Annotated in this window: 59 protein-coding genes and 1 riboswitch (2 of these 60 running past the window's edge); of the genes, 21 read left to right on the top strand and 38 right to left on the bottom strand. The window is 56.6% G+C overall.

Translation table 11 applies throughout. The features are described 5' to 3' along the window. The 3 genes from NOR97_RS20315 to petA form a co-directional block, all read left to right on the top strand. On the top strand, positions 1–795 hold the 3' portion of the coding sequence (locus tag NOR97_RS20315; protein WP_247744404.1) for an APC family permease. It extends 540 nt beyond the left edge of the window; only the last 795 of its 1,335 coding nucleotides appear in the window; its start codon lies off the left edge, out of view; its stop codon occupies positions 793–795. Continuing rightward, on the top strand, positions 792–1,070 hold the full coding sequence (locus NOR97_RS20310) for a DUF2933 domain-containing protein (protein WP_170515721.1): 279 nt from the start codon (positions 792–794) through the stop codon (positions 1,068–1,070). Before NOR97_RS20315 ends, NOR97_RS20310 begins: the two co-directional genes overlap by 4 nt. Before the next feature lie 329 nt (positions 1,071–1,399). After that, the gene (gene petA / locus NOR97_RS20305; protein WP_152460762.1) at positions 1,400–1,948 is read left to right on the top strand and encodes a ubiquinol-cytochrome c reductase iron-sulfur subunit; all 549 of its coding nucleotides are present in this window, start codon (positions 1,400–1,402) and stop codon (positions 1,946–1,948) included. A 48-nt stretch (positions 1,949–1,996) separates the two neighbouring features. Here the strand turns inward: petA and NOR97_RS20300 are convergent, their stop codons facing one another. The 6 genes from NOR97_RS20300 to NOR97_RS20275 form a co-directional block, all read right to left on the bottom strand. Further along, positions 1,997–2,455 carry a diheme cytochrome c gene (locus NOR97_RS20300; RefSeq protein WP_152460761.1) on the bottom strand — a complete coding sequence of 153 codons (459 nt, stop codon included), beginning with the start codon at positions 2,453–2,455 and terminating at the stop codon, positions 1,997–1,999. 15 nt (positions 2,456–2,470) lie between these two features. After that, on the bottom strand, positions 2,471–2,863 hold the full coding sequence (locus NOR97_RS20295) for a DUF1924 domain-containing protein (protein WP_171648701.1): 393 nt from the start codon (positions 2,861–2,863) through the stop codon (positions 2,471–2,473). Next, on the bottom strand, positions 2,860–3,999 hold the full coding sequence (locus NOR97_RS20290; protein WP_171648699.1) for a cytochrome b/b6 domain-containing protein: 1,140 nt from the start codon (positions 3,997–3,999) through the stop codon (positions 2,860–2,862). Before NOR97_RS20290 ends, NOR97_RS20295 begins: the two co-directional genes overlap by 4 nt. Positions 4,000–4,080: 81 nt before the next feature. Continuing rightward, a complete protein-coding gene (locus NOR97_RS20285; RefSeq protein WP_152460758.1) occupies positions 4,081–5,424 on the bottom strand; it encodes a HAMP domain-containing sensor histidine kinase in 1,344 nt (447 codons plus the stop codon). Next, positions 5,421–6,092: a response regulator transcription factor gene (locus NOR97_RS20280; RefSeq protein ID WP_171648698.1), complete on the bottom strand. Its 672-nt coding sequence runs from the start codon at positions 6,090–6,092 to the stop codon at positions 5,421–5,423. The genes NOR97_RS20285 and NOR97_RS20280 overlap by 4 nt, the downstream gene beginning before the upstream one ends. After that, a complete protein-coding gene (locus tag NOR97_RS20275) occupies positions 6,092–6,400 on the bottom strand; it encodes a PepSY domain-containing protein (RefSeq protein WP_152460756.1) in 309 nt (102 codons plus the stop codon). Before NOR97_RS20275 ends, NOR97_RS20280 begins: the two co-directional genes overlap by 1 nt. Positions 6,401–6,525: 125 nt before the next feature. Between NOR97_RS20275 and NOR97_RS20270 the strand changes: the two genes are divergently transcribed. Next, entirely contained in the window at positions 6,526–6,843 is a 318-nt protein-coding gene (locus NOR97_RS20270) for a PepSY domain-containing protein (RefSeq protein ID WP_171648696.1), read from the top strand. Positions 6,844–6,908: 65 nt separating this feature from the next. On the opposite strand, the gene NOR97_RS20265 is transcribed toward NOR97_RS20270, so the two are convergent. The 3 genes from NOR97_RS20265 to NOR97_RS20255 form a co-directional block, all read right to left on the bottom strand. Beyond that, positions 6,909–7,343, bottom strand: coding sequence for a DUF4405 domain-containing protein (locus NOR97_RS20265; RefSeq protein WP_171648695.1), 435 nt, complete (start codon positions 7,341–7,343; stop codon positions 6,909–6,911). Between the two features lie 121 nt (positions 7,344–7,464). After that, positions 7,465–8,715: an MFS transporter gene (locus NOR97_RS20260; protein ID WP_152460753.1), complete on the bottom strand. Its 1,251-nt coding sequence runs from the start codon at positions 8,713–8,715 to the stop codon at positions 7,465–7,467. Next, positions 8,702–9,730, bottom strand: coding sequence for a lysylphosphatidylglycerol synthase domain-containing protein (locus NOR97_RS20255; protein ID WP_152460752.1), 1,029 nt, complete (start codon positions 9,728–9,730; stop codon positions 8,702–8,704). The genes NOR97_RS20260 and NOR97_RS20255 overlap by 14 nt, the downstream gene beginning before the upstream one ends. An 89-nt stretch (positions 9,731–9,819) precedes the next feature. On the opposite strand from NOR97_RS20255, the gene NOR97_RS20250 reads away from it, so the two are divergent. Together NOR97_RS20250 and NOR97_RS21250 are read left to right on the top strand one after the other, a co-directional pair. Then, the gene (locus NOR97_RS20250; RefSeq protein WP_152460751.1) at positions 9,820–10,233 is read left to right on the top strand and encodes a heavy metal-responsive transcriptional regulator; all 414 of its coding nucleotides are present in this window, start codon (positions 9,820–9,822) and stop codon (positions 10,231–10,233) included. Between the two features lie 563 nt (positions 10,234–10,796). Beyond that, complete coding sequence (locus NOR97_RS21250; RefSeq protein ID WP_371419769.1) at positions 10,797–10,994, top strand: DUF411 domain-containing protein; 198 nt, start codon at positions 10,797–10,799, stop codon at positions 10,992–10,994. Positions 10,995–11,205: 211 nt separating this feature from the next. On the opposite strand, the gene NOR97_RS20240 is transcribed toward NOR97_RS21250, so the two are convergent. Continuing rightward, entirely contained in the window at positions 11,206–11,424 is a 219-nt protein-coding gene (locus NOR97_RS20240; RefSeq protein WP_152460749.1) for a GDCCVxC domain-containing (seleno)protein, read from the bottom strand. A gap of 4 nt (positions 11,425–11,428) precedes the next feature. Then, a complete protein-coding gene (locus tag NOR97_RS20235; RefSeq protein WP_152460748.1) occupies positions 11,429–11,752 on the bottom strand; it encodes a hypothetical protein in 324 nt (107 codons plus the stop codon). A 145-nt stretch (positions 11,753–11,897) separates the two neighbouring features. On the opposite strand from NOR97_RS20235, the gene NOR97_RS20230 reads away from it, so the two are divergent. Beyond that, positions 11,898–12,317 carry a MerR family transcriptional regulator gene (locus tag NOR97_RS20230; RefSeq protein ID WP_171648694.1) on the top strand — a complete coding sequence of 140 codons (420 nt, stop codon included), beginning with the start codon at positions 11,898–11,900 and terminating at the stop codon, positions 12,315–12,317. Between the two features lie 347 nt (positions 12,318–12,664). Beyond that, positions 12,665–13,288 (top strand): transglutaminase-like cysteine peptidase, encoded by a 624-nt coding sequence (locus NOR97_RS20225; RefSeq protein ID WP_253746771.1) that lies wholly within the window; start codon positions 12,665–12,667, stop codon positions 13,286–13,288. Between the two features lie 105 nt (positions 13,289–13,393). On the opposite strand, the gene NOR97_RS20220 is transcribed toward NOR97_RS20225, so the two are convergent. Beyond that, positions 13,394–14,077 carry an energy-coupling factor ABC transporter permease gene (locus NOR97_RS20220; RefSeq protein ID WP_171648692.1) on the bottom strand — a complete coding sequence of 228 codons (684 nt, stop codon included), beginning with the start codon at positions 14,075–14,077 and terminating at the stop codon, positions 13,394–13,396. Positions 14,078–14,152: 75 nt separating this feature from the next. After that, positions 14,153–14,366: riboswitch (cobalamin riboswitch) on the bottom strand. Positions 14,367–14,581: 215 nt separating this feature from the next. Here NOR97_RS20220 and NOR97_RS20215 point away from each other — a divergent pair. Then, complete coding sequence (locus NOR97_RS20215; protein ID WP_050605692.1) at positions 14,582–15,244, top strand: L,D-transpeptidase; 663 nt, start codon at positions 14,582–14,584, stop codon at positions 15,242–15,244. Between the two features lie 42 nt (positions 15,245–15,286). Here NOR97_RS20215 and NOR97_RS20210 read toward each other — a convergent pair whose 3' ends face one another. Beyond that, positions 15,287–15,559, bottom strand: a complete 273-nt coding sequence (locus tag NOR97_RS20210; protein ID WP_171648690.1) for a hypothetical protein — start codon at positions 15,557–15,559, stop codon at positions 15,287–15,289. Positions 15,560–15,747: 188 nt separating this feature from the next. Here NOR97_RS20210 and NOR97_RS20205 point away from each other — a divergent pair, with 188 nt between their 5' ends. Then, positions 15,748–18,081: a cation-translocating P-type ATPase gene (locus NOR97_RS20205; protein WP_171648688.1), complete on the top strand. Its 2,334-nt coding sequence runs from the start codon at positions 15,748–15,750 to the stop codon at positions 18,079–18,081. Positions 18,082–18,133: 52 nt separating this feature from the next. Here the strand turns inward: NOR97_RS20205 and NOR97_RS20200 are convergent, their stop codons facing one another. The 7 genes from NOR97_RS20200 to NOR97_RS20170 form a co-directional block, all read right to left on the bottom strand. Continuing rightward, a complete protein-coding gene (locus NOR97_RS20200; protein WP_171678585.1) occupies positions 18,134–18,298 on the bottom strand; it encodes a hypothetical protein in 165 nt (54 codons plus the stop codon). A 99-nt stretch (positions 18,299–18,397) separates the two neighbouring features. Continuing rightward, a complete protein-coding gene (locus NOR97_RS20195) occupies positions 18,398–19,765 on the bottom strand; it encodes a M23 family metallopeptidase (RefSeq protein WP_171648686.1) in 1,368 nt (455 codons plus the stop codon). Further along, positions 19,762–20,388: an SCO family protein gene (locus tag NOR97_RS20190; RefSeq protein ID WP_171648684.1), complete on the bottom strand. Its 627-nt coding sequence runs from the start codon at positions 20,386–20,388 to the stop codon at positions 19,762–19,764. The genes NOR97_RS20195 and NOR97_RS20190 overlap by 4 nt, the downstream gene beginning before the upstream one ends. Further along, complete coding sequence (locus NOR97_RS20185) at positions 20,388–20,867, bottom strand: copper chaperone PCu(A)C (RefSeq protein ID WP_152460744.1); 480 nt, start codon at positions 20,865–20,867, stop codon at positions 20,388–20,390. The genes NOR97_RS20190 and NOR97_RS20185 overlap by 1 nt, the downstream gene beginning before the upstream one ends. A gap of 18 nt (positions 20,868–20,885) precedes the next feature. Further along, positions 20,886–21,545 (bottom strand): DsbA family protein, encoded by a 660-nt coding sequence (locus NOR97_RS20180; protein ID WP_050605686.1) that lies wholly within the window; start codon positions 21,543–21,545, stop codon positions 20,886–20,888. Next, on the bottom strand, positions 21,542–21,964 hold the full coding sequence (locus tag NOR97_RS20175; protein ID WP_152460743.1) for a disulfide bond formation protein B: 423 nt from the start codon (positions 21,962–21,964) through the stop codon (positions 21,542–21,544). Before NOR97_RS20175 ends, NOR97_RS20180 begins: the two co-directional genes overlap by 4 nt. Positions 21,965–21,969: 5 nt before the next feature. After that, positions 21,970–22,533 carry an SCO family protein gene (locus NOR97_RS20170; RefSeq protein WP_152460846.1) on the bottom strand — a complete coding sequence of 188 codons (564 nt, stop codon included), beginning with the start codon at positions 22,531–22,533 and terminating at the stop codon, positions 21,970–21,972. A gap of 213 nt (positions 22,534–22,746) precedes the next feature. Between NOR97_RS20170 and NOR97_RS20165 the strand changes: the two genes are divergently transcribed. Beyond that, the gene (locus tag NOR97_RS20165; RefSeq protein WP_152460742.1) at positions 22,747–23,175 is read left to right on the top strand and encodes a helix-turn-helix domain-containing protein; all 429 of its coding nucleotides are present in this window, start codon (positions 22,747–22,749) and stop codon (positions 23,173–23,175) included. A gap of 97 nt (positions 23,176–23,272) precedes the next feature. Beyond that, a complete protein-coding gene (locus NOR97_RS20160) occupies positions 23,273–24,034 on the top strand; it encodes a transglutaminase family protein (protein WP_152460741.1) in 762 nt (253 codons plus the stop codon). Between the two features lie 198 nt (positions 24,035–24,232). Here NOR97_RS20160 and phnE read toward each other — a convergent pair whose 3' ends face one another. Genes phnE through NOR97_RS20140 form a run of 4 tightly spaced genes read right to left on the bottom strand, consistent with a single transcriptional unit; the run spans position 24,233 to position 27,713 of the window. Beyond that, a complete protein-coding gene (gene phnE, locus NOR97_RS20155) occupies positions 24,233–24,976 on the bottom strand; it encodes a phosphonate ABC transporter, permease protein PhnE (protein ID WP_152460740.1) in 744 nt (247 codons plus the stop codon). Continuing rightward, on the bottom strand, positions 24,976–25,746 hold the full coding sequence (locus tag NOR97_RS20150) for a phosphonate ABC transporter ATP-binding protein (RefSeq protein WP_152460739.1): 771 nt from the start codon (positions 25,744–25,746) through the stop codon (positions 24,976–24,978). Before NOR97_RS20150 ends, phnE begins: the two co-directional genes overlap by 1 nt. Position 25,747: 1 nt before the next feature. Beyond that, on the bottom strand, positions 25,748–26,686 hold the full coding sequence (locus NOR97_RS20145; RefSeq protein ID WP_257601425.1) for an alpha/beta fold hydrolase: 939 nt from the start codon (positions 26,684–26,686) through the stop codon (positions 25,748–25,750). 49 nt (positions 26,687–26,735) lie between these two features. After that, on the bottom strand, positions 26,736–27,713 hold the full coding sequence (locus NOR97_RS20140; RefSeq protein ID WP_171676790.1) for a helix-turn-helix domain-containing protein: 978 nt from the start codon (positions 27,711–27,713) through the stop codon (positions 26,736–26,738). Positions 27,714–27,821: 108 nt separating this feature from the next. On the opposite strand from NOR97_RS20140, the gene NOR97_RS20135 reads away from it, so the two are divergent. Next, positions 27,822–29,729 carry a DUF3604 domain-containing protein gene (locus tag NOR97_RS20135; protein ID WP_171676792.1) on the top strand — a complete coding sequence of 636 codons (1,908 nt, stop codon included), beginning with the start codon at positions 27,822–27,824 and terminating at the stop codon, positions 29,727–29,729. Between the two features lie 60 nt (positions 29,730–29,789). Here the strand turns inward: NOR97_RS20135 and NOR97_RS20130 are convergent, their stop codons facing one another. Next, the gene (locus NOR97_RS20130; protein ID WP_171676794.1) at positions 29,790–31,184 is read right to left on the bottom strand and encodes a PLP-dependent aminotransferase family protein; all 1,395 of its coding nucleotides are present in this window, start codon (positions 31,182–31,184) and stop codon (positions 29,790–29,792) included. 116 nt (positions 31,185–31,300) lie between these two features. Between NOR97_RS20130 and NOR97_RS20125 the strand changes: the two genes are divergently transcribed. Next, positions 31,301–32,161, top strand: coding sequence for a DMT family transporter (locus NOR97_RS20125; protein WP_171181573.1), 861 nt, complete (start codon positions 31,301–31,303; stop codon positions 32,159–32,161). 63 nt (positions 32,162–32,224) lie between these two features. Here NOR97_RS20125 and NOR97_RS20120 read toward each other — a convergent pair whose 3' ends face one another. The 5 genes from NOR97_RS20120 to NOR97_RS20100 form a co-directional block, all read right to left on the bottom strand. Then, on the bottom strand, positions 32,225–34,024 hold the full coding sequence (locus tag NOR97_RS20120; protein WP_171676796.1) for an NAD(P)/FAD-dependent oxidoreductase: 1,800 nt from the start codon (positions 34,022–34,024) through the stop codon (positions 32,225–32,227). 148 nt (positions 34,025–34,172) lie between these two features. Continuing rightward, a complete protein-coding gene (locus NOR97_RS20115; protein ID WP_171676829.1) occupies positions 34,173–35,915 on the bottom strand; it encodes a sigma-54-dependent Fis family transcriptional regulator in 1,743 nt (580 codons plus the stop codon). A 369-nt stretch (positions 35,916–36,284) separates the two neighbouring features. Then, entirely contained in the window at positions 36,285–37,997 is a 1,713-nt protein-coding gene (locus NOR97_RS20110) for an adenylate/guanylate cyclase domain-containing protein (protein WP_171676798.1), read from the bottom strand. 407 nt (positions 37,998–38,404) lie between these two features. Then, positions 38,405–39,625, bottom strand: coding sequence for an NAD(P)/FAD-dependent oxidoreductase (locus NOR97_RS20105; protein ID WP_171676800.1), 1,221 nt, complete (start codon positions 39,623–39,625; stop codon positions 38,405–38,407). A 24-nt stretch (positions 39,626–39,649) separates the two neighbouring features. Further along, positions 39,650–40,729, bottom strand: coding sequence for a class I SAM-dependent methyltransferase (locus NOR97_RS20100; RefSeq protein WP_171676802.1), 1,080 nt, complete (start codon positions 40,727–40,729; stop codon positions 39,650–39,652). Positions 40,730–40,846: 117 nt separating this feature from the next. Between NOR97_RS20100 and NOR97_RS20095 the strand changes: the two genes are divergently transcribed. Continuing rightward, positions 40,847–41,872, top strand: coding sequence for a GlxA family transcriptional regulator (locus NOR97_RS20095; RefSeq protein WP_171676804.1), 1,026 nt, complete (start codon positions 40,847–40,849; stop codon positions 41,870–41,872). 541 nt (positions 41,873–42,413) lie between these two features. Here the strand turns inward: NOR97_RS20095 and NOR97_RS20090 are convergent. From NOR97_RS20090 to NOR97_RS20070, 5 genes are all read right to left on the bottom strand, one after another. Then, positions 42,414–42,575 (bottom strand): hypothetical protein, encoded by a 162-nt coding sequence (locus NOR97_RS20090; RefSeq protein ID WP_171676806.1) that lies wholly within the window; start codon positions 42,573–42,575, stop codon positions 42,414–42,416. 713 nt (positions 42,576–43,288) lie between these two features. Beyond that, positions 43,289–43,483 (bottom strand): hypothetical protein, encoded by a 195-nt coding sequence (locus NOR97_RS20085; RefSeq protein ID WP_171676808.1) that lies wholly within the window; start codon positions 43,481–43,483, stop codon positions 43,289–43,291. Between the two features lie 10 nt (positions 43,484–43,493). Beyond that, on the bottom strand, positions 43,494–44,102 hold the full coding sequence (locus NOR97_RS20080) for a methyltransferase type 11 (protein WP_171676810.1): 609 nt from the start codon (positions 44,100–44,102) through the stop codon (positions 43,494–43,496). Continuing rightward, positions 44,099–44,407, bottom strand: a complete 309-nt coding sequence (locus NOR97_RS20075) for a hypothetical protein (protein WP_171676812.1) — start codon at positions 44,405–44,407, stop codon at positions 44,099–44,101. Before NOR97_RS20075 ends, NOR97_RS20080 begins: the two co-directional genes overlap by 4 nt. Further along, positions 44,404–45,750 (bottom strand): DUF3560 domain-containing protein, encoded by a 1,347-nt coding sequence (locus NOR97_RS20070; protein ID WP_171676814.1) that lies wholly within the window; start codon positions 45,748–45,750, stop codon positions 44,404–44,406. The genes NOR97_RS20075 and NOR97_RS20070 overlap by 4 nt, the downstream gene beginning before the upstream one ends. A gap of 595 nt (positions 45,751–46,345) precedes the next feature. On the opposite strand from NOR97_RS20070, the gene NOR97_RS20065 reads away from it, so the two are divergent. Beyond that, a complete protein-coding gene (locus NOR97_RS20065) occupies positions 46,346–46,654 on the top strand; it encodes a hypothetical protein (RefSeq protein ID WP_171676816.1) in 309 nt (102 codons plus the stop codon). Positions 46,655–46,791: 137 nt separating this feature from the next. On the opposite strand, the gene NOR97_RS20060 is transcribed toward NOR97_RS20065, so the two are convergent. Further along, complete coding sequence (locus NOR97_RS20060) at positions 46,792–47,043, bottom strand: WGR domain-containing protein (RefSeq protein WP_257601408.1); 252 nt, start codon at positions 47,041–47,043, stop codon at positions 46,792–46,794. 211 nt (positions 47,044–47,254) lie between these two features. Between NOR97_RS20060 and NOR97_RS20055 the strand changes: the two genes are divergently transcribed. Together NOR97_RS20055 and NOR97_RS20050 are read left to right on the top strand one after the other, a co-directional pair. Beyond that, entirely contained in the window at positions 47,255–47,491 is a 237-nt protein-coding gene (locus NOR97_RS20055; protein ID WP_171676560.1) for a DUF6429 family protein, read from the top strand. 193 nt (positions 47,492–47,684) lie between these two features. Next, positions 47,685–48,953 (top strand): DUF2384 domain-containing protein, encoded by a 1,269-nt coding sequence (locus NOR97_RS20050; RefSeq protein ID WP_257601440.1) that lies wholly within the window; start codon positions 47,685–47,687, stop codon positions 48,951–48,953. A 123-nt stretch (positions 48,954–49,076) separates the two neighbouring features. Here NOR97_RS20050 and NOR97_RS20045 read toward each other — a convergent pair whose 3' ends face one another. Beyond that, entirely contained in the window at positions 49,077–50,453 is a 1,377-nt protein-coding gene (locus tag NOR97_RS20045; protein WP_257601439.1) for an MATE family efflux transporter, read from the bottom strand. 83 nt (positions 50,454–50,536) lie between these two features. Beyond that, entirely contained in the window at positions 50,537–50,725 is a 189-nt protein-coding gene (locus tag NOR97_RS20040) for a hypothetical protein (protein ID WP_170424930.1), read from the bottom strand. A gap of 176 nt (positions 50,726–50,901) precedes the next feature. On the opposite strand from NOR97_RS20040, the gene NOR97_RS20035 reads away from it, so the two are divergent. The 3 genes from NOR97_RS20035 to NOR97_RS20025 all read left to right on the top strand — a co-directional run. Then, the gene (locus tag NOR97_RS20035) at positions 50,902–54,531 is read left to right on the top strand and encodes a BTAD domain-containing putative transcriptional regulator (protein ID WP_171676462.1); all 3,630 of its coding nucleotides are present in this window, start codon (positions 50,902–50,904) and stop codon (positions 54,529–54,531) included. 119 nt (positions 54,532–54,650) lie between these two features. Beyond that, entirely contained in the window at positions 54,651–55,580 is a 930-nt protein-coding gene (locus NOR97_RS20030; RefSeq protein ID WP_171676464.1) for a homocysteine S-methyltransferase family protein, read from the top strand. Further along, a protein-coding gene (locus NOR97_RS20025; RefSeq protein WP_171676466.1) for a hypothetical protein crosses the window boundary here: on the top strand, positions 55,549–55,998 show its 5' portion. Its footprint extends 159 nt past the window's final position; only the first 450 of its 609 coding nucleotides appear in the window; its start codon is at positions 55,549–55,551; the stop codon falls past the right edge of the window. The genes NOR97_RS20030 and NOR97_RS20025 overlap by 32 nt, the downstream gene beginning before the upstream one ends.

Genomic DNA, 55,998 nt, shown 5'->3' with positions numbered 1-55,998 from the left:
CTGTGGGCCGCGGGCGGCGACTGGCAGGCGCAAGGCACCGCCCCCGCCGGGCCGCTGGGTTTCATCGCGTCCGTGGCTCTTTCGATCCTTGCGTTCAAGGGATTTACCACAATCACTAATAGCGGTGCCGAGATCGTCGACCCACACCGCAATGTCGGGCGCACCATCATGATCTCGATCGCGATCTGCGCAGTGATCTATCTGTTGGTCGCCTTCGCCGTGGGTGCCAGCCTGCCACCCGACCAGATCCGTGCCGCACAGGACTATGCCTTGGCAGAAGCCGCCCGACCAGTCTTGGGGCAGGGTGGTTTCTACCTGACCGTTGCGCTGGCGATGGTTGCCACCGCCTCAGGACTGATTGCCAGTGTGTTCGCCGTATCACGGATGCTGGCAATGCTGACCGACATGAAAATGATCCCGCACAGCCATTTCGGCATGACGGGCAGCATCCAGTCTCACACGCTGATCTACACGGTCGTGATTGCGGGTCTGCTTGCGGTGTTGTTCGACCTGTCGCGCATCGCCTCGCTTGGTGCTTTCTTTTATCTGGTGATGGATATGGCCGTGCATTGGGGCGTTTGGCACCGGCTGCGCAGTCAGATCAACGCTCGGGGTTGGGTCTTGTTAACTGCCCTGGCGCTGGACTGCGTAGTCCTGACCGCGTTCACAATACTCAAGCTGCGCTCCGACCCGATGATCGTGGTATATGCCCTTGCTGGCGTCGGCTTGGTCTTCGCCTACGAGCGCATCTTTCTCAAACAATGGATCATCGAAAAGGAGGCAAATCAGCTATGACCCAATCAAATTTCGACGAAACTCGCGCCACACAGGAGACGACCGAAAGGGTCAGCTCTGACGAAACGCCCGAAGCGCCCAAAACCGAAGATCAGACGGCCAACGGTGCCAAGCGTAATTGGCTCCCGGTTGTCATTGCGATCGCGTTGGGCGCCGCTGTTCTGGGCTGGGAATACCGCGAGACACTCTATCCTTTGCTCAGTTCTCCGTTGCTGTTCTTGCTGGTCTGCGTGGGCATGCATTTCTTAATGCATCGCGGCCACGGCAAACACTGAGAACGGCGCCCTGTATAGCTGGCGGCTTTGCGGCAAGAACACTGCGCAACAAGGAGTAGGAACGGCCAACTGAGCAGAGCAAATACGTAATCCAAGAAGGAAGGGAAATTGCCATGTTAGCAGCTCCAATACGGATAGCCGCAATTGCACTGCCCCTGACGGCCGGTGCACTGCCTGTAATGGCTTCGCACGGTGACACCGACGAAGATCACTCTGATGAATAGGGAATGGGGCATCGCGATGAAGAAGAAGAGGACCAGGGCGACTGATCCACCTCGTCCGAGTCCTATCATTCGATGAGCCCGGTACTGACGCACGGGAGGAACAAAATGTCTGATTTTTCTGAAAGAAAGGTACCTTCAGAGCCCGAATCTCGGCGCGATTTCTTGTATTATGTCACCGGCAGTGCAGCCATAGTGGCCACGGGTGCTGCGGTCTGGCCACTTGTTAACAGCATGAACCCCAGTGCAGACATCTCCGCCCAAGCCGTTGTCGACATAGATCTTGAAGGTGTCGGACCAGGAACGAGGATCACTGTCAAATGGAAAGGCAAGCCGATCTTTATAGACCACCGGACTAAAGAGCGGATCGCGCTGGCGATAGCAGAAGACGATGCACCAATGATCGACCCGCAACCTGACGCCGAGCGCGTACAGCGACCGGAATGGCTGGTAGTTATTGGCGTTTGCACCCATCTGGGATGCATACCACTCGGGCAGGGCGGCAGCGAACCCACCGGAGACTGGGACGGTTGGTTCTGTCCGTGTCACGGTTCACATTACGACACGTCGGGCAGAATTCGGAAAGGCCCGGCGCCCCGCAACCTCGATCTGCCCCCCTACGAGTTCGTCACCGACACGCGGGTCAAAATTGGGTGACGGCGCGGTTAACTCTGTCCAAAGGCAAATGCCCGCCAAGCTCGTTTGTCAGTCCTCGAATATCCCTCGATCAGCGCCGCGATGACATGCGGCGCAGTTCGACATGGAACCTGCTTTCTGGAGTTTTCGGGACGAGACCTCGCCGTCATGTTCCGAGCGGAACCAGGGCATTTCGGAAATCCGCAGAGGCGTATCCTCTGGCGCAATCCGGTAGAGGAGGCTGGACGAACGCCCTCCGACGTCGGCGGCATTCTGGGTCAGGTAAGCCTCGATCTCTGTGCGAGTTGCGTCGTCCAGCATGGCGTTTTCGCCAAAATGGTCATCAAGCGTGGTCATGATCTTTGTCCACGACCGGCTGGGCAGGAATCCTGCCGGATAGGCCATGTGGCATTCGCTGCATTCGGCCTTGGTTGCGGCGTGAGTTACGGGCCGCATAAACTCACCTTCGCTGGCAAGAACCGGCGCCGAAATCAGAGCTATTGCAGCTACAGCAAGAATTCGTTTCATGGTGGTGTCCTTTCCTCAGAGGCTCATGAACCAAGAAATGATGTCGGCTTTTTCCTGCGCGCTGCAGTCGCGGCCGAGAACAGAGTTGCAGTTTCGCCCAAACCATTTTTCGACAAATTTCATGTCGGTGAACCGTTCTGAATTCACGCGCGGAACCAGGGGGTCGATCGGCTTTCCGGTGCGGGCCTGACCGCCTTTTGTAGGGTCTGCCGAATGACAGGTGACGCAGGAGGGCGTATGGGGTTTTCCGCTTGCATGGTTGACCGTGAACAGCGCCCGTCCGTTTTTCGGTGATGGGGCAGCACCCGCCTCGGCACTGTATTGATCGACCAAGGCCTGCGGGGAAGTGTCTTGCGCCAAGACAGGCTGGGACAACAGGATGGCGGAAAGAACAAGAACTGGTTTCATTGCTTAGGCTCCTTCGGAACGGAAATCTGAAAAGGGCTGAACCAGCCGCTCTCGGCATCCCTGTGACAAGCGAAACAGTTCGAGCGGCTATGGATGGTGCGGCGGGTGAATGTGCCATCGGCGAGCGACCCGTGAAGACGTTGCCAGATGTCTGTGTTCGGTAGGGCAACCGGCAGGGTTTCTTGCAAACCCGTCCAGAGGGTCGCGGGCTTGCTGTCCACAGTTTCCGCGGAGTGCTTGACCAGCCAAACGGTAATCTCGTCACCGGTCTCCTTTGGCAGAGTGGCGTCCTCACCGAAATGACTGTCCAGCTTGTCCATCATCAATTGCCAGGATGCGGCAGGACGCAGGGACGGGTGATAAGCCATGTGGCAGGCGGCGCATTCATCGCTGTAGACCAGTGCCATACTCCCAACCGGCGGGAGCGGCAGTGGGCTCTGTGACATCCTGTTGATCGCGCCGGTGGCGATGATGACAAGACCCGAGATGAAAAGGGCGGCAAGCGCCCGCTGCGCAGGCCGTGGCGGCGCAGTCAAATCCCCGGCGCGCATCTCCTTGCGCCCGTTTATCATCGACCTGGCCAGGTTCTCTCGGCTGCGGCGGCTTTCCAGAACGACACCGCCGATATGCAGGGCAATGAAGCTCAACAGCGCGAAAGCGGCCAACTCGTGAATTTTGCTCCAGATGTGGCCCTGTGATGCTGGCAAAAAGGCAGCCATCGGCCCTGATTTTAGACCGCTGCCCAAGCTGGCGACACCTGTCAAACCAAGCCCGACGATCAGGGTAAGCAATACAAAGACCATCAAGGCAGCAAGTGGATTGTGCCCGATGTGGCGCGCATGAGCCGCTCCGGCCCTCAGATGGCTGATAGCCTGCCGGTAGCTTGGTAAGAACTGCGAAAACCGCGCGTAGGTAGGGCCGGTAAATCCCCAGACAGTTCTGGCAGTAACCAATGCAATGGCAAGGGAACCGGAAACCAGGTGTAGGCGAATCCAAGATGCGTCCAGCAGGAACCCAGACACCAACGCGGTGGAAACGCACGCTACCAGCCCCCAATGAAATACACGAGTGAATCGATCCCAGACGAGATGTCCGTCATAGGCCAGCCCATCAAATGGCGCGGGAACTTCTCTCATCGCTTCTGCCTCTCATCAATCTCACCAGAAGTTTGTCAGAAGCGCACTGATGTCAGCCTGATGGGGACTGTCAGGTGATTGTCAGGTAGCAGCCAGAGGCAAAGTGATCCGAACCATCAGTCCCGGATCGCGGGAGATCAATTCCAGCGATCCGCCCAGTGCCTCGGTCAATTCCCGCGCGATCGCCAGGCCAAGCCCGGTTCCTGTTTCGTCCTCGCGCACGCCCCGGCGCATGAGAGTATCGATCTTGTCTGGTGGAATGCCCGGACCGTCGTCAAGAACGCTCAGAACTGCATGCGTCGCCTGTTTGCGTGCTGATATCCTGACTTGCCGCCTCGCATGGCGAGATGCGTTTTCCGTAATCGCACCCAGAATTGCGGATAAATCTTCCATATCTGCCGCAACCACGAGATTCGCTGGCGCGTCCAAATCCCATTTCAATGCGTCGTTCAAACTGGCTTTCTGAACTACTGCAATAACGCGACTTGCAGCCTCGGTGAGATCGGCCTTCGACGTGGCGGCTCGCGTCGCAATACGAACCCTGTTCAATTCACGCTCGACATGGCGATGCATGCTTTTGACGGTGCTTTCGATTGACGCTGCGGTATCAGTCAATCCGGCCTCGCGAACACGGCGCGCATCTCCAAGTAATGCTTGAAGTGGGGTTTTCAGGCCATGAGCGAGATCGCCCGCTCTGTGCCTTGCCTGCTCGATGTCCTTTTCCCTTTGTAGGAGCAGGGCATCCACTTCGGCTGCAAGGGGACGAATTTCCGTAGGGAAATCCTCGCCCACCCGGTTCACGTCTCCCGTTCGGATCCTTGATATCCGCCGCTCGACGGAATTTAGCGGTCGAAGACCGACAATGACTTGAACCGCCCCAGCGAAGACAATAAAAAGCGCCAGAAGAAGCGTAAAAGGCACAAGATCTTCCCGGAATTCTTCGGTGCTTTTCTCAAGCTGAGAGGCATCCATGGCCACGGCAGCGCGCATCGGAACGCCTCCAAGGCGTGTGGAAAGCACAATGCTCCGCTCCATGACAAGCAGCTGGTTTTCCCCGGGCCCGGAGAGATAGTGCACATGGACGGTCCCGCTCTTCAGATGATCCGGAGGAAGATCGAGAGCGAAATCCCATAGCGATCTTGAGCGTAACTGAAGCCCCTCAACTTCGATCTGCCAGTAGAGGCCCCCAAAAGGCTTTGAGAAACGGGCATCTGCCGGAGCCGATCCAATCCGAATTTTCCCTTTTTCATCCCGCTCCACTCCTGCGAGTATCTGGTCGAGCTGGACGGAGAGGTCATCAATTGCACGCCGTTCCACATGCGAGGCAAAGAGCAGCCCCAGCCCCCAGAACGCCAGCATCAGCGCGATGGAAACCGACAGCGCAGTGGCTACGAACAACCGAAAGCGGAGAGAGCCCGTTTTCACCCATCGCCCTCCACTGCCTCCAGAAAGTATCCAAACCCGCGTCTGGTGCCGATAATGCCGGCCCCAAGCTTCTTGCGAAGTCGGGTGAGAATGGCCTCCACCGCATTGGCCTCACGGGCGTCGTCATCACCATATAGATGCTCCAAGAGCTCGGTTGGCGGCACCACGCGGTCTCGGTGCAGCATGAGGTAGGACAAAAGCCGGTATTCCAGGGAGGTCACCGTTATCGGCACTCCTCGAACAGCTACGGACATCCTGTTCGTGTCGATGGTCAAATCGCCCAACGTCTGCACAGGAGCACTATGCCCGGCAGACCGGCGCACCAGCGCCCGAGCCCTGGTCACAAGTTCTTCCATCCGGAACGGTTTGGGCAGATAGTCGTCGGCCCCAGCTTCGATCCCTTCGACCCGTTCGTGCCAAGCCCCGCGCGCTGTCAGGACCAGAACGGGCATCTGCCGGCCGTTGGCGCGCCAGCGTTTCAACACGCTCAATCCGTCCATGTGCGGCAATCCGAGATCAAGAACGACGAGGTCATAATCTTCGGTATCCCCCAGAAACCATGCGTCCTCGCCGTCCTCGCCGATTTCCACGCGGAATCCAGAGGCTTCCAAAGCAGATTGCACGTCCTTGCGAATGATCGGGTCGTCTTCGACCGCGAGAAGCCGCATTATTCGTCCCTTTCCTGCCAGCCTTCCTGCTCAACTTCGAGTATCGCACCCGTGGTGGCATCCACCATGACTTCGATCATTCGGCCCGAGCCCGTGATCAACTCCAGTTCATAGACATACGCGCCATGCTCGCGTTCGAACTCTGCTTCGAGCAGCGACGCATCGAATCTCTCTAAAACGTCCGGAACAATCTTCGAGAGCGGAATGACCTTATGTTGGCGCACTGCATCACGTGCCGCATCGTGGTCCTCGGATGCGAGGACAGTGCTGGCAAGTGTGCATATCAGAACGATCAAAGCGTGTTTCATGTAGGCAAACTACCGTCTTTCCACTGACAGTTCACTGACACGGGCTGTCAGACCGGCATCAGGCGACATTTGAGAAAAAGGAATATCGACAGGGCAATCCCGCCCAATTCATCTTGGAGACCTACATGAAAGTAATCCTCTTTGCCGCCACCCTGCTTACCGCCACCGCTGCGGCCTTTGCTGTCAACGCCGCCACCGATACGGTCACGTCGGCGTCACCTGAGACCGTCACTTGGATGCCCGTTGGCGAGGTTGCCGCCAAGCTTGAAGCGCAGGGCTACCAAATTCTGGAAATTGAGCGCGATGACGACCGCTACTACGAAGTCGAAATGCGCGACGTATATGGATACGAAGTCGAAGCCTACCTGGACGCAGCGACTGGCGAACCGGTTCCCCACATGTCCGATACGAATGACGACTACAGCGAGAAAGGCGACGACTAATCGAAACTTCTTGTGATGATTTGACCCCCACGGCGAAGCCTCGCTGTGGGGGCGTTCATTCTGGGTCAGCCTGCCCAGAACTCGTGCTTGAAGAACTCATTGAGATCGAGCAGCCAATTCGCGGGCGGAAGCCCAAACACCGTCAATGTGACCAAAGCGATCACGAAAGCGGCTCCGATCATCGCTTCGATCCGATGCCCCTGTGGACACATCCTGTTGCCGAGGATCAGCGTTTTGAAGGTTCGAATATGCAGCGCCGCGTGCCACAGGGAGAATCCGACAAACAGCAACGCCAAGGCGATGTGGACGTCATCCCACCCTTGCCGGTCAAGGCCCAACACCTGCCAGTCGGTGGCATTGGAGATTTTACCTATTGGAGCGAAAAACAAAATGCCTCCGCTGACCAGCATGGCCAAAAAGGAAAAGGTCACACCGAACACAGCCATGGCCCTACCAGAAATCTTGGTTTTCACGCGCGCTGTTGATTCTGCATTGGCCATTATTGCCTCCATTCACGATGCCAAAATATTAGGCCAGAAACAGAAAGTTCGCCTTGACCCATCTTAAGTTCCCCACAGAGGAACAGCGAATTGTGCGACCGTGGTGAAACAAAGTGCTATATCAAACTTGGGACAGCCGCGCCGCGATCACGACCTGACCCAGCGCGGCCAGGATCGCAGCGATGAACACGGCTTCGATGGCGATTATGCTGACCACCACGCCGCCCACAAGTGGCGCCAGCGCCGCCGGGGCCGCAAAGCTGTTAAACCACGCGGAATAGGCCGGACGGCGGTCGTCGGGCGAGATCTCCAGCAGGTAGCCGAGATAGCCGATGGTCACCCCGTTCATCATCACGCCGATCAGGAAGAACAGCGCCGCGAAACCGGTCAGCCCCGAACTCGAGACCACAAGCAGCAACACCAGCACCGGAGGTCCGAGACGCACCAGTGCCACTATCCCCAGCAGGCGCAATTTGCCCATCCGGTCGCCGATACGGCCCCAGACCGGATTCGAGGCCAGCGCGCCGACGGTCTGCGCCGCCAACAGCGTTCCGACATCCGCCGCCCCGAGGCCGCTGCGGCTGGCGGCAACGACATAGAACGGCAACGCCATCAGCGTCGCTGCGCCAAGCCATTGGAAGATCAGGAACAGCCGGAACCGGCGATCCTGTTGTAGTGTCGAGACCCCTTCGCGCAGAAATCCAGACAGATTGGCCGGGCGGTCCCGTGGCGCCCTTGCAGCGGTAGCGGGCTCACCCGCGGCGACAAAAAGCGTCGCAGAGACGATCATCAGCACCGCGCCGAGCCAGAAGATCAGCGCATAGGCCCTGAGCGGCAGCATCACGTCGAGCGCAAGTCGCAGAACGCCCGCCACCAGAACCGCCAGAACACCGCCGCCGAAAAAGCGCCAGGCCAACATACGGCTGCGGCGCTCGGACGGGATCGCCCGGCCGACGATGTCGTTGTAGGGCACCGCGACCACGCCGCTGACAAAGGCGTAGATTGTCCACAGCCCCAGCATCCCGAGCGCCAGCGGAACCGGAGGCCAATCGACCTGCGGCCAGTCGGCCCCCCACCACAGAAGCATACCGATCATCGCGACCGTGATCGCCCGCCCATAGGCACCAAGGGCGTAGAACGGCATGCGCCGATCGGTGCGCTCGGCGAGGTAGCCCACCGCGAACTGGGGCAGCAGCCAGCCAAGACGCAGGACCGTGCTGGCATAGCCCACGGCCAGCGCGCTACCGGTCAGCATATGCACCAGACTGGCCACCACCGTCGCGCTGTCCACCGCCGCCGACCCGCCCTGAAACACCGCACCAGCACCGGCGATGCGCCAAAATCTCGTGTCTTCGGGATTACGCCTTGCCATTCGCCGCCTCTGCCTCCGCCCGGGCGCGGCGGATGTCGATGCCGCTCTGCCACAACACCGTCAGGCCGATCCCGACCACCAGAAGGATCGTCAGCACATAGTTGAACAGGATCATCAGAAGGGCGGTTTCGTCCGGAACGCCAAGCACCTTGAGCGCGAACCCCGCCCCAAAGACAAAGCTCGCCGGGATGCGCACGAAACGACCCAGAACCATGGCGAACCCGGCAAACACCATCAAGAACAGGTAATCCCACGCGCTCAGCACCACGCCAACCGCCAGCCCGGCCCACAGGAAATGGGTTGTCGCCACCAGCTTACCCGCAATGGCTGCGGCAATGGCGGCGATGCGGCGGGCCCGTGCCTGTGGCCAGACGATCCCTTCACCGAGCGCGGTGCGCAGATACGCGCCATCGGCCCCGATGCGGGCGGCAGCCCAGTCGAAGAGTCGGCAGACCAGAGGGTCCTCGCTGAGAAGTGACGCGCGGAACCGGAACAGAACCCAAAGCAGGCTGCCGAAAAGCATCAGGTTCAACAGGCCCGCAACGCTCAATCCCAGCCGCAGGTCACCCTCGATCTGTGGAATCTGGCCGGCGGCGGCCACCGCTCCGGCAAAAAGGGCGAAAACGACGCCGTCGAGGAACCGGGCGATGATCGCGGTTGCAAGCACGGTCGCCATCTTCAGGCGGTCGAGCCGGGCAACCAGCCAGGCCCGGACCAGCGGGCTGATGCCGAGCGGGACAAGGACATTTGCGCCATAACCTGCCAGTAGCGCCCCCGTCAGCCGCAGGGTGCCGACCGGTTTCACGTCGAACAGGATCTGCCGCCACTTCCAGCCGCTCATCAGCTGCTCCAGCAGGATGGTGGCGGCAAGAATCGCGATCCAGAACATGTTGGCTCCGCGCAGGCCCTGCAGAAACAGCGCAAAATCGAGGCTGCCGTAGAGCGCAAACACCAGATAGAGCGCCAGGGCGGAGCCGAATATCGGCAGCAGCCACCGTTTCAGGAAGGTCCGCATTTGACATCCTCGCAACTACCAAGACCCCAATGTTTTAACCTCCGTATCATGATACGGTGTCAAGATGACGGTGACGGAGGGAGACCGCGATGCAACCACTCAAGATCGGCCAGGCCGCGCGCGAGACCGGGATAGGCGTCGAGACGATCCGATTTTATGAAAGGAAGGGCCTTGTCACTCAGCCGCCGCGCCCAATTGACGGCGGCGCGCGGGACTATGGTGGTGACACGCTTTGGCGGCTGAAATTCATATCCGGCGCTAAGAAGCTCGGATTTTCGCTGGCAGAAATCGCGGAAATTCTGGAGTTGCGCACGGCACCAAATACCGAGTGCGTCGCGATGCAGGCCAGAGCGCGCAAAAAGCGGGACGAAATTCAGGAACGGATCGACGGGCTTGCACGGTTGAGGAACAATCTGGACGAGCTGATCGCGGCGTGTCCGGGGCGTGGTGGAATTCAGAACTGTTCGATCGTGGGTGCCATAGAACGCAGCAGTGAGAAATAGGCGCAATTCCGGCCTTGAACGGAGGGTAGCGGAGTTGCTTGCGAACCGGGTTATTGCCAAGCAGGACCCAGAGCGGCAGGTGCAGCGAAAAAAGGAGAGCGAGGGTTCCGTTTCCGAGCAGAGTTTGCGTCAGATCATTGTGAGAAATCCCTGCGTCGCCCAGAAAGCCATATCTGATGAGTATCGGAGGGTGACGGACAAGTCGGCCCTGTAAATGCGGTCCAGCTTTAATCCTACCGGTGCGATTTTATGTCGGTTTAAAACAAGTTTACCCAAGAGGGAACATGACAATGAATAACCTGAGCCGCCGCCGCTTGATGCAAGGAGCCGCGGCAATTGCGTGCAGCGCGGCGCTTCCCGCCTTAGCGAAAATCGGTCCCTCAATCCATGTCCTGAAGGATCCGAATTGCGGGTGCTGCGGATCGTGGATCAAAATCATGCGGGCGGAAGGTTTTGAAGTAGGCGTGGAAAACAGTGCTTGGGAGGCCTTGAACGCTTACAAAACTGCCAATGGGATTCCGGAGGGCATGATGTCATGCCACACGGGCCGCGTGGAGGGCTACATGATCGAAGGACACGTCCCGCCCGCTGACATTCGGCGCCTGCTGGGCGAACACCCGGATGCCGTCGGACTGTCGGTTCCGGGAATGCCTTTCGGCTCGCCAGGCATGGGGCCGGAAAGCGAACGCGAAGCTTTTGACGTCTTCCTGATCCGCAAGGATGGAACCACAGAGGTGTTCGCCAGATACCCGGCCGCATGAAGTTCCGATGGCGCTGGCAAGATCCTGAAAAACGCGGCGCTCGCTTCTTCTGCCCGGTTTACGTGACATTCTTCACGGCAAACCAGTTGATCCGTGACTTCACGCCTGCCTTGTCCTACCGGGCAAGTTCCAGCTTACGGTGAAAAAATACCCGCGTCCGCAAAGCCTGATGACCGGCTTTGCGGACAAAACCGACATCCCGGCCGCCGTATCAACCGCAGCATTTGTAGCCCGCCTGAATTGGCGGGCATGGAGCCGATCCGTAGGAACAGTAGACGCAGCAATCGCCGGGAAGTGGCTTCAGGACTTTTCCGCAAGATGTGCATTCGTAGAACCACTGGCACGCGTCTGTTGGCATCGTTTCAGGCCTTGAATGTCCACATTCCGGGCAGATGATCGTGCTGACAAGGTTCGGGCGCTTTTCACTCATGGCGTCACATCAAGGTTATCAGGAAATCATTTATTCGGATTTCGTTGAGCACGATAACCCAAGCGATGGCCGTCAACGCAAAACTGCCTGTCAGCCACCATTTGAGGCGGTCGAGCGAACCACGGCGATACGCGACGATGCCAGAGAGAAACAGCAGGGCCGTCGAACCGCCGAGCACGTAATAACTCGCGGCGGCGATCTTGCCGAATACGGCCAGCCAGCTCCCTCCCAAGCCAAGTAAAATCAAGGCCATCGGCAAGATGCAGCAGGTCGCAACGCCAAGTGCGGTAAACGATCCAATAAAACTCGCGCCAACAAACTTGCTCATGGTCAGCTTTCTCCGGCTTTGACGAACTCGAACGGAAGCCGGTTCGACTTCCTCGATTCTTGCTTCGCGCGGTTTGTGAAATTCGACATCATGACCGACAACATGCATCCTGTAGTAGCTACAGGTTCAAGGGAAAGGTCATCACATGATTGCGATTGGCGAAGCGGCGAGATTGATCGGTCTGTCGGTCGAGACGATCCGCTATTACGAACGGGAAGGCATAGTCGAGAAAGCCGGTCGAACCGCCTCGGGACGCCGCGCATACACGGAACGGGAAATCTCCGAGCTCAGATTCATCAAACGCTGCCGCGATCTTGGCTTTACCATTCAGGATGCATGCGCACTTCGCGAATTGTCCAAAGCGCCCGAGCAAGCTTGTCGTGACGTCGAAGACGTTGCAACAAGACATCTCGACAACGTCAGGTCAAAAATCGCCGCCCTCCAACGGTTGGAGCAAGCACTGGCAGAACTTGTGCAGACCTGCACCGAGGGTGCGGCCTCATGCCCCCTGCTAACGGCGTTGCTCAACGAGCCTTTCGTCAAAGATGTCATTAGCGGCCACTAATTGCAGCGCCTGGAAAACCGAAACTGGCTATCTCAGCTTGCGGAGGAGCGGCTTCATTGTCCCGGTATTCCGTAACCCTCAGCGATGACGGCCGATCTCTGTTGTATTTTTGTTGAATGAGAGAATTGCGATCAGCTTACCCTCTAATTCGCTCTGTTAGCTATGCCGGGCTGGTGATGGCGTGGATGCTCTGATGCTGTCAACTAAGGAAGAAATACCAAAGAATCTGCAAATTTTTGCCGCTTTACCCCTAGAGGCTAAGAAGCTGTTGCAATTCCCCTAAGCACATGAAGGCTTGGAATAAAACACATTGGCCGGGGAAGTTTGGATACTTTAGAGGAACGAGCATGGAGAAGGCAGATATGACAAATCCCACTTTAGTTCAGGGAGTGTTATCGAAAAACCTGCTGGGTTATCTCCCAATGGTCTGTTTTATATGCAGCTTTTTTGTGTCTGCCGCTGCGTCGCAAGCATCTGAGCTTCCCTCGATCGGTCTTGATAGAAAGATTGAAGCGCCATCGGGTGCCAAAACACTATGCAAAGATTATTCGTGGGCGTGCGCGAGCGCTCGTAGTTCTGGTCTCTCCGTGGCGCAAGAAAATCAGATCGTTAAAACGATCAACACGCGCGTCAATCGAAGGATTCGTGCCGTTTCGGATCAAAGCCAATATGGGACAAAGGAGTACTGGACACTGCCGACGCAAGGGTCAGGAGATTGCGAAGACTTCGCTTTGCAAAAGAAGTTTGAACTTGTGCAGAATGGTTTGGATCCTACGAAGCTACTAATTGCGACTGTCTTGGACACCAATCGCAATGGCCATGCTGTTCTTGTCTATCGCTCGAGTGAAGGCGACTTGGTTCTGGACAATGTTACCAACAGGATCAAAACGTGGAAGGAAACCAGGTATCTATTCCTAAGAATACAGGACCCACTACACCCTGACCGTTGGGTGCAGGTTTTTAGCGGCTAAAAGCAAATGTGGCGCGCCCTCGAGACGCGCCACGATAAGCTTTGGTCCTGCGACTACCAGTTGTTTCGCGGCAACCCCAGTTTAGGGCACCGCTTCAAACTTTGGTCAAGCTTCCGCAGCGTTGTACAAGCGCGGAGTCACCAGACCTGTGCTGTTCAAACCGCGCATCGCCTTGGCTGCCGCAAGCACTGCTAGATCAGCAATCGGCTCGATGACTATTACCAGCATATAGGCACCGCCAAAGGACAGAACCGACGCCATAGTTTCAGCACCAAATCCCTGGCCGTAGAAAGCCCAGAACGCAACCCATGCGACTACTCCCCCCTGATACATCGCACTCAGGGCAAGAGCTTGGCCATATTTGAGGTCAACATATGCTGTACCGGGTGCAATGATGCGGCTGGCCAATGCTTGTAGCGCAAATAGCGGCACCAGCAGAGTGGTTAGGTTGATGAAGTACTGCGGAAGATCGAACGGGGCAAAAAACACCCCCTGAATCAGCAGACCGGCTGCCAATCCAAAAGCCGCGGGTGCAGCACCGAGAAGCAGGAACAGCGTCGACCCCAGAATGAAGTGGACTTCAGAGACACCAACCGGGAAGTGTGGCAGGACTTCAAAGAAAAGGAAGACACCAACGGTGGCGAGCACCGAGCGCATGACAAAAGATGCAGGTCCATTCGCACGCAATGTGGAAAACGTTTCTTTCGCTGCGTAAGTAGCCGCGCCTGCGGCGGTAACATAGGAAAGCGCGATTTTGGCACCATTCACGATGCCCGGTTCGATGTGCATTTTATTTCTCCCTACCGCCTCACCCGGCGGCTTGTCAGGTTGAATCGGCCGTAAGGCCGACAGATACAGTCTGGGCATAGCCCGGCGTTTTACGGCAGGTCTCCTGACTCGCGGGTGCTCGCTCCGCCAACCTTCCCGGTTCCATTACGAACCAGTGGTGTCTTGGCATCGCTCTCCGCTCACAGTTGCGGGGGCAGTTACGGAATTGGCGCCGTTAAAAACACCGAACCGTATTCCCATTTAATCCTTTTGGCTTCCGCCATCAGGAACCGAAAACAATTCACCGCTACAATGGCGGCTTCGTTTCTGTCAATTGTCTTTGCGACCTAGTCCGAAGTAGACTCGACCGAAGTAGGGTTCACGCAACCGGCGACATGGTCGACTAGGTAAACCAAGTGTTACCTGAAGCCTCTTGAAGCTCTAGCTGCTAGAGGCTTTAAGACTCGAATTTGATCGCGAAAATGCGATGCAAATACATTAAACTTGTGAACCAGGACGAGATCTATGCTGACAAGGCGCCATTTCATTCAATCAACCACTGCGCTGTTCTCCGCGTCTGCGGCCAGTCCATTGATCGCCAAAACATGGCCAACCTCGTCGCAAAAGACCTATTGGGACAGCCAGGTCACGCCATTTGATTACGATCCAGCGACCTCAAATCCATGGGGCGTTCATGACCGTTTTTTACCACGACGTGTCGTAGCAAATGATGGTTTGGTTCCTGGTGACATCCATGTCGATGCCGTCGCGCGCTATCTTTACCATATCGAGGAAGGCGGGACAGCAATGCGCTATGGCGTAGCGATCGCGCGTGGGAACCTTTACGAGCCCGGTACCTATGCTATCCGGCGCAAGGTCGAGTGGCCACATTGGACACCAACGGCTTCAATGATCGAGCGCAACCCCGAATACGCGGAATTTCGGGATGGCATGGAACCCGGGCCAAGTAATGCTCTCGGCTCTCGAGCCCTTTATCTATACGTTGGGGATCGAGATACTTATCTCAGAATCCACGGTACACCTCAGCCCAGAAGCATCGGTGGTCGCGCAAGTTCTGGATGTGTTAGAATGATCATGGCCCATATCAATGATCTCTACCCACATGTAAAAATCGGCTCGACCGCATACTTATACTCGGCCGAAGATAGCGTCACAGCCCGCTCATAAATTTTGGGCAGCGTAGGTGGACGTCGCTGCCCTCTTTTTTTATCAGGCGTCGCGCGCGGCGCAGATCGGAGCGCCATTCGTCGCGCGCAATGGTACCAATGTCGTCTCGACAGGTCCGCTGTGCTCATACCAGAAGCAATTGTCATCTGGTAAAAGGCGTGCCGTAGCCAGATCCTGCCCCGGCCCTGCCAGTGCAACGACCGAATCTGGCAGGTTACCTGGTTCGAATGCTTTGCTTTTGCCCCCTGTGAACTGGGCTGAGCAACCGGCAGTAATCGAGACTAACGTGATGGTAATTGCGATCCGTTTCTGCATTGACCTGTTCCAAATTTTTTACGTCTTCTGCGACTAGATTGCATTCACGCGGCCAGCCCGCAAGAAGGAATGAAGCATCAATATCGCGGGCAACGAACCGGATTGAAAAAAAATTGAAAAAGGTATTGAAGCTCTAGTTGCTGTAGGAACTATTTGCAAAGGACCGCAGAGATTCTTGAGGTCTAACTATGTCATCCGATACCCACAACCACGACCATGACCACGAAAATAGACAAGGTCACAACGCGTGCGGCAGTAGCGGGTGTGGTGACATCGCGCCCGTCGGTCCGATTCCCGAAGGTGGCAGAAGCTTTCAGGTCTCTGGCCTTGATTGCGCCGAAGAGGTTGCGATCCTGAACCGGGTTATCGGCCCGAAAGTTGGTGGTGAAGAGCATCTCGCTTTTGATGTCATCAACGGTCGAATGACGCTTCTTGAAAGTGCTGCCAAGATGTCTGACGAAGATGTCATGCTGCTGGTTGCCAGTACTGGTATGACCGCCAAACCATGGGATGACGGAAATGCCGCTCAGGACCAGGCGGCGCATATTGCACGTCAGCGGCGGTTCACCATCCTCAGCGGAGGGTTTTGGGCAGCGGGTTTTGGCTGGCACATTTTCGAAACAGGCATGGGCGGTGCGCTCGGGCTGTTTTCGGGACATGGTGAGGTTCCGATGCCTTTGCCCGAGGCAGCTTTGTTCGCGGTCGCGATCTTGTTTGGCGTCTGGCTGGTGGCGCCCAAGGCCTGGTCTTCGGCGCGACGCCTTTCACCGGATATGAACCTGCTGATGGTGGTTGCCGTCTGTGGCGCTATCGCTTTGGGCGAGTTCTTCGAAGCGGCAACGGTGGCATTCTTCTTTTCGCTCTCGCTTTATCTGGAAAGCTGGAGTGTCGGACGGGCTCGGAACGCGGTATCCGCGCTGCTTGATCTGGCCCCCCCGACGGTTCGGCTGGTTCGTGCTGACGGCTCAGAGGCAACGGTCCCGGCGGCGGATGTCTTTGTCGGTGACAGCTTCATCGTTCGGGGTGGGGATCGCATTCCACTTGACGGGGAAGTCATCGAAGGGGCCGGTGCCGTTGACCAGGCTCCAATCACAGGTGAAAGCGCGTTGATTCCCAAAGAGCTGGATGATGAGGTCTATGCCGGCACAATCAATGGTGAAGGCACCCTCAAAATACGTGCGACGAAAACAGCGTCCGATACCGTGCTTGCCAAGATCATCCGGATGGTCGGTGATGCTCATGCTCGCCGTGCGCCGGTTGAGCAGTGGGTTACAAAATTTGCGCGGATCTTTACGCCCATCGTTATGGTCGTCGCAGTGGCTATCGCCCTGATCCCGCCGCTTGCATTTGGCGCATCGTCGGGTTTCTGGTTTTACAATGCACTTGTTCTTCTGGTTATCGCCTGCCCCTGTGCGCTCGTCATTTCCACACCGGTTTCAATCGTTGCGGCTTTGACCGCTTCGGCCCGGGCTGGGGTTCTGATTAAGGGCGGCGCATATATCGAGGCTCCCGGGCGTACCACCGCACTGGCCATGGACAAGACCGGCACGATCACCATGGGAGAGCCTGAAGTCGCCAATGTGTATCCGCTGGGCGACCCATCCGAGCAGGAGCTGTTGGCGAGCGCTGCCAGCCTCGAGGTTCGGTCTTCACACCCGCTGGCCCGCGCCATTTTGACCCGGGCAGAACAGACCGACATTTCGATATCTGCGGCTGAAGACATCCGAACCGTTCCCGGTCGGGGTCTTGAAGGCCGCATCGAGCGCGGAGATATCTGGCTTGGCTCCGACCGCTTCGCTGAAGAAAAGGGCTTTGGCGCGTCCATCCCTGCCGAATTGCGCAACCAAATCGAGAGCGCGGGAAGCACACTTGTGGTTGTCGGGGATGAGAACGGAGTCGCCGGTTTGCTTGAGCTGCGGGACCGCATTCGACCCGAAGCCCGAAGCATCGTTGCCCGGCTTCACGCGCAGGGCGTGAAGTCGATCATCATGCTGACGGGTGACAACGAACAAACCGCGAGAGCGGTAGCAGCCGAAGTCGGTATCGACGAAGTCCGGGCCCAGCTTCTGCCGGAAGACAAAGTCGCTGCGATTGAGGAACTGGCAGAACAGCACGAGATGGTTGCGATGATCGGCGATGGCGTCAACGACGCACCTGCGATGGCTCGGGCACATTATGCGGTTGCGATGGGTGCAGTTGGGTCCGACGCTGCTATCGAGACCGCAGATATTGCTCTGATGACCGACGACATCGGTAAAGTACCCTGGCTGATCGACCATTCACGTCGAACCATGTCGATCATCCGTCAGAACATCGGCTTCTCACTTGCGACCAAAGCATTGTTTGTCACTCTGACGGGTTTTGGGCTGGCATCCATGTGGGGTGCAATCGCCGCGGATGTCGGAGTGTCCTTGCTGGTCGTGGCCAATGCCTTACGGCTTCTGAAAGCTCCGGAAGATCATAGCGCCCAGACTAAGGCAAATACCCTTGGCTCGCAAGGAATAGGCGCTGCGACCACATAAGAGTGGAAGCCGGACTTCAAGGTGTCCGGCTTTCGCCTTGCTTACTGGCGCGTTACATCAGGCGCACAACTGCGATTGAAAGAAAAAACGCCACCAGGCCAAAAGCGATGGCATATCCTTTAGCGTATTGAAGAATATCAAGGCTGTTGCCATTCCGGCGCTTTGCCAAGACCCCACCCCAAACGGCGCCAACCAAGGCCCCCGCGATTGCCATCATTTTACATCCTCTGATTTGGTTCTTCTGGAGTGCAGTCCGCTTCAGGCGCGCATACCCGCAAACTGATAGCCGCGCACCTGAAGCCGTTTTAAGAAACTCTCACGAACTAGATTCGCGTTTTTTGGCGACGGGATTGCCCAGCTGTTTCTCAAGCTGTGCTCGAGCATTTCTTAAGCGTTTTCGCGCTGCTTCGTTTTCAACCTCGTTGTTCGCAGCGGCAGCAAGTCGGTCGTCAGAAAGCGGGTCCGTTGGTCGCCCGTCGACCAATACTTCATAATGAAGATTGGGGCCGGTCGCGGTGCCGCTCGACCCGACACGACCAACCACCTCGCCAGCCTCCACGCGCTGACCTTTGGCCAGACCATCGGCGGTTGCGCTAAGATGCGTATATCGCGTGACCGTGTCCGATCCATGAGCGATTTCCACCACACGCCCATACCCCCCGCGCCAACCTACATAAGACACGCGCCCCGGAGCCGTCGCATGTACCGGAGTACCACGTGCGGCAGCGAAATCGACACCGGTGTGCATCCGCACATTGCCGTAGACCGGATGTTTCCGCCGACCAAAGACAGAACTCAGGCGCGCGCCCTCAACTGGTTGCGAGAAGACGCGAAGAAGCTCACCATCGACATAGATTGCGGCGCGGCCAATTTCGGCGTCTGGCCATGCTATTTCGTAAAGTTGGTCATCCACTTCCAGTGCTGCAAAAATGAGTTGCGGCTGGCCTACCTTCTCGCCGTCGATACTTTCTTCGCGCCAGAGAAGACGGAGTTTTTCGCCACCGGTCAGATCGCGTCGAAAATCCACTGTGCCGCTCAGCATCTGAGCGAGATCCACCGCAAAACGAACCGGGATCTTTGCGGTGCTCAGAGCATTTGAGATCGAAGTTTCGATCTCTGTTTTGCGGGCCAGAATGACAGTGTCGGGTTCCGGTGAGACCACGCGCGTGGACAATGTCTCGCTAAGTGTCACTTCAATTCTCACGCCATCTTCCACGGCGAGCTCCACACTCCGCAGTTGATCCGCTGCCGTTGCAACGACTGTTATCGAGTGACCCGGCCGCAAGCGCCGCAAGTCGTATTCAGCGCCAAGTGCAAGTGCGATTTCAGCGCGATCGGTTGCGTCAATCCCCGCGTCAGACAGCATACTGTCGAGTGTGTCACCCACCGCAAGCTCGCGCGTCCATGTTCGTGAAGGTGGTTCAACAGGAGGCAAAGGTTCCTCTGCCTGAATGGGTTCCGGCTGAACAGGTCGAAACGAAACGGGGCTTGGAGCGAGTTCTGCCGATGGTACGTTCAGCAACAGAGCCGATGTGGTCTGCGGTTCCGCAGGAAGTTTGGGCACCTGAAAGACCGTGGGCGCAGGCACCGTCATTTCAGACCTGTTCGAGGCAATGAACATGATCGCAGCAATCGAGACGCTGCTGATCGCGATCGCCGAGGTTGCTAGAAACCGTGCGCTCATGATGTTGTATCCGCTCCACTTTTCAAAGCGCGGCGGATCTTGGGTACAGCAAACTCTCTCTGCTCATGATAGTCGATGGTGCTGACAAATTCGCCTGTGGGGTTAAACAGAAAAACACTTGCGGTGTGGTTCATTGTGTAGTCGCCATCTTCCATAGGAACTTTTTCATAAGTGGCGCGAAAGTCGTCTGCGGCTTGCGCGATTTGGTCCGAAACGCCGACCCAACCGCGAATAGCTGGATGAAAGTAGCTGACATAATCGGTCATGGCATCGACCGTGTCCCTTTCAGGGTCTACGGTTATGAACACGACGTTCAATTCGTCCGCGTCATTGCCCAGATCATCCAGCCAGAGGGAAATATCCGAAAGAGTCGTCGGGCAAACATCCGGGCAGTAGGTAAAGCCGAAGAACACCATTGTTGCACGTCCGACCAGCGATTGCGGGGTGACGGGGGTCCCTTCGTGATCAACCATGCGAAAGTTCATGCCCGACAACGCAAGGGGACGAAGGCGAACTGATTGAGCCGCTCCCGGCCCATCCACTTGCCACCATCCGACAAAGAGTGTCAGGCCGATTGCGCCAATTCCAGCAGCCCCAAATGTGAGAACACGTCGCCGCTGCATCAGTTCTCTGGGCCTCGTGCAGCAATACCGAATATCGGTATGTTGACGGTCTTTTCTGCTCCATCGGCAAAGATCAGGGTCAGCGCAAAACTCTCGCCTTCAGTCATCGGGCGTTGCAGCCGCATAAGCATTGCATGCAGCCCGCCGGGCTCAAGCGCGACGGAACCACCGGGCGCAATTTCCAGCTCGCCAGCTGGTGCCATGGAACTGACGCCCTCTGCATTGGTCGATGTCTGGTGGATCTCGGGCATCATCGCAAGATCGGTGCGGATAGAGGTCAGTGTGACGACCTCATCACTGGTGTTGCGGATCGTCATGTACGCGGCACCCGGCCGGTTGGTGCCGATAGAGGCCCGCGACCAGGCATCTTCAACGACAACATCGTCGCCCCCTGCCAGTACCGGTGCCGATAGAATGGCAGTGGTGCCGAATGCGGCAAGCACACCTGCCAGAAGTGTATTTTTTGTAGTGAGTCTCATAGTACCTCTCGCTACTGCTCAGCTTTGCAGTGCTGCAACTTCTGCAGCGACCAGACGTCTCAATTCAGCCTCACCAAACGGATCCAGAGATTTGCCATTGACGAAGAATGTCGGAGTTTGCCGTATACCGACCGCTTCGACATCAGCGCGATCCTGATTAAGAACACCGACTGTCTGGGGCGCGAGCATTTGTGCCTGCGCTGCATCGGCATCCAGTCCCGCCGCTGCTGCAATTCGAATAATAAGACCAGGCTCAGGCGCACCATGCGCGGCCCATTTGGGCTGCTCTCGCAGCACGGCTTCCAGGACCGGTTCAAAGACCCCCTGCATGCGTGCCGCTTCAAGCACGCGGATCGCCTCCTCTGAGCCTTCGCCATGGAAAGGGGTGTACCGGATCACAACGCGCACGGCGTCTCCATGCTGTGCCATGATGTCCTTCACGACCGGATGAAAGGCACGGCAGGCTTCACAAGCCGGATCGAAAAATTCGACAATTGTAACCGGTGCGTCTTTAGGGCCGAGAACAGGCGAGTAAGAACGGATAAGTGTTTCAGCGATTTCGGGTGCGACAGGCTCGGTGTTGCCTGAAGCAGCCGGGCGGTTCACGTACCAGGAGGCGGCTCCAAAACCAGCGCCACCAAATGCGAGAACGGACAAAATCAGGCCTCGTCTGTTCATACTTGTTTCTCCTTGAGTGAAAGGGCGCACAGAACGCCGATTAGCGCGAATGAAACGAGCGCCATCAGCGGAATCGGGACGCCCAAAACAGTTTGATTTGCGTCCGTGCAGGACGGACCGCTAGCTGAGCATGGTTGGATTTTTTCGGGGATCAGACCGGCATACAGGCCCATGTGCCACAAGGCGACAGCAGCGCCCCCCAATGCCAGTGCTATCCCGTAACGGCCCACGTTCTGGTCCTGCCACCACAGGCCAAGCCCCAGTACGATCGCCAATGGGAACATGAACGCGCGCTGGAACCAGCAAAGCACACAGGGCGTCTGCCCCAGGATCTCTCCAATGAACAGAACAGAAAGAGAAGCAACCAGGGCAATCGCCCAGGCCAGGCCGAGAAGTGTATCTTTGGAAAACCAGGACATGGTGCTCAGAGTCTCTGTTTCAGATCCGCAAGAATTTCTTCGGGAGGCGTGCCATATGACCAGGACTGAACGAATCCAGCGTCCTCATTGAACAGAAACAGATGAGAGGTATGCCCCATCGTGTATCCGTCCGGTGCAGCGGCTTGTTCGATCCGTTCGTAGAATATCGGAAAAGTCTTGGACGTTTGCGCTATCTGTTCTGACGTGCCTGTAAGTCCAATGATCCCCGCATCGAAAAGTGGTACATACTCGGCCAAGACGGCCGGAGTGTCGCGTTCGGGGTCAATTGAAATGAAGATGGGTTGCACTTGGTTTGATTGGGTTCCCAGGCCTTCCTGCACTGCTGCCACCTCGGACAGTGTTGTAGGGCAAACGTCCGGGCAGTTGGTGAACCCAAAAAACACCAACATCCACTTGCCCGCAAAGTCGTTCTGAGTACGGACAACACCAGAGTGATCTGTCAGTTCGAACCTGGCCTCGAACGGGACAGAACCTTCTTCGGTCCGTACGGATCTGTTATCTGACCACAACATCAGATAGGCAAATGCCGCCGTTGCGACACCAGCCAGCACCCATAAGATTTTCTGAAATACAGTCAGTTTCAAAGTTAGCCGTCCGCCTGCGATTCTTGGTTCAGAACGGCGTGTACACCCTCTACCTGCTAGAGGTTCAAAGGTGATTTCGAGCCTGCGGCTGGGTGTCACAGGTCCACCGGCTGGAAGGTGCTATTGTGCGGTGCTGACCTGAACCTACATAAGCTGTAACTTTGCAAGGAGACCCAGATGCTGACGATCGGAACGCTTGGAAAAAAGACCGGAACCAAGGTTCAGACGATCCGCTACTACGAGCAGATCGGACTTATGCCGGAACCGGGGCGCACCGAAGGTGGCCAGCGGCGTTATGGCCATACCGAATTGGATCGCCTGGCTTTTATCCGTCACGCCCGCCAACTGGGGTTTTCGCTTGAGGCGATACGCGAACTGCTTGATTTGTCCGACGATCCGGATCGCCCCTGTCATGAAGCCGACAGTATCGCGCGCCGGCAACTCAAACAGATTGAGCAAAGAATGGCGCGGCTGGAAGCGTTGCGGACCGAGCTGGAGCGCATGGTGCATGAATGCAGTGGCGGCAACACCTCGGATTGTCGTGTACTCGAAGTTCTGCGCGATCATTCCGAATGTCTTACTGATCACGAAGAAATCGGCGCGTAACCCTGGGCAGCGTCGTTGCGAACTGGAATTAGCCCCTTGAAGCTATAGTCACTGTAGCAATTACAAGTCTTTCTGAGTTGATTCGACGAGAGACCAAATGCTGAACCGAGACCCGTTGCTAACCGCCACACCTCTGCTTGATTTTGAAACACCCGCAATTTTGGGACTCATAACGGAACGGCGCTGGCCCGATCTGCCTGTCTTGGATCGAATTGGCGCTATTTATGATTTCGTGCGTAACGAGATTGCCTTTGGTTACAACCGTGCAGACGATATCCCGGCATCAGAGGTACTCGCCAATGGCTATGGGCAATGCAATACCAAGGGCACTCTTCTGATGGCACTGTTTCGCGGCAGCGGTATCCGATGCCGTTTGCATGGCTTTACGATCCACAAAGAGTTGCAGAGGGGTGTGGTTCCCGAGCTTTTCTATCCGATGGCGCCGACGGAGATTGTGCATTCATGGGTTGAAGTCGAAGCAGAGGGTACGTGGCTAAAGCTGGAAGGCTTTATTCTGGATGAGCTTTTCTTACGCGTGTTGCAGCAGACATTTCCCAAAACAGAAAGCCTGTGTGGGTATGGTGTGGGGACGGATTGCCTGAGCGATCCCCAGGTCGAATGGGAAGGCCGTGACACATACATTCAAAGAAACGGCATCGTGCAGGATTTTGGGGACTTTGACTCACCTGACTCCTTTTATGTCCGTCACAGGCAGAACTTTGGCTTTTTTCGTGAACTGATGTACCGAGTCGTCGTGAGGCATTGGATGAACGCACGTGTAAGAGCACTACGCACTGGCAGGCTGGTGGCAAATGTTTCGGCAACACATTCCCATGGCAACTCTGGTGAATCCGTTTGAACGCTAGATTGGCACCAAGAATTTTCCTCAACGCAGGCGATTTTCAATCTAGCAAGCTTGAGGCCTTAACAAACCAGCGCGAGGGCGTGTGTAGCAGGCTACACCGGCCCGGTTTCAAGCGAAGCATCCAACCTTCAACCGCGATGGAAGAAAAGGAAAGACACGAGCCTTTTCTTTAGAGAATTGGGAAATTCCGGCTTAGTTGAACCGTTTTTGCAAGGCCATATTCAGCGCCTCTGACAATAAAACCAGAACAATGATTGCCAACGTCACGGTCGCAGCCTTTTCATACTGAAACGACCGTACATAGGTTTGCACATACAACCCAATGCCACCTGCACCGACAATGCCCAGTATCAGGCTTTCGCGCAGATTTAGCTCAAACCGAAATACGGTATCGCGCATGATCACAGGCGCCATCTGCGGCCAGATTGCCCAACGCAACTGTTGAATTCTGTTGGCCCCTGCGCTTTCAAGCGCCGCCACAGGAGCGGTGGCAACATTGTCGATGGCTTCTGCATAGAACTTTGCCAACATGCCGGTCGCGTGAAATGTGATTGCCAGTATACCGGGAAGCGGACCCAACCCAACAGCGCCCACCATTAGCATAGCGACCAGGATCAGCGGGATCGACCGGATAACCGCAAGCAAGGCACGGACGGGACGCCAGATCGCTGGTGGTACCATAGTTTCAGAGGCCAAAACGGCCAGTCCCACCGACAGGATCACGGCGAACAATGTTCCCAGAATGGCGATCCTCAGAGTCTCCGCCAGCCCGGTCAGAACCTCGCGCCAAACGGACAGGTCAGGTGGGATCATACGCCCCAAAAACTCTGCCAGACGGGGTCCCGCGCCTGGCAGCTTGCCCAATCCCATATCTCCGCTGGTCAGCGACCACAGGATCGCCAGCACCAGCATGACCCAAATGACGGATCGACCCATCAACTGACTACACGCAGCCCCGATGTGACACCGGCACCGTGATACAGTTCATCGATGTCCCCGCTGGTCAACTGAGCCGACGGTTTGTCGAACAATACCACGCCATCTCGCAGGCCTATGATGCGCTCAGCAAAGCGGCGTGACAGGTCGGGCTGATGCGAGCTGAAAATGACGCCGATTTCGCGGCTACGTGCAGAGCTGGTGATCAGGCTCAGAATGCGTTCTGCGTGAGCAGGGTCCAAATTGCTGACGGGCTCATCCGCAAGGATCAACTCGGGTTCTTGTGCCAGACATCTGGCAATCGCAACGCGCTGCCGTTGTCCACCCGACAACTGATCGGCACGGCGGCTTGCCAGATCGGACAGCCCCGTATCCTGAAGCGCCCGTGTCACGCACATATGGTCCTCTTCCCGGAACCGCCCCCAGAGTGAGGACCAGATATTCATCCGGCCCATCCGACCGTTCATCACATTCTGATAGACACTCTGCCGATCAACCAATGCGAATTCCTGGAAGACAAAGCCGATATTGGCACGGTCCTCGCGGGATGGAATTCCTGTTGCCAAAAGTGACTTGCCCAGCACCTGGGCCTCGCCCTGCCAACCGCTCGAACGACCATCCAACAACGCCAGCAACGTTGATTTGCCCGCTCCCGAAGGACCGAGTAGCGCGACACTTTCACCCGGCTGCACCGACAGTGAAACATCTGCAAGAGCTGCCGCACTGGCAAAGTGCTGCGATACCGCGTTGAGTGAAATCACAGGGTTCATTTCAGAAACCCATACCGCCGCGCAGTCTCGCGTACGCCTTCGTAAACCGATGGATCAGCAGGGAGATAGCCGTCCGGGCCATAGAGGTAGGTGAGCAGGTGACGGTTCTCACTCTCGTTGAGGCGCAGCCTTCTCTGGAAATCACACCTTTGACCGCCCGTGTGATCCCGATCCGATGGCTGCTCACAATTGCCTTTGACCACCTTTTCCTTTCTTCCGCTCGTTCTGGATCGGCAAGAAAAGAGCGACCGAACATTATTGGCATGACCTGATTGATGGCGGCCCATAATCCGATCCATCGCGCCACAAAGTTCAAAATTCGATATTTGGGAGCATTTTTTGGCTCTTCAGGATCAGCACTGGTTTCAAGCAACGTCAGCGATTTCAAAAGGCTTGGTTCACGAGCTGCCAGTCTCATGCCCACGAACCCACCCATGCTCAGGCCGACAAAATGGCAAGGTGCCGCGTCCAGGCTTCTGATTAGTTCTGCGGCATCGGCGGTCAGCGAGTCGATATCATAACCACTTTCGGTCACACTGCTTTGTCCCTGACGCCTATGGTCGTACGTGATGCAGCGAAAGCGGTCCCTCAAGTGAGCGACCTGCGTTTCAAACATGGCCCCGCTGAACAGAAGGCCATGCGAGAATAAGACCGCTTCGCCTTCGCCACCAGTATCTTCGTAGTAAATTTTCGCGCCGTTCAGAATGGCTGTCGGCATGATTTCCCCCGTCCAAACAGACGAACAGATTTTAGCACGACCTTTATACAAATGCATGCTGCCACAGCCGACTTCCCTTGTAGACTCGAGCGCAGAACTTGGAACCGTCTCAGCATACATCCCCGCCCTATTCTCAAGGACATAAACAACCGGCCCAAAGCCGCCCTCGGCCAAGTCATTAAACGCCGCAGTGCAGCTTCCCCATAACAGACGTTCGCGCATCATCAACTTTTGGAGTTGTAGAAAGGCAATAATGACAACCGATCAACTTCTACTGGCGCGCCAGAACCTGGCTGGGAAGCTCTCCAAACAATGCCCTGAATTGCGCGGAAAACCGACCGAGCTCCCAAAAGCCAAATCTGGTAGCAATTTCAGTTACGCTTACATCCGCACCATTCGATTGTGCCAGATGGCGTCTGACCTGCGTCAACCGCCAGTTTCGCGCATATGCCGCCGGAGAGATATCCAGAACCGAATGAAAGGCGCGATGCAAACTACGCCCTGACAGGCGCAGGTCCCCGCAGATCTCCTCCAGGCTGACGGCGCGATGCGAGTGTTGCCAGATGTACTCCTGTGCTTGCCGGACAACCCGCTGAGGGTCCCTGAAAGCGACATGGCGTAGTTGTTCCAGGCCGACGGCGCCATCGAAATTATACAGAAACGCATCAATAATCTCACGCCTTGCAGATGCTGCGGCTGACGGAATGGAGATCGAATGTCGTGAATCTGTCAACGCCGCTTCGATTGATTGGCTGGTCTTCAAAAGATGTCGCATCGCGTTAATCGATCCCCGATACATTTGCCCCCTGCGCCAGAACTTCCGCGGCAGCCGTATTTCGTGGAATTTGGCACGTTCACGAATGTCGTCCAGATCGGCTGATATTGTCAGATAGCCGGACTGGCCTGAATACCTTGATGCATGCTCTGTCATAGCCGGGAACACTCCGACATCGCCTGTACGGGTGGAGGTTGACCACTGCCGCGATGTGTCGTTGGCCTCCAGTAATACGCCAAGCACAAGTCGGTCCTGCGACAGCGGTCCGTTGATAGCCAGCGACCCGCTAAGTCGCCCGATGGTCAGATCTGAACCTCCAAGGTCCGCAAAGGTCAGCTTTCCCCTGACCGCACCCTTGCCAAGTTGTGTAGGTTCAACCGACGCGCCTTTGACGCCTTCCTGCATGGCTTCTATGCCGTTCACGGGCAAAACCCGAACGGTATCGGCCATCATGTTCGTGGTGTTTTCCGTCATTGCGTCCCCTCGGGCGGACCGGGATCCCGTCGGTCAGGCCAGAATCGCATATTGCAAACTACCTCATCATTTTATCATCACAGCGTTTTTCGTGCACGAGGTATGATCATGATATGGTCCCGGATAAACCGCTTAACCTGTTTCCTTCTCGTTACCGCGATCGCGTCAGGTCCGGTTGTCGCCCAAGATCACACTCTGCACGAAGACAGTGTAAAGGAGGTATTGGGGACCGAGGAATTCTCCCCCTATGCCGGGCGCAATTTCCCAACGCTACCCATGTGGGGTGATACGCATCTGCACACCATCGTCTCCGTTGATGCGGGAACCATGACCCGTTTGACACAGGAAGATGCTTTTCGCTTTGCGCGCGGTGAAGAGGTGATCACCACTCATGGATTGCGCGCCAAGCTGTCGCGTCCGCTGGATTTCGTGGTCATTGCCGATCACGCCGAAATGTACGGGCTGATGCCACAACTATTGAAGGGTGATCGGGAGATTCTGGCGACAGAGACCGGTAAGCGATGGTACGATGCGCTGACCAGCGGTGATGACCAAAGGGCCTTTGACACTGCGATGGAAATTGTCGGCACATTGTCCGATGACGAACCTCCGATTGAGAGTGGCGCGGCTGTCAAGAATGCCTGGCGAGAATACACCGCACTGGCAGACCGTTACAACGAACCGGGCCGTTTCTCGGCTGTGATCGGGTACGAATACACCACCAATGGTGGCAACAACCTGCATCGCAACGTGATCTTTCGTGGAGATGCGAACGAAGCCAATCAGACGCTGCCATTTTCACAATATGACAGCAAGAACCCCGAAGACCTGTGGCGCCATCTGGCCGCGTTCGAAGAGCGCACCGGCGGCGATGTCATTGCCATTCCGCATAACGGAAACCTCAGCAACGGGCGCATGTTCGATGTGGAAAGCTTTGACGGCGGCCCTTTGACCGACGAAATTATTCGGCTGCGCAACCGGTTCGAACGGCTCTACGAGGTCACCCAGATCAAAGGCACAGGCGAGGCACATCCGATGCTGTCGCCTGACGATGCCTTTGCGGATCAAGACATCTGGGACCGGTCCAATCTGGACGGTACAGAGCTGAAAGAGCCGGACATGCTTCAGTATGAGTACACCCGTGAAGCCCTGAAGAACGGCATGAAGCTGGAGGCCCAGTTTGGAGTGAACCCGTTCAAGTTTGGTCAGATCGGCAGCACCGACGCCCATAATGGACTGACCGCAGTCGAAGAGAATAATTTTTTCGGCAAGCATTCCGGCGTCGAGCCAGAACCGCATCGCTGGAAGCATACTGTGATTGAGGCGCCTGACCCGGATCTGTCGATCCTTGGCTGGCAGCAGGCAGCAGGCGGCTATGCGGCGGTCTGGGCTGTCGAAAACACGCGCGAAGCCATTTTCGATGCGATGAAGCGGCGCGAGGTCTATGGCACAACCGGCTCTCGCATGCTGGTTCGATTCTTTGGGGGCTATGAATTCTCCGGGGAAGACACACTCAGCCGTCTGCCGGCGGATATCGGTTACGCCAAGGGCGTGCCGATGGGAGGGGATCTAGCGCAACCTCGGGAGGGCCAGGTGCCGTCCTTTTTGGTGGCTGCCCTGCGCGATCCCCTCTCGGGCAATCTGGACCGCATTCAGATCATCAAGGGCTGGATCGACTCCGATGGAAACGGACAGGAAAAGATCTATGACGTGGTCTGGTCCGGGGATCGGGAACCAAACGAAGATGGAACAGTGGGTGATGTCGGCAATACGGTCGACGTGACCAATGCCACCTGGACCAATACCATCGGGGCCCCGGAACTGATCGGTATCTGGACGGATCCCGACTTTGATCCGGAACTGCGGTCCTTCTATTACGCACGGGTCATTGAAATCCCCACGCCGCGCTGGACCGCCTATGAAGCCAAGCGCTTTGGCGTCGAAATGCCACCCGAAGTGCCGATGGTTACAACCGAACGCGCCTATACGGCCCCGATCTGGTATACGCCCGGCTGACGGCCCAATGCCGACATTTGCTTCATCAAACAACGCTGCAATGCGGCTTCCGCAAAGCGGTCATTGTGGCTCGGCCGCACTCATCAGCTCACGAAGCAGCCTTTTATGCGTCACTCCCGTCATCTGGCTCACGTTGAAGCGCATAAACGAGTTCTTGGACCGGGTCGGACTGAAGACATTTCCCGGGGCAAGCACAACGCCTTGTTTGAGAGCTTCCCGTGCCAGCAGGGCCGAATCCCTTCCGTCTGGCAGCTCACACCATAGGTAAAATCCGCCCTTGGGATACACGAAGGGCTTGATGTTTAGGGTGCCCAACTCATCGATAGAACGCGCGCGGGCGCGATCCAGTTTGGCCCTCAGCGTGTCCATATGTTTGCGGTAGCTCCCATCGGTGAGGGCTGCGTGCAGCAATTCTGACACCATCGGGCTCGGCCCACCAAAGCTGATTGCGACCTGAAGGTCGATCAGGGCGGCAATCCAGCTAGGCCTGGCAGCTATGTATCCGCATCGTAGCGACGCCGAAAGCGTCTTGGAGAAGCTGCCAATCGTAAGAACACGGTCCAGCCCATCCAACGCGGCTAGACGCGGAGACAGGCCCGGCTCGAACTCAGCAAAGATAGCGTCTTCCACGATAAGCAGATCATGGGTCTCGGCCAGAGATAACACGCGATGCGCGGTCGCTGCTGAGAGCGTCGCGCCAGTTGGATTGTGCAATGCCGAGTTGGTCAGATAGAGTCGGGGACGCTCTTTGCGTAGAACGCTTTCGAATATCGTGAGATCGGGACCATTGGGCGTGTAGGGCACACTAACAAGTGCGACCTGATGCGCACGCAAGAGGGCTTGAAAATTGAAATAGCACGGATCGTCCACCAGAACTGTATCACCCGGCTTGAGCAGCAATCTGCAGATCAAATCCAGCGCTTGTGACCCAGAATTTGTAAGCAAAACGGTGTTTGGGTCGACGTCTATGTTTTGATCGCCCAACATGCGTGCCACGTGTTGGCGCAGGCCCGCGTGCCCCTTTGCATTGCTATAATCGGTCAACACATTGCTGTTGCCCCGTGCCACATTACGCATGGCCCGACGCAGTGACGCCAGAGGCATCCAGTCTGACGGCATCCACCCGCATCCGGGCTTCTCCATGCTGTCTTCTGCATCAATGGATTGCCGAGCGACCCAAAGCGGATCAATCTCTCGCTCAAGCTGTGGCCCGGTTTGCGACACGACAAAGGGCTGAACGCGGTCGGAAACAAAGAAACCAGAACCGCGTCGGGCAAAGATAACGCCCTCAGCGGCCAAGACGTCGTAGGCCTCAACTACGGTCGAGGGTGAGACGCCCAATCTACGTGCGAGCACCCGGACAGACGGCAGCTTGGTTCCTGTGCTATATGTACGAGACCGTATCCTGCGTGTGATATGGTCCATCACGAGTGTGCGACGGGTCGCTTTGGCCATGGTACAATCAATCTGTTTGGGTTCATCTACCGTTACAGTTCGAGTGAACTGTACTGTTCTGTATCTGCATTTACTACAGCGCTTCCACTACAAGATCCAAAAAGGATTGTGTGGCGATGACGTCTTCATTTTCGGGTTGGGGCAGTGGATTGATCGGTGTGCTGATCTTCAGTGGATCCTTGCCCGCGACACGAGTGGCCATAAATGGATTTGACCCTCTTTTTCTGACCTCGGCTCGTGCCGTGCTGGCGACAGCTCTAGCACTGTGTTTGCTGGTCTTATTCAAACAGCTTAAACCTTCGCTGGCGGATCTGGGATCCCTCATAACAGTGGCTTTGGGCGTCGTGATCGGCTTTCCTCTGCTGACAGCCTTGGCCCTTCAGCACATCACGGCTGCGCATTCAATCGTCTTCATCGGGCTTTTGCCCTTGAGTACCGCTGCATTTGGCGCGTTGCGCGGCGGCGAACGTCCGGCCGGAATGTTCTGGTTGTTTTCCGTCTTGGGGAGTGCGGCCGTCGTTGGTTTTGCCCTCACGCAAAGTGCAGAAGTGTCCCTGATTGGAGACCTGTTTATGCTGGCGGCCATCCTCGCCTGCGGATTGGGCTACGCCGAAGGGGCGCTGCTCTCGCGTCGATTGGGCGGCTGGCAGGTGATTTCCTGGGCGCTTGTCTTGTCATCACCGTTCATGGTCATTCTCGCAATCTTCACATGGCCTGACACATTTGCCGATTTGAGCATGCCTGTCTGGCTCAGTTTGGGATACGTCTCCATTTTTTCGATGCTGGTTGGATTTGTGTTTTGGTATCGCGGTCTGGCTCGCGGGGGCACAGCAGGTGTTGGGCAGCTACAACTGCTTCAGCCATTTTTCGGCTTGATCCTTGCAGCGGCCTTACTAGCGGAACCGGTCGCGCCTTCGATGATCGGGGTAACGGTTTTCGTCGTGATTTGCGTGGCCGGTGCGAAGCACTTCGCGTAACGGGACAAAGCAGACTTTCAATCGAATAAATTGAAAGTCCGCTTCTTGGTTGTAGCGCATGCTTTAACTGAGGTGATGCACTTCTTGAAGGCCATAGACCGGCGTCAGGATGCCCTCCATCCGAGCCTTTATCTGCAGCGAGAGAAACTGTGAATAATGCCGGGACTGATGCAGGTTTCCACCATGCATCCAAAGGTTTGGAACCTGTGTCGGCTTCCACATATTGCGTTGCTCGCCTTCCCAAGGCCCCGGGTCCTTGGTTGTGTCAGAGCCCAGACCCCAACATTTCCCAAGCCGATCCGCCATATCCTGACCCATCAGGTCAGCAACCCAGCCGTTCATCGAATTATACCCGGTCGCATAGACCACCAGATCAGCATCCAGATGCGTTCTGTCATCAAGGATGACTCCGGTTTCATCAAGGGCTGTAACCTGACCGCGTTTCAGCTTGATCTCACCATCAATGATCAACTGGCTGGCCCCAATATCGATGTAATAGCCTGATCCGCGGCGCAGGTATTTCATGAACAGCCCGCTTTCGTCATCGCCCCAATCCAGCCAGAACCCGGCCTTTTCCAAACCGTCATAAAACTCTTTGTCCTGCTCTTTCATCGCGGCATAGGCCGGAATCTGGAATTCATGCAGAATGCGATAAGGCAGTGATGCAAAGATCAGATCGGCCTTTTCGGTCGTCATGCCAGACCGCACCGCACGTTCAGAATAAAGATCGCCCAGTCCGATTTCCATAAGGGTGTCCGAGCGGACAATATGGGTTGAGGACCGCTGCACCATTGTCACATCGGCATCGTTTTCCCAAAGCGCGGCGCAGATGTCATGGGCCGAGTTGTTGGACCCCACCACGACAACTTTCTTGCCTGCCCATCTGGCCGGCCCGTCGTGTTCCGAAGAATGTGCCTGCTCACCCTTAAAAACATCCATACCCGGAAAATCAGGCATGCGTTTCTTGCCGGACATACCCGTCGCCATGATCAGCTGCTTGGGCCGCAACACCACCTCTTCGCCATCCCGGTCCACCGTGATAGTCCATTCGCCCTTGTCTTCATCGAAGGTGGCGGATTTGGCCGTCGTGCGCGTCCAATAATTCAGCTCCATCACTTTGGTGTACATCTCAAGCCAGTCGCCGATCTTGTCCTTGGGCGAGAACACGGGCCAGTTTTCCGGGAACTTGATGTAAGGCAGATGGTCATACCAGACCGGATCATGCAGGCAGAGGGATTTGTAGCGATTGCGCCAACTATCGCCAGGCCGGTCATTCCGTTCAACGATGATCGTCGGGACGCCGAGCTGTCGCAGCCGCGCACCCATGGCGATCCCACCCTGACCACCTCCGATGATGACGCAGTAGGGCTGTGTTTTGTTGCCCAGTTCAGCCTCTTCTTGGGCCCGTTCTTCCGCCCATGTGGTCCTGTGTTTACCCGCACCATGCTTGGCCCCAAGTGGGCGGTTGAACCCTTTAGGCTCTTCATGACCTTTCAGCTCGACCATCGTGGTCAGCAAGGTCCATATCTTGCCATCCTTGAGGCGGATTAACCCAAAGCCGCGTGCCACTTCGGTTTCGAACTCGATCCATGCGGTGGTTATTCCGCCATCTTCAGTGGGTACTTCACCTTCGGCTATTTTCCAACCGCTCGGCTTTGTTGTGGCCAACTGATGCGCGAGCATATCTGCCACCTGCGCCTTGCCTTCGACCGTTTTGATATTCCAGGTAAAGCTGACCAGATCGCGCCAATAGCAATCGTCCTGGAACATATCGCAGGCGGCATCGATATCGCCTTGGGATAAAGCCGTACCGAAGTCATCCAGGAACCCCTGCACCTGATCCGAGAGTGTTGTGTCGAGCATGTCATCCTCCCTATCTCCACGGAGCAAAAGGCTGGCAAATCCGCGTCCCTTCGGGCAAGTCGATTTGGCGGCTCAACGCTTGACCTCGGCCAAAAATCCCAAGACTTGTTGCGCGCGCAACAAGGGCGCAACACGAAGGCATGTGCGTTTATGCAGGTGGAATAAGCCCGGCCTTTCGCACACGGCGCAGGATTGTCGACCGGTTCACGCCAAGGCGTCGCGCCACTTGAGACATATTCCAATCGCAAGCACGCAGCAGTGCTTCCAGATCATCTGAGTCCAGCTTTTGCGCAGGGGCGAGCGCCGGGGCTGGCAAATCCGTCAAGTCGATGATGTTGTCCTGACACAGGGCGACCGCGCTGTGCAGCAGATGTTCCAGTTCACGAATATTGCCGCTCCATAGTCGTGATTTCAGATCGGCGCGCGCGACTGTCGACAGGTGAATATCATGGCTTGCAAACCGTCGAAGCAGGCGATCAATTAGCCAATCCAGATCCGCTCGGTGGCGCAAAGGCGGCAGAGAAAATGTGGCCCCCGCAATCCGGTGCAGCAGATCTTCACGCAGACCGCCCTGCAATCCCGCCGGGGGCTGCCGACATGAGGCAATGATCCTCAGATCAGCCCGCCGCTCAAGCACTGCTAAAAGAGAGGCCTGTGCAGGCTCGCTCAGGTCTTCGACACCGCTCAGGAACAGCGTGCCGGGGTCGATGGTTTGGCAGAAATCGAATGTCTCGGTATCGCAACAGATCACTGTGTGGAAATCCTGTCTCGCAGGATCGGCCATGTGGATCGCACGCGCCAGTTTGGTCTTGCCCGTGCCGCTTTCACCAGTCAGCAAAAGCGGCAGGCTGGTCGGTGCAAGACGCGCAGCATTGTTCAAAAGCTGCTGAAGGTCCGCATCCGGCCCCGCAAAACTGCCAAGGGCTCCGGGCAGAACCTGTTCTCGCTTGCGCAGGGCCGCCGTCATCTGCGACGTCTGTGGCGCAACGGCATGACCATAGAGCGCTCGCCCGTCCTTGAGGTGTAGAACGCGGTCTTCGGACGGTCTGCCGCGCATGAACTCCGGCATGTCATCAACACTGATTTCAAGCCAGTCCTGCAATTGCGACCCGATCAGGTGGCCCGAACCGTCCGGGTCCAGTGCGCGTCGGGCCCCCGAGGTCATACCAATGATCTTGCCGCTTCCGTCCACTGCAACCGCCGCTTCAGGATCGACCTCGAGAAATTCGGGGCTTGCTGAAAAGCGCAGGACCCAATCGCGCCTGGTCGATGCCATCAGGTTTGCCATCTCGACGCGACGGGCGGAATTCGTCACCAATGTCATGGCCAGATTCTGCGACGCCTTAGGCGAAGGGCCACGCAACAACGAAACATCCAAAACAGCCGCAAGACCACCTTTGGTATCGAAAATAGGCGCTGCCGTACAAGACAGCGGCGTATGCGTGATCGAAAAATGATCCCCCTGATGGATCGTCACCGGCTGACCTGTAACGATACACGACCCTACCCCGTTCGTTCCTGCCAACTCTTCCGTCCACTTGAATCCCAGATGAAGACCGGCAGTTCTGAGTTCGTCCTCGAAGTTCCGGTCGCCAAAGAAATCGACGCAGACGCCATCTGCATCCGCAAGCAGCAGGACATAGTTCTGCCCTGCCACCTGCGCAAACAGCGATTGCAGCCCCGAGCGCGCCGTTGCGATCAGACGTTCGGATTGTTCCAGATGTTCACGGAATTTGGTGTCAGGCAGTATGTACGCTGGTTCCTGTCGTGAGGGATCCATACCATAGGTCTCAACACAGCGCTGCCAGCTGTCCGCGACAAGTCGGTCTCGCCCTGTATCGAACCCGCTCAAGACACGGTCAATCTCTTTTGAATGCTGGCGATCCAACAGCTTCCCGTCCTGCAAACCCTTCCTAAAAATAGCAGGTGGAAGGCTTCGCGCCTATGCTCAAATTTCGTCTGGCAAACGTTTGGCGCTTCGTTTCGTCAAGCTGACCTTCGTTGAACGCGCGGCATAGCTCACTTTCGGGCTCTCCCGACGCTTTCGCCGCGCTATCCACGAGCGACAGGTCCGGGACGAACTACCTTTTGCTGAACCGCTGACGAACCGGAAAGTAGCGGACAGTAAGGATTTTGAGTGTGGCAAAATGTAATAAAGACTTTACTGCGGGGATTCAGTTTTCTTGGTTTCAAATTTCTGAGGTTTCGCTAACTTCGCGTCGAGTGGCGTTAATCTATGTTCACCAACTATACCAGTCACCTATTGCGGTAACCCTGCTTTTAACCAACCTTCACGCCAATTGTTTGCACAAGATGGGACAGTGAATATTGGTAATTGAGTCTGCGCCGAGGTTACGGTCAGCCCTGGGCGCAAAGCCTGAAGATTTGCAACCGCTTCGCGAGCAGCATCACCATCGGTGAGGTGGCCCAGAGCAGCGATCAGCATGAGATGACTCATTACGAAGTTTGAACGCACAGATAAGGCATTTCGGCAAGCCTTAATGGATTCTTCATAGCGCCCAAGATGGAATAGTGCACTTGCTTGAGCGAGATAAGCAGCATGGCGCAATGGATCGTGCGGGCTGAAGTCCACAGATTGAGTTGCGTGGCTGAGTGCCTCCTCTGGGCGATTAAGCAGAAACAGGTTGATGGACGCCAGCATGTGAACTGTTGCGGCGTTTGGGTTCTGCTCGAGAGCTTGTTTAAACGCAACCCGCGCGCGTGGTAAATCCCGCGCCAGCATTGAGATTGAATGCGCAGCATACGCCAGTGCGATCCCGTCTGCACGATCGCTAAGCAGCACCCGTTCGGCTGCTTTTACGGCCTCTTTCGGCCCTTCGCCAATAGGCTCAAGCCCTTGGACCATGCGTTGAATATGCAACCAAGCCAACAAACCTGATGCTGACGCATATTCCGGGTCGCGACCCAGTGCGAGGGTCGTCAGCCTTATGGCCTCTCGATTGTCTTCATCCGTCAATAGGTGGAAGTGCGATTGCGCTCGCAGGTAAAGTTCATAGGCTTCCAAATTATCCGTGGGTTTCGCGCGCGCGCGGTTTGTTTCGGCGTGCCGTAGCGATGGCTCAATCGCTGTAATGACTTCCAGCGTGACTTTGTCTTGAAGGTCGAAAATATCATCAAGTACGCCGTCAAAGCGTTCTGCCCAGAGATGACTGCCGTTTTCCGCATCAATCAATTGCCCAGTAATGCGGACGCGTTGACCTGCTCGTCTGACCGAGCCCTCGAGAACATAGCGCACTCCAAGTATGCGACCAACTTCGCGAATATCCGTGCTTTTGCCTTTAAAAGTGAAGGACGAATTTCGGGCCACGACCATCAGCCAGCGGAAACGAGACAACTCTGTGATGATGTCTTCTGTGATTCCGTCCGCAAAGAATTCCTGTTCGGGATCATCAGACATATTGTCGAATGGAAGCACTGCAATCCCAGGTCTAGCATCCGTTTTTTGAGATAGGTTGGCTGAAGTGCCCTTAGGCCAGCACCAAACACCAATGCGGCGCGTGATGTTTTTGAGTTCCGTCTGCTCACCGCCGTCGAACTTGGATGCATCGCCTCGGTCAAGACTGTTGTGAGATGTATCCGACAACAATACCTGATCTGGCTCGGCCATTGCTTCGAGACGAGCGGCGACATTTATTCCATCACCAAAAATGTCGTCGCCTTCGGTGACAACCTCGCCGGTATGAATGCCAATTCGAAGCTTGATACTGTCTGGTTTCTGAGCAGACTGTATTGCGATAGCGCAATCTACAGCGTCTGATGTGGACTTAAACTCGGCGATCCAACCATCGCCCAAGCTTTTGATCATTGTCCCGCCATGGGCTTTCAGAAGCAATTGGAGCGTATCTTCACGAAATGATCGGAGCGCACTAATCGTACCTTCCCGGTCATAATCCATCAGTGCTGAGTAGCCGACAATGTCCGCCGCAAGCACCGTCGTAAGACGTCTGTCCATTCGTTCCCCCTGTTTTAAGGAACTTAACGCGACACTCGACTTCTGTCAGCCCGACAAGGTCGCCTTTTAACGTCACCTTTGGGCTCATCGGCAACATTCGCCGCGCCGTCCTTGAACGACCGCAACTCATGCAGCTTTGGATTTCAGGCTCTCCCGCAATTGACCCTAAGTTACAGGAAACAGCCGACCCGAGAAACGCTATAGCAGACGGTGTTGGAAATTGGCCTTGGGTTTCAATTCGATGAGGCGCTCAAGACCTACGTCACGCAACAGATGGTTAGGCAATTCGTCCAAGCAATAAACCTTCCGTTTCCGGCGCAGGAGGTTCCCAAAGAGTTGACAGATGCTTGTGATATGCAGCCACCAGCCCTTTGGTGGCGGCTGCATCAGTGCGGAGTTTGAAAAGTTCATCGCGCTGCTTCTTCCAAAGACCGAACGCCTTGATTTACACCTTGTGAAAGGTGCCTTGATGATTGAGCTTGGGACGACGCGTTGGCACACGCTTCGATGTGGGTCGCGATGCGATTTGCGCTGATACCCGCCGCGTGGAAAAATCCCTGAAACAACAATCCGTACCCTGTGAACCAAAGACCGGGATTTCGGGGATCTTCCTGACCCATCGGATGAAGTGGGTAACCTTTGTTGTCCAACGCACCCATGTGCCCGAAGAGTTCATCCAGATCTGCTCGATAACCAGTGGCGCAGATCACTACGTCAGGGTAGATTTTTCGACCACTTGCCAGTTCAACGGCGTGGGGTGAAAAGCCGACGGTTTCGCTGACGGCCGCAAACCGACCAGACTTCAGCGCAGAGACAAAACCATCATCCAGAGCGAAGGTTACTCCGTCTTTCAGCATCCGGGAACCACCGCCCATGACATGGCGGCGCAAGCCATAGCGGCGCAGGTTCCCAAAGAAGGCGCGCTGCATGATCGAAAAGATCGGATCGAGCGACCATTTGGGGAATAGCGTGAAGAGGTTGGCCAGCCGCTGTAGCGAAAAGCCGAAGACGCGGGATGGCAGGATCGATGGCCCGTGCCTGACCGAAACCCAGACCTGCGCCGGGTTACAGCGAGACAAATGATTCAACACATCTGTGCCCGAGTTGCCGGCCCCGATGACAAGGACTTTCTTCCCGTCGTATTCACTGGGGTCATCGAAGTCGGCGGCGTGGATGATTTGACCGCCAAACTCCTCCATGCCCGGCCAAACGGGCATATCAGGCACTTTCTCCCGCCCCGTTGCGACAATCAGGTGAGCGCTGAAATAGGTGCCCCTGTTGGTTTCAATCTGCCAGATGTCGTCTTCGTGGAGGATTGACAGGACGCGGGTCTCGAAGTGGATATCGGAAGCAAACTGACGCGCATACTCGCTCAGGTAATCGACAACAGCATCTCGGGGCAAAAAGGTGTCCGAGTTACGAGGTGCGTGATATCCGGGAAGGCTGGCGAAATGGCGATGAATGTTCAGCCGCAACTTCGGATGCCGTGCGCGCCACGGATCGGCCACCCTGTCGGACGCTTCCAGAATGGTGAACGGAATGTTCCGGGCGCGCAGTTCAGAGGCCGCAGCCAACCCGGAAAGACCGGCTCCGATAATGATGGCGGTTGTTGAATGGGGAAATGTCATTTGAGAACTCCAAAAACAGTGCGCTTAACGGCGCGCGAAGAAATATGCGTTGAGTTGATCATGAGGCAGGTGATGGGTCTCGACCTGCCCGAAGCCTGCATTGGCGAGGTATTCCTGTGCTGTCTCAATGCCCCACATTGCTCCGAGGCCTGGCCCGCCTTGCCCAATTGACACTGGCGTGCAGTGCATCAGCGACAGGGAATAAAGCAGGGGTGCAAACGGATTTTGGATGTTGGTTTCTAGATTCCGGGATCCGCCTATATCTTGCATCAGAAGCAATCCGTCCTCGGCGAGTGAGCGGTAGACAAGGTCCAGCAATCCCTGCGGGTCTTTCTGATCGTGCACCGCATCAAACGCTGTGATCAGATCGAAACGTCCCAGAGACTTGACCTTGGAAAGGTCCTGCGCACGAAACGTCAGGTTCTTCAGACCCATGCGTGCCGCTGAGACTTGCGTTTCAGTAAAGGCGTCCTCACACAGATCGATCCCCATAAAGCGGCTTGCAGGAAAGGCTTGGGCCAGTTCCATCATCGCGCGGCCTGCGCCACAGCCCACGTCCAGAACATCAATCCCGTGTTCAAGACGCTCGATCAGACCGGGTTCCACAGGAAGGATGTGCTCTATCAGGGCCGATACCACCAGCTGAGCGCTGTCTTCTGCCATGACTTCATGAAAGCGACAGTAGTCATGGTAATGGGTGCCAGCCCCATCTCGAAACCGTGCGACCATGTCCTCCTCGACCGAGGCCATGACACCAATGAACTGGCAGGTTACAGCCATGTTGTCGGGTTCCGCCGCGCGAGTAAGCAGCGCCGCGTGTTCAGGCGGAAGATTGTAGGTTCCGGCTCCGGGGTCGTAATCGACCACGCCTGACGTCACCATCACAGCCAGCCATTCACGAATGTAACGCTCGGCTAAACCAGCCTTCTCGGCCAGAGTTTTCGAGGTCGCGTTGGGTAAACCGGCGAGCGCGTCAAATAGGTTGGTACGGTGGCCAATCGACGTCATCAACGCGAGCGCGGCACTATTCAATGTGTCGACCATCTGCTCTCCAAAGCGCTCTGCCTTGGCCTCATCAAAAGTAACTGTTGTTTGGTCGTTCATGGGGCTTCTCCGATGTTTTTGGCGTTCATATCGTCTGTTTCTGCATCGGTATTGCCGCAAGGTTGCGAGTCGTGATATGCCCAAGATTGACCAAAACGGTGAATATCGGACATAGCGATGCAAACATTCAAAGCCCCTTGTCGTACAACGGTTGTGACTTTGCCCTGCGTCGGAACCTCGACGGCTTACAGTATTCTCGATGCACTTGCCTCGGTCGGCCGGGATTGGGAAATGCTACATGGGGCCCGTCCCAAGGCGAAGATCTTTGACGCCAAGATGTTGTCGGTAGATGGAGCACCTTATGTCGACATCAACGGACGACGTATCACGCCGGACGGATCACTGGCCGATTATGGTCAACCTGACCTGGTAATCGTTCCTGATCTGCATCTTGCGCCTGACGCACCGTTGCCAGATGAATTCGCCGTGGTGATCCCGTGGCTTGTCAAGGCGTACGCTGACGGCGCAATCATCACGTCTGTTTGTTCTGGTGCGCTCTTACTCGCGGCGGCGGGCTTGTTGGATGGCCTTGATGCCACCAGTCATTGGAGTTTCTGTGATGTCATCGCCCGGAAATTCCCGGATGTCCGCGTGCGCCGAGAACGAATTCTGATACCTGCGGGTGACGGGCATCGGATTGTGACCGCTGGTGGAGCGTCTGCGTGGGGTGATCTGGTTCTGTATCTGGTCGGCCGAATTGCTGGACAGGATGAGGCCCGACGCCTCGCCAAGATTTACTTGCTCCAGCCTCACACTGAAGGACAGTTGCACTACGCTTCTTTGATTGCGGGAGCACAACATGAGGATGCGCTGGTTGCAGATGCCCAGGTTTGGGCCGCGGATAACTATGCCCTGCCAACCCCAGTTGCCGCCATGGCCGCCCGAAGCGGTCTGACCGAGCGAAGTCTGTTGCGGCGGTTTCGCAAAGCCACCGGGCAGACCCCGGTTGAGTACATTCAGACGCTCAGGGTCGAAGAGGCTAAACAGATGCTGGAAACGACCGATATGCCCATCGACGATATAGCTGCCGAGGTTGGATATACAGAGCCATCAAGTTTCCGAAATGCGTTTCGGAGATATGTGGGCATGCCTGCATCGGCCTATCGGAAGAAACGCTTATCGCTGGCTCCTTCGGCGCTTTAGAACGAGTGCTTCGAATGATGCAAGTTGCGTGGGCTTGTTATTCAGCATTCATGATCGAAGCCGCGGTCTGCATGAATGACGGGTAGTCGCGCCGCGGGGCGGCACCGAATTTTTCGCTCATGCCGTATTATTTTGTGACGCGTGCGCGCGTAGCGGGAAAATCGGATTTACGGGTTGGGCTCTCCCAACGCCTTCGCCGCGCTTTGTCCGAACGGCGGATCTGGGAAACGGGGGATTTCCAGACAGCAGAGCATGGCCATCCACGACGCCACAACCGCTGAATAATATTGTCTCGAAATCGCGTCCAACAATCTACGTTCAGTGGCTGGATAATTTGATGAGAAGGCAGATACTTGAAAACGCGGGGAAAACCCTGTTCGCATTTAATGTGAGCCGGAGCGGATGATTGCAGGCTGGTTGCAAATAATCTGGGTTCATTCGCAGATAATCCGGGTTTGGCCCCTCCGATAGATGCAAATAATTCAGGCCGAAAATCAGGATGATTGCAAGCCGAACTGATTATGTTTGCAGGTCATTACAGCTAAGGCTCCCGGCGTTTGGCAGTGAAAGTGATTTTAATGAAGATCAAGTTGACCTCGATGCTGAGGCTCAAGTCGATTTTCTGAAGCTGTTTTCTCACGGCTTTTAGGCGGCGAGCTGCTAGTTTGCGAAGCTGTTTTGATTTTTTGCGAATGTATTTCATGTCTGTCTCCTGTTGAAAATTCGCGGCTCCCGAACACGCCGGGAAAGCAGACCAGTCAACACGCGCGCAGCGCATCGTAGGGCTTGGTGTTTACGGGTCTGCGCGGCGTGTATCTTGGCCGCTCATTTTCATCGGGACGGATCTAAGGCAGGCGCGCAAAAAACAGAGGTTCGCAGTGGAACCGGCGACCTGGTGCGGTGTGTGCAGAACTTAGAGTTTTGAGGGAAAGGCAGTCGGCCCAGACTCGCGGCAACGATCGGGCCGACTGGCTCAAAAGAGCGTTTTTGCCGATTGCCGTCGGCTTAGTGAGATTAGCACGGCAACAGCGGACGTTAAAGCCGATCCGTTCCGGCCGCCATGCGGCCCCGTGCGCTGGAAGCGCACAGTCCTGGCTAATCGGGGCGGTGGCCCCGGTTCGCCGGGACGCCACAACCGAATGAGCTGGTTAGCCCGGATAGGGGTTTGCTGGGCTGTAACGTGTGCCAGCCTCGACAAAGCAGCCGTTGCGGCCACTCAGCCATGCGCGATGAAATGACGAACGCGCAAGTATGCGGCGAAGTGGCCGGGGCATTGTCCAACCGCCATACCCTGACAAATAGATGCGGTGAAGAATTTGATTCATAGGCGACCTCTGATCTGAGACTGTGGAATGGTAGGCGTGTTGGCCGACCTAAGAAAGCCGCGCGCCACGCATGGCGGCGCGCAAGCAGTGGTCAAACCTCCTTTCCGTCGCTGTCAAACCGGCGGACAAGCTGAAAATCTATGAAGCCAAACGAAACCAGATCGGCAAAATGGGCACGGGCTTCGTCTGAATCGGCGTAGGTTTCCGGGTCCGTTCCATCCGGCAAGTCGATTTCGAAAAACTGCATTGCATCGCAAGCGATCCTGACAATTGGTTTTGTAGACATCGGCTTTCCCTCAGCGGCGGATTCTGATGATTTTCGTGTGAACGCTGGCCGTCGAAAAAGTGTTTGGCGGCAAGGTTTCGAGTTCTTCGGCCTCGTCGTGGTGGAATGTGACAGGGACCAGGGCAACAAGGGTTGCCGGTTCGTCATGCCCACCCTGCCCTAGCAGGGACAAAGCCGCCTCGATGTGGGCGCGTACCTGCTTAAAAGGCGGGTTCATGATGATACGGGGAAACTGCGCGCGGCCTCTGACTTCCTCCGCATACTCAAGAAAACAACGGTTGATCGTGGGGCCAATGGCGCGCAGTTTTGCCGCAAGCGTGTTGTGGCGCTCGATCATAGTCAATTCGCAAGTGCTGTGACCTGATGCAATCAGCGCCTTTGCGAGCTGGCCGGTCCCGGCGCTTGGCTCCAATGTCAGATAGTCACCTTGCGGCCCGAGATAACCAACCATCCGCGCGGCTACAGGATCGGGCGTCACGTGGCATTCGGTGAACTTGTCAACGGCGATAACCTCGGGGGCCTTCAGCTCGTCCAGTTGGGGCGCGTCATGCCGCACCCTAACCGGAATGGTTAGGGGCCTGTTCGGGCGGTAGTAGATGCTTGGCCGTTTCTGAGTCATCGTCCTAGCCTTTCAACTTCAAGGGCGTTCGTGGCTTGGTTGACTATCCGTTGCGCCGTGTTTGCCTCGATTCCGGTCTCCATCAAACGGCGCATTGTGACCGCCTTGCCCAGAACGGTCAGGCGCGAAAAACCCTCCTGAACGTATTCCATCGGGTCGGCTTCAACGATCTGGCATTCTCCCTCCGTGTGACCGTGGCTGATTGCCTTTTGCCGCCTCCCCTGCAAATTCTCGGGCAGGATTGCCGCGCCCTGAGTGAGCGCGACAGCGTAGGTGTAAAGGTGGGTTTCCCAATGACGGGTCATTGTGCAATTTCCTCGTCAAAATCTGCAGGGGCGTCATGCTGCTTTTGATCGGTGATCAGGATAGCAGCCCATCCAGCCGAGAAACGCGGCCCTTCGTGGTTCGGGTTCGGTGCGATCCGCACCCGGAAAGCGCCGCAAGCTGAAAGCCGCGTTCCCCTGTAGTCGGTGCCAATTTTGGCAAATTCGGCCTTGGTCATTTCCACCTGTGGAACAAACTCGACTGTTCTATTCCACGGGTTGCGAACCAAAAATTTGCCGCTCTGCGCTTTGAAATTCAGAATAGGCGGCTTTGCCGGTTTCTTTTCGGGCGGCACGTACCCGCAAGACTGCATCAAGTCGCGCCACTCGTCGGCGGATAGCTCAACGGTGCTGCCATCGGCCACATGAGCGGGCAACGGGGCGTCACATTCCACAGAAAACAGATCGTCATCGACCTTTTTCCCCTTCGGTTTGTCTGCGCCGTGTTCGCGGACAAACATTTGCAACAGAGTCGGCGTAATCTCACCTTCAAAACGTGGCACATCGCCCAGCATTTCGCGTTCATATGAAAGGCGGTTCAAGGTGTGAGTGATCCAGCGGGACAGGTGGTCGCTTTCGATGGTGCGTTTTGCGGCCTCGATGCACTGCGCGCGGGCTTCTGCCGGTGTGGTCTTGCCGTCTGTAACTGCCGAATAGAGGCCACAAGGCACCGAAGGGCTGCGGCCCAGAATGAAACTGATTTGCGCGTCAGTGGTCGCGCTTTCCCACATTGCCAAGGCTTTATGCGCAGCGTTCAACCGGCGCTGAAGGTCGCGCAGCTCGGCCAGTAGTTTCTTGATCCGACGCGCGCGCACCTTGGGGTCATTCTTCCGGTTTGCATGACGCTCGACACCTGCCGCGCGATATTGCCAATAACCGATAGCGCCATGAGCCTTAACGGCTTTGTCCATTGCGTTGTGCATCCGCTCTTGTGTCTTGCGGGCTTTGCGCTCGGAGTGATGCCCGACAAGGATAGGCTGACCAAATTCGAATGCACGGGACAGTTCATCAGCGGCCCGGTGAAATGCGTTTGCCTGTTCGGCGCGTTTCTGTGCGATCCCGTCCAGGCGATCCGCTGTGATCTGCGCCCGTTCGGCCATTGTGGTTTCTTCGGGTTCAATCTCGCCTGCCAGTTCAAGCGCAAGGTTTTCGCGGGCAACGGTCCACATTGGGGCAACGAACAATTCCTGTTTAGGTGCCCACTTGAAGCCTGCGGCTTTGACGCGCTCGTATGTGTCGGCGTCCAATCGCTCCGAGGCATACAAACGGATCTTATTGTCCTCGGGGGAGTAAGTTGCACTGATATTAATATCAAAATCAGCCATTCGTGGCGTCTCCTTATCGTGGCGATGCGGTTGCCGGTGTTTCCCAGCTTTCCGCCAATGGGCGCGGCCTTCTGATCTGTTAGCTGATAGATGGACCACATCTATCGGCTGGCAGAACAGGAGGGCGAAGCCCTGCCTGTGGCCTGGGGCGGGACTGTCACGGGGTCGGAGTGGCAAAAAAATGGGAGGGAACCGCGCGCTCGCGCGTGGGAGGAACCGGTTTTTTGACATGGAGACGACGCGCACCGCGCGGCGCTTGCCCCTTGACCGGCCCGACGCAGGATGCGGGCGGATCGGGATGATGGGACCGGCCTGCCGGTCACAGCAGCCCCACTATTGGACAATGCCAGGGCCGGGGTGAGCGCGCTTTAGCGCGTCGATCCTCAGCCCTGTCAATTGATCAATGTGAACCGCGCGCCGCGCGCGGGTCTCAATTCACCGTTTGCGTGGTCTTGTCAGAAAACAAAAGCACGCGTGTTATCCTGCCTCGACGGAAACACTATATTTAGTATACTTACGTTAAGCACCCACAATATGATTGCTTTTGAACCCCTTTTGTTCTATTCTTTTGCTAAGCTGCCAAGGGGAAAAACTGATGCCCGAAACTGCCATTTCAGAGACACAGACAGCACTGCCAGCAACGGCAAAGCAACTTGCTTATGCACGCAAGTTGGCAGAGCAACAAAACGTCGTTTTGCCCTGGGAAATCCAGCAAGATCGGCGCGCGATGAGCCAATGGATCGACACGCAGAGATCAGCACCTCGCGTTCGCGATACAAGGCCAAGCTCGAAGCAGGTGGCATTTGCGGAACGCATCGCCCGGATCAAGCGCAGTCCTGTTCCGGACGAGTGCTTTCGGGATCGCACTCTGATGTCCCGCTGGATCGATAGCAACAAACCTTGAACAATATCGCGTTGGTTTGGCACCTTTGGCGTTGCCTTGCCACGTTGGAAGAACCTCAGATGCGGTGCTTTCACACATGCCTTGCTGCGTACCGTTCCATTGAATAAGCCGCATCATCTAACCATGGGATCAATCGCCTATGCTCCAACCGGAACATAGCCTCGGCGACGTTTTTGTCTTTCAAGTATATGGAGCGCGTCAGCAGCCTGGGCTTCGTCATCGTACGTCACCATCATGGCTTGCCCGTTTGTGCCAATACGTCCCCAGGTGCGAAGAACGGAAACTTCACCAAACAGCGTCGGCTGCAACTCTATTCCGTAGAACCGTGCCATGTTGACGTCAGGGTCTACATGGATCAGGTGGACAGGTGTGGTGTCTGTCAGCTCCATGCGCCCAGTATTTCTTGGCACAGCCCAGCTGTCCAATGACAATGCGATATCTATTCGCCGGGAGCGATTCATACCCGTGATGTGAGGCGGCACGGGTTTCACCCGGCCTTATCATTCTGGTCGCACCATATGCGAGTTGAAGATCTTTGCAGTCCCTCCATTCCCCGGATCAGGGTTGACGAGCCCGACCCTTGTCGCGTCCGCTGTGGTTATGGACGTAGATGAAAACAAAGTGGATGAGGCAGTCCTGGCGCTGCTCTGGTTGACGCTGCATGACGAGCGCCGCGCATGGAAAGGCTTTGACTGGGACGCGCTTGACCGCTTGCACCGGAAGGGGTTGATCCTGGATCCGGTTGGAAAGGCAAAATCGGTGGTGTTGACCGATCAAGGCCTGCATCGATCCAAAGAACTTTTCGCAGAGCTTTTTGAGCGGGAGCCAAAGACATAGCATTCGCCACGACAAGACCATCCATGCAACGCAGATCTGCACAAGCCTGTGATCTGGCTGGCGGTTGCAATCTGCGCTAGATCGCCTCTGTCTGGCGAACAGGGAGAAGCTGAAGATGACAACGGGGAACGATCTTGGTGGGCTCATTCGGTTTATCACCCGTGACGAGATTTGGCACGAGCGGCTCGCGGACGTGTTGGACGAGCATTTTCTGCCAAGTCTCGAAGCCTTTGATCTCGATTTCGAGGATCTGGGCGACCTGCTGGGCGAGGATTGGCCAATGGTTCTGTGGGGCGGTGGCCTGGAAGACTTGCTGGGCAGGACATTCGGACCGGACGCCGAAAACGCTGTAGATGCCTATCTGAAAGGGAGCGGTTCCAAAGAGAGTGCGCAGACCCGCGCCTATATCGAGGGTTTGCGGGACGCGTCGGTCAGCCTTTATGAGGTGAGCGAGGTAGACCCCGGCAGATCCATGGTCTTGCGCAACATGCTTTCGGACGCAGAGCCGGTTACCGTCCGGGAACACAGCGCGACGCAGATGCTGCAGCGATGGGATCGCATCGCAGCTCGGGTTGTCGCACAGGGGGAATATAACGTGATCTCGGGGGCGCTGCTCCCCTTCGACCCCGACACCGTCGCGTTTTTTGAAGACGGGCTCCGCTCCGTGTTGAAATTGAACCCCGACGTTGAACTGAGGCTGACACAGGATCAGCTACACCGTTCCGCACCCCTCTTCACCAATGCCTGGCTCTTCGCACATCTGCCGAACCTACTGGATCCGGAACCACCACAAATCAGCAACAGCGATGGCGACAACCTGCTCTTTCACGACATGCGCTTCCCCCTCGCCAGCAAAGTGACGCAAAGCCAGGTATCTGAAAAGCTAACACAGTCCGCAGAGCTCGTGATCTCAGGCCAGAAGGATTGGACCTGGCTTGACCTCGACACCCCGTCAGGCACCAAGCACGGCACCGGCCTCGTGTTGGACAAATCAATGTCAGGGGCCTCCGTGCTTGGGTCCCTAGATCTGAAAGGTCGGACACTCACACTTTCTGTGAACTCTGCAGCGCGCGCTGAACGCGGCGAAGCCCTGGTCCGGGACCTCCTGGGCGACCTGGTGAAATCTCCGCTGACATCAATCCAGACCGCCGAACAGATGATGGCGGATGACAGCCTGGAGAGCGAAGTGGCAGAAGAAGAGGACATCCCCCCTGCCCTTGCCCATCAGATTGCCCACGAACATCTCGACCATCACTACCGCGACACGCTTGATCAGCCGATCCCGGCCCTGGATGGCAAGACCCCGCGCCAGGCCGCTCGCACCACGGCGGGCAGGAAGAAAGTCATAGACTGGCTGAAGACAATCGAAAACCGCAGCGCGCGCCAGACCGGCTCTCCTGTTGCAGACTATGATTTCAGCTGGATGTGGGACGAGCTCGGATTGTCAGATTACCGAAAGTGAACCCGCGATCGATCAAGTGAAATCTCTCCCAGACCTTCGCCAGGTTTTCATGGAGCGGCAGCACATCTCGTCATTTCTGGTAGTTGCCGTGAGCGCATATCGAATGCACCCACTCCCGGAGTTTCAACGCTGCCAGTAGTGCCTGACACGCACAAACATAAACAGCGATGCAGTGATGTTGCCGATTCCCATGCCGACCCAGACACCGATTGCGCCTGTTTCAAATCCAAGGCAAAGCACCAGCCCAAGCGGCAATGAGACACCCCAGTTTCCGAACAGGCTGATGATCATGGGAACACACGTGTCGTCGCAGCCACGCAGGAGTCCCGCTGAGGTCGTGCCCAAGGGCTCCGCAATCTCAATTGCTGCCAGGATCAGAATCAGCATCACCAAAGTTCGTGTCAGCACGGCAGCATCGGGTTGATTGCCCATAACCACCTCCGACAAGGGGAGCGCCAAAGCTGCAAGGGCCAGGAACAATGCGCCACCCGAGACCAGTGCGATCACGGTCGCGCTGGCGATGACACGTCGTCGGTGCGCGCGCCGCGCATCGACCCCAAGGCGCGCCATGCGTACCATCGCGGCCTGAAGAAGCCCTACTGGGATGGCATATGTGAAGCCCGCCAGCCGCAAGACAATAGCATGCGCCGCAGTGTCCTGGGGGGCTATGGCGGCAATGAACAATGTGGCACCCAAAAAGATGCCGACTTCAGCGAGCGTCGCGATGCCGATGGGCCAGCCGATCCGCACCGCGGACCTGAACTCAGCGAAGTCGATCCAACACGCTAGGCCGCGATCCTCCGCTCGCCAGGCCAGCCAGGCCAACCCCATGGCAATGCAGATGGCGGACAGGCAAGAGGCCACGCCTGCGCCAGTGGCACCCATCCCGTCGAACCCGGCGGCACCATAAATGAAGACCCAGTTCAGACCCGCATTAAGCGGAACGATCCCAAGGGTGATTTTGAGGATCAACCCAGGTTTCTCCAATGCCGTAAGGCGGTTGCGGTAGAAGGTCACCGCCAGCATGGGCAACAGCGTCAGGGCCATGGCCCGTGTATAGCCGGTGCCTTCCAGCAAGAGACCCTGGTCGATCCCGAGCGCCCCAAGATAATTCGGCGCAAACCAAATGGCAGGGATGACTGGAACGGCGGCGGCCGCCAACAACATCCAACCAACGGTTCTCAGCCGGGCTAACCGTGCATAGTCTCTTTTGGCCCAGGCTTCCGCATAGGCCGGGGACAATCCCGCCAGCAGCCCGGTCGCGAGATAGAATAGAATCGAATAGAAATCGCTGCCAATCGCCACCGCTGCCATCGCCTGTGACCCAAGCGCGGCCACCATGAAGGTATCGGTGATGCTCATGGCCATGTTGACCATCGCCACCAACGCGATAGGTGTGGCCAAACGCGAGATCTTACGCATCTCGCAGGTATCAATATAGCGCGCTAAACGGCGGCGGCGCGGACGGAAGGTTTCGGTTGTGATGTCTGCAGCTGTCATGGCGGCCTCGTGGATTTCGGTTGTCATTGCGGGCACGCCCGAGACAGGCAGTCCTGGAGCGTGGATTGCGGGATCGCTCAGCCCTAGTTCGTGACGCTTTTCAGGATCTCAAACGTGGCGCTGGCTCCTATGAACGCGGTGAAACCCAGCGGGCGCGAAGACGACGGCTGTATGGGTTTCAGCGACGTCGATTGCGACCAGACGCTTGCCTGCATCCACCTGGGTGCCAAGCGCGCTATAGCGGCGACGGCAAAGATGAGATCTTTGGTCATTTTGGAATCCTTTCGATATTGGATTGCGTTGTTCGGTCACCAATCCCGATCCACCGTAACCAGGCTGCAATTCAGCGCGTGACAAAGCCGTAAAAGACGCCTCTCACTGGTCGGCCTCCCAATCTTTCGTTGCCTTGGGCACATACTCGGTGAAAGTTGGGTACGTGGAGGACGGTATGACAGAGACCTACGGTGACAGGTTAGGCGAAGGAGCGACTTCTGCGCTGAACCTGCTCGGCGCCTTTGAGCTGAAAGTACACGGACAGGCGGCCAAGGTTTCTTCAAGAAAGGGGCAGTTGCTGCTGGCGCGGCTGGCCACCGAACGGGGCCGGACGATGACGCGTCCGCAACTGGCGGCCTTTCTCTGGCCCGACCACGGCCCAGCTCAAGCGCGCGCGTCTTTGCGCCAAGCCCTGTCCAGGCTGCGCGATGTGATGGGACCGGCGGCATCACTTCTTCAATCGGATGTGGCCAGCGTCTGGCTGGATGATGCGCGAATGGAATACGACCTGGATAGTTTGTCGGTCGATCTTCCGGTGGCCCTACTCTGTCGGCTTGGCGAATTCCTGGAAGGCGTACACGTCGGTGACCCCACATTGCAGGAATGGTTGGAAGCCCAACGACGCCACCAATCAGAACGGTTGATAACCACGCTTGCCACGCGCGCCGAGGCCGAAGCGAAAGATGGCAACCACGAAAACGTAATCCGGCTGGCGCTGCGCCAGATCACTCTGGACCCGCTCAACGAGGCCGCCCACCGACGACTCATGGAGGCGTTTTCCAATAGTCGGCGGTCGTCTCGGGCAATGGAACAATATCAGACGTTACAGGCACTCTTGCGTGGCGAACTCGACGTGGCGCCCGAGAAGGAAACCACGGAGCTATACCACCGCATTCGAAATGAAAGAGCGCAGATACCCCGCGACGATAATACCACACCACCAGAAACCCAGGTCGAGGATACGTTCCCGACCATGCGCCTGGTCACGGTCCTGTGCCTGCGGTTGGATGCCCGGAAAGATACGGTCGAATCTTTGACGACGATTGTGAAAGGCTTCGGTGGTGAGAAACTGCACGCCACTGCCAATGACCTCTGCTTCCTGTTCGGCCTTGAAACCTCTCGCGAAGACGATGCATTGCACGCGTTGGAGGCAGCATCGCAGGCGATTTCCGAGCTGCCGGACCTTGCGGCGGGCATGGCTTTGGGATTGGTGACAAGGGATGGGGGCAATATTCACGGCGAACCCCTGCGCCGGGCCGAAGCGTTGTCGTTCATGGCTGCACCAGGCGAAGTCCTTTCAGGATCGTTCTTGCGCAACCAGACGCGAGGCTGGGCCGAATTCGTCGAGGAAGATTTTCGCGGCAGAAAATTCTGGCGCCTGGTCAGCGTTGAGCGAGGCCCCCTTAGACCCCGGCTGCCATTTGTCGGACGCAAGATCGAGCTGTTGCAGCTTGGCATTTTACAAGACGAGGCGATGGACGGCAGAGGATCGGTGTCGATCCTGGCGGGCAACGCCGGCATGGGGAAAACCCGGCTTACCGAGGAACTAGAAAGCCGCACCAAGGAGGTTGGCGGTCTTGTGTTGCGAATGGAATTCAATCCCACCACCGGGAATAAGGATCCCCTGCGTTCGCGGATTGCCACAAGACTGGCCGGTCTCTTGAACCTGCGCTCACCCGAAGATCTGCACGTGGCGGAAGCGGACCGGAACCCTTTCCTGTTTACCCTGTTCGACAATCACCGATCTAACCTCTCCGGCATAGGCCCCTCCGTTCTGTCGGGCATGGCGGTGGATGCCATATGCGCCATGCTTGACTATGTTCCCGAAACGGGCCTGACGATGGTTCTTGACGATTGCCATTGGGCCACGAGTGAGGAAATCGCCTTTCTGGCGTTGCTATCCAGTCGCCTCTACTTATATCGGGTGTTTGTGGTGGCGACTGAGCGCGCGAATGAAGAAAGGCTGCGCCCTGTGCTTCAGGCACAATCGATGGAAACACCTGTCCACGTCACGATGTTGTCGCCGCTTCGAAAAAGCGAGGCCATGGCCCTGGCGCGCACCGTATCTGTAAACGCCGAAGAGGACGCGACACGGATCGTTGAGCACGCGGCTGGAAACCCGTTGTTCACTATCCGACTAACCGAGGCCAGCAACGAACTGGGCGATACGATTCCAAACTCGGTGATTGCGTTGGCCCAGCTTCAGTTGGATCGCCTGGACGAGCAAATCAGACACCTTTGCCAGAATGCTGCAGTGCTTGGGCGCAGTTTCCCAAGGTCGGATGCTGCACAGATATTTGGCCCCGCATTTGCCTCGGAAGTCTTGACGTCCGGGTTTCTGAACACGCGCGGGTCGCAAATCGAGTTTGACCACGCGCTGATCCAGCAAGCCATCTACGAAGCTACACCCGACCAACAACGCCGGGCCGCCCATACGGCAGCCGCGATGCATTACATGTCACGGGATGCATTCAAGTGGGCTGAACACGCAGTTGCAAGTGGCGACGCCGAACAAGCCACGACCGCCTCGGTTGCTGCAGCGATCGAGGCAGTGGCGCAGAACCGTTTCACAGTCGCGGAACGTTTCGTCACTTCGGGCCTGTCTTCCGCTTGCACCGGCGACAACAAGGCCGAATTACAACGGTCGCTGGCAGATATCCGGCGCGATCAGGGACAGATCGACGAAGCCATCGCCCTTTACCGCGAGGCGACGGACACGGCGGAAAGTGCCAGCGCCCGGCTGCGCGCCCTGGTGGGTCAGGCCTGGATGCTGCGATTTCAAGGCGCAATCGACGAGGCCAACACAGCGTTCGCCAAAGCCGAAAGGCTGACGACGACCCATGACATTTCCGATCTGTCGCGCTGCGATTTTCTGACCGAGCTTGGAAATCGCGCTTTCATTGCAGGCGATGCTCAAGCAGCCTTCTCCGCACATAGCGAGGGTTTGCTGCTTGCCCGGCAGGGTGGCCACGACACCCAAATTGCGCGATCCCTCGGCGGGCTGGGCGATGCACATTATGCGGCATTCGAGCTGATCTCGGCCCGCGAACGTTTTCGAGAATGCGTTGCCTTCGCAGAACAGAACAACCTAGGAATGGTCGCCAATGCCCATCGCCACATGCTGTCTTACACAAGTTTCTTTGTCGATCCCGGCGACGAGGCGATGTCCCTTGCGACGGTTGCAATCGAACGCGCCGTTGCCGAGGGAAATGCCCGCAACGAATTTGCCGCACGGGTAGATTTTTTGGATTACCTTGTTCTGGACCGGAATTTCGATGGGTTCGAAGAACAACTTAAAGCAATCTCGGCACTCCTGGACAGGATTGGCGAGAACCGGTTCCAAAGCGATATCGACGGCGCCAAGTGCACGCGGGCGCTGTTACTAGGTGATAAGGAGACGCTGGGCGAGATATCCGGTCGATATGTCAGAGAACGACCAACACCTTATATGTGGCCAGCCTTTGCCGCGCTCCACGCCTGTTCGTTGGATGATCGCGACGAACGCATGAGTTGGCTTGAAAGAGGGGAAGCGCTATTCGCGCAGGCGAGCATGTCGCACGCGCTGATTTTCTTTCACCATTTCGCGGCACAGGCTACCCGCGATATGCCCGATGTCGCAATAAGCTACGCGCACAAACTCAGGGAACGATCCGGGGCGGAACTGACTGGATTCGCTGAACTCTCGATCCGAACAACTCTGCTTCGGGCTGAAGCCAACCCGGACCAGACCGAGGTCGCTGCGTTGCGCAAGGATTTGACTGCAGCACATCTCAGCGGCTTCTGGCCAGAATTGTTTGACGAATAATTCGAAAGACCGCTTTTACGGTTCTGTCACGCCATTCCTACCGGTCAGGTCACGCATCTTCTGCAATTTCTCTCGCATCACGCCGGGCAACCGCCCGTCGAGCAATTCAGGAGAGAAACATGTTCCGCAACAACCTGCCGCAACTCAATGGTCAGACCTTTCTGACCGATGCCGGTCTTGAGACCTGGCTGATCTTCAAGAATGGAACCGAGCTGCGGGAATTCGCTTCCTTCGAAACCGTTCGTTCGGATGCGGGCCGCCAGGCCCTGGCCGATTATTTCAAACCCTTCATCGCACTCGGCGAGGAACGCGACATGGGCGTCATTCTTGAAAGCCCGACCTGGAGGGCAAGCCCGGAATGGGGCGCACGCCTTGGCTATTCGGCGTCGGACATCGTCGAGATCAACCGCGAAGCCATCGCACTACTGTCGGACCTGCGCGCCAACGCGAACGCCTCTGTCCCTGTCGTTGTCAGCGGCAATATCGGGCCACGCGGTGATGGCTATGTGCCCGGCGAAACAATGACTATGGAAGAGGCCGAGGCCTATCACGCCGTTCAGATCGGGGCATTCGCAACGTCAAACGCCGATATGGTGTCGGCGATTACCATGACCAACCCGAACGAAGCCATAGGCATCGCACGGGCCGCAGCCAAGGCTGGGTTGCCCTGCGTCATCGGCTTTACGGTAGAAACCGACGGTCGTCTGCCGGACGGCACACCGCTGGGCGAAGCCATCGAATCCGTCGACGCCGCCTGCGACACACCGCCCGTTTATTACATGGTCAATTGCGCCCATCCCGACCATTTCTCGGACAAGCTGCGCGGCAACGACGATTGGCTGTCGCGTATCCATTCAGTCCGGGCCAATGCGTCGCGCTTGAGTCATGCCGAATTGGATGAGGCAGAAGAGCTTGATGAGGGCGATGCACGCGAATTGGCAGGTCTCTATGTCGAATTGAAGGAACTCCTACCCAATCTCAACGTGGTCGGCGGATGCTGCGGCACCGATCACCGCCATGTCCAAGAAATCACTGCTGCCATTGCCTAGGGCGACCAGTCGTTCAAAATGGAAAGGAAATATCGTGTTTAGATCAGGGAAATTGCCAATCGCGGCAGCACTTGCCACCGCGTTCCTCACACAGGCGAACGCCGATCCTCCCACAGTTTTTCAAGTCGTAGAGGAACCGGCGGGGCCTGCGTTTGCAGCTCCGAAAGAGTTGAAGAATGGTGCAGGTCAACTCCACAGCTTTGTTGATCACGGAGTCATATATCCCGCTGGCACAATTGTAGATGACCGCAATGGCTTCTCCGCCAGCGGTCAACCGGTCTTTGCCGACAAGGTGATCGGCACATGGTTAGCAAGCGGTTGGTATATCACCGATGGCATGCAAGCCAACAAGGGGCTCAGGATATCGACTGTGCAAGTCTTCCGCTTCACAAGCGGCGAGACACTAGTCACGCGCGGA

The sequence above is a fragment of the Ruegeria sp. YS9 genome, assembly GCF_024628725.1.
Taxonomy (GTDB): domain Bacteria; phylum Pseudomonadota; class Alphaproteobacteria; order Rhodobacterales; family Rhodobacteraceae; genus Ruegeria; species Ruegeria atlantica_C.
This window is presented reverse-complemented; position numbering and strand designations above follow the sequence as displayed.

Coding starts and splice junctions, on each gene's coding strand:
- NOR97_RS20190 (WP_171648684.1), bottom strand. CDS start 20,388: ATGCAGCGGCGACGTGTTCTCACATTTGGGGCTGCTGGAATTGGCGCA.
- NOR97_RS20225 (WP_253746771.1), top strand. CDS start 12,665: ATGGAGAAGGCAGATATGACAAATCCCACTTTAGTTCAGGGAGTGTTA.
- NOR97_RS20160 (WP_152460741.1), top strand. CDS start 23,273: ATGCTGAACCGAGACCCGTTGCTAACCGCCACACCTCTGCTTGATTTT.
- NOR97_RS20030 (WP_171676464.1), top strand. CDS start 54,651: ATGTTCCGCAACAACCTGCCGCAACTCAATGGTCAGACCTTTCTGACC.
- NOR97_RS20120 (WP_171676796.1), bottom strand. CDS start 34,024: ATGCTCGACACAACACTCTCGGATCAGGTGCAGGGGTTCCTGGATGAC.
- NOR97_RS21250 (WP_371419769.1), top strand. CDS start 10,797: ATGATCGAAGGACACGTCCCGCCCGCTGACATTCGGCGCCTGCTGGGC.
- NOR97_RS20255 (WP_152460752.1), bottom strand. CDS start 9,730: ATGCGGACCTTCCTGAAACGGTGGCTGCTGCCGATATTCGGCTCCGCC.
- NOR97_RS20075 (WP_171676812.1), bottom strand. CDS start 44,407: ATGACCCGTCATTGGGAAACCCACCTTTACACCTACGCTGTCGCGCTC.
- NOR97_RS20230 (WP_171648694.1), top strand. CDS start 11,898: ATGATTGCGATTGGCGAAGCGGCGAGATTGATCGGTCTGTCGGTCGAG.
- NOR97_RS20085 (WP_171676808.1), bottom strand. CDS start 43,483: ATGTCTACAAAACCAATTGTCAGGATCGCTTGCGATGCAATGCAGTTT.
- NOR97_RS20205 (WP_171648688.1), top strand. CDS start 15,748: ATGTCATCCGATACCCACAACCACGACCATGACCACGAAAATAGACAA.
- NOR97_RS20150 (WP_152460739.1), bottom strand. CDS start 25,746: ATGAACCCTGTGATTTCACTCAACGCGGTATCGCAGCACTTTGCCAGT.
- NOR97_RS20110 (WP_171676798.1), bottom strand. CDS start 37,997: ATGGACAGACGTCTTACGACGGTGCTTGCGGCGGACATTGTCGGCTAC.
- NOR97_RS20130 (WP_171676794.1), bottom strand. CDS start 31,184: ATGGCCAAAGCGACCCGTCGCACACTCGTGATGGACCATATCACACGC.
- NOR97_RS20080 (WP_171676810.1), bottom strand. CDS start 44,102: ATGACTCAGAAACGGCCAAGCATCTACTACCGCCCGAACAGGCCCCTA.
- NOR97_RS20100 (WP_171676802.1), bottom strand. CDS start 40,729: ATGAACGACCAAACAACAGTTACTTTTGATGAGGCCAAGGCAGAGCGC.
- NOR97_RS20235 (WP_152460748.1), bottom strand. CDS start 11,752: ATGAGCAAGTTTGTTGGCGCGAGTTTTATTGGATCGTTTACCGCACTT.
- NOR97_RS20070 (WP_171676814.1), bottom strand. CDS start 45,750: ATGGCTGATTTTGATATTAATATCAGTGCAACTTACTCCCCCGAGGAC.
- NOR97_RS20035 (WP_171676462.1), top strand. CDS start 50,902: ATGACAGAGACCTACGGTGACAGGTTAGGCGAAGGAGCGACTTCTGCG.
- NOR97_RS20090 (WP_171676806.1), bottom strand. CDS start 42,575: ATGAAATACATTCGCAAAAAATCAAAACAGCTTCGCAAACTAGCAGCT.
- NOR97_RS20310 (WP_170515721.1), top strand. CDS start 792: ATGACCCAATCAAATTTCGACGAAACTCGCGCCACACAGGAGACGACC.
- NOR97_RS20250 (WP_152460751.1), top strand. CDS start 9,820: ATGCAACCACTCAAGATCGGCCAGGCCGCGCGCGAGACCGGGATAGGC.
- NOR97_RS20240 (WP_152460749.1), bottom strand. CDS start 11,424: ATGAGTGAAAAGCGCCCGAACCTTGTCAGCACGATCATCTGCCCGGAA.
- NOR97_RS20135 (WP_171676792.1), top strand. CDS start 27,822: ATGATATGGTCCCGGATAAACCGCTTAACCTGTTTCCTTCTCGTTACC.
- NOR97_RS20265 (WP_171648695.1), bottom strand. CDS start 7,343: ATGGCCAATGCAGAATCAACAGCGCGCGTGAAAACCAAGATTTCTGGT.
- NOR97_RS20195 (WP_171648686.1), bottom strand. CDS start 19,765: ATGAGCGCACGGTTTCTAGCAACCTCGGCGATCGCGATCAGCAGCGTC.
- NOR97_RS20045 (WP_257601439.1), bottom strand. CDS start 50,453: ATGACAGCTGCAGACATCACAACCGAAACCTTCCGTCCGCGCCGCCGC.
- NOR97_RS20055 (WP_171676560.1), top strand. CDS start 47,255: ATGGACGTAGATGAAAACAAAGTGGATGAGGCAGTCCTGGCGCTGCTC.
- NOR97_RS20220 (WP_171648692.1), bottom strand. CDS start 14,077: ATGCACATCGAACCGGGCATCGTGAATGGTGCCAAAATCGCGCTTTCC.
- petA (WP_152460762.1), top strand. CDS start 1,400: ATGTCTGATTTTTCTGAAAGAAAGGTACCTTCAGAGCCCGAATCTCGG.
- NOR97_RS20295 (WP_171648701.1), bottom strand. CDS start 2,863: ATGAAACCAGTTCTTGTTCTTTCCGCCATCCTGTTGTCCCAGCCTGTC.
- NOR97_RS20260 (WP_152460753.1), bottom strand. CDS start 8,715: ATGGCAAGGCGTAATCCCGAAGACACGAGATTTTGGCGCATCGCCGGT.
- NOR97_RS20175 (WP_152460743.1), bottom strand. CDS start 21,964: ATGTCCTGGTTTTCCAAAGATACACTTCTCGGCCTGGCCTGGGCGATT.
- NOR97_RS20300 (WP_152460761.1), bottom strand. CDS start 2,455: ATGAAACGAATTCTTGCTGTAGCTGCAATAGCTCTGATTTCGGCGCCG.
- NOR97_RS20280 (WP_171648698.1), bottom strand. CDS start 6,092: ATGCGGCTTCTCGCGGTCGAAGACGACCCGATCATTCGCAAGGACGTG.
- NOR97_RS20210 (WP_171648690.1), bottom strand. CDS start 15,559: ATGCAGAAACGGATCGCAATTACCATCACGTTAGTCTCGATTACTGCC.
- NOR97_RS20270 (WP_171648696.1), top strand. CDS start 6,526: ATGAAAGTAATCCTCTTTGCCGCCACCCTGCTTACCGCCACCGCTGCG.
- NOR97_RS20180 (WP_050605686.1), bottom strand. CDS start 21,545: ATGAACAGACGAGGCCTGATTTTGTCCGTTCTCGCATTTGGTGGCGCT.
- phnE (WP_152460740.1), bottom strand. CDS start 24,976: ATGGGTCGATCCGTCATTTGGGTCATGCTGGTGCTGGCGATCCTGTGG.
- NOR97_RS20040 (WP_170424930.1), bottom strand. CDS start 50,725: ATGACCAAAGATCTCATCTTTGCCGTCGCCGCTATAGCGCGCTTGGCA.
- NOR97_RS20060 (WP_257601408.1), bottom strand. CDS start 47,043: ATGGAGCTGACAGACACCACACCTGTCCACCTGATCCATGTAGACCCT.
- NOR97_RS20065 (WP_171676816.1), top strand. CDS start 46,346: ATGCCCGAAACTGCCATTTCAGAGACACAGACAGCACTGCCAGCAACG.
- NOR97_RS20145 (WP_257601425.1), bottom strand. CDS start 26,686: ATGCGCGAACGTCTGTTATGGGGAAGCTGCACTGCGGCGTTTAATGAC.
- NOR97_RS20200 (WP_171678585.1), bottom strand. CDS start 18,298: ATGATGGCAATCGCGGGGGCCTTGGTTGGCGCCGTTTGGGGTGGGGTC.
- NOR97_RS20290 (WP_171648699.1), bottom strand. CDS start 3,999: ATGAGAGAAGTTCCCGCGCCATTTGATGGGCTGGCCTATGACGGACAT.
- NOR97_RS20275 (WP_152460756.1), bottom strand. CDS start 6,400: ATGAAACACGCTTTGATCGTTCTGATATGCACACTTGCCAGCACTGTC.
- NOR97_RS20165 (WP_152460742.1), top strand. CDS start 22,747: ATGCTGACGATCGGAACGCTTGGAAAAAAGACCGGAACCAAGGTTCAG.
- NOR97_RS20125 (WP_171181573.1), top strand. CDS start 31,301: ATGACGTCTTCATTTTCGGGTTGGGGCAGTGGATTGATCGGTGTGCTG.
- NOR97_RS20185 (WP_152460744.1), bottom strand. CDS start 20,867: ATGAGACTCACTACAAAAAATACACTTCTGGCAGGTGTGCTTGCCGCA.
- NOR97_RS20215 (WP_050605692.1), top strand. CDS start 14,582: ATGCTGACAAGGCGCCATTTCATTCAATCAACCACTGCGCTGTTCTCC.
- NOR97_RS20105 (WP_171676800.1), bottom strand. CDS start 39,625: ATGACATTTCCCCATTCAACAACCGCCATCATTATCGGAGCCGGTCTT.
- NOR97_RS20095 (WP_171676804.1), top strand. CDS start 40,847: ATGCAAACATTCAAAGCCCCTTGTCGTACAACGGTTGTGACTTTGCCC.
- NOR97_RS20140 (WP_171676790.1), bottom strand. CDS start 27,713: ATGACGGAAAACACCACGAACATGATGGCCGATACCGTTCGGGTTTTG.